The organism is Brevibacillus sp. HB1.2 (assembly GCF_013332495.1).
GTDB lineage: Bacteria > Bacillota > Bacilli > Brevibacillales > Brevibacillaceae > Brevibacillus > Brevibacillus porteri.
Genome location: NZ_JABMIU010000008.1, coordinates 115,344 through 173,014 on the forward strand (window position 1 = coordinate 115,344; position 57,671 = coordinate 173,014).

General features: G+C 46.4%; 27 protein-coding genes (2 of these 27 cut by a window edge). 4 read left to right on the plus strand and 23 right to left on the minus strand.

The genetic code is table 11. The features are described 5' to 3' along the window. On the minus strand, positions 1-877 hold the 5' portion of the coding sequence (locus HPY28_RS18945; RefSeq protein ID WP_174231229.1) for an aminotransferase class I/II-fold pyridoxal phosphate-dependent enzyme. Its footprint begins 581 nt before the window's first position; only the first 877 of its 1,458 coding nucleotides appear in the window; its start codon is at positions 875-877; the stop codon falls past the left edge of the window. Positions 878-1,106: 229 nt separating this feature from the next. Between HPY28_RS18945 and hisC the strand changes: the two genes are divergently transcribed. After that, positions 1,107-2,222 (plus strand): histidinol-phosphate transaminase, encoded by a 1,116-nt coding sequence (gene hisC, locus HPY28_RS18950; RefSeq protein WP_174231163.1) that lies wholly within the window; start codon positions 1,107-1,109, stop codon positions 2,220-2,222. 190 nt (positions 2,223-2,412) lie between these two features. Next, entirely contained in the window at positions 2,413-3,708 is a 1,296-nt protein-coding gene (locus HPY28_RS18955; RefSeq protein ID WP_174231164.1) for an MFS transporter, read from the plus strand. 75 nt (positions 3,709-3,783) lie between these two features. Here the strand turns inward: HPY28_RS18955 and HPY28_RS18960 are convergent, their stop codons facing one another. Together HPY28_RS18960 and HPY28_RS18965 are read right to left on the minus strand one after the other, a co-directional pair. Then, entirely contained in the window at positions 3,784-3,966 is a 183-nt protein-coding gene (locus HPY28_RS18960) for a hypothetical protein (RefSeq protein WP_007723975.1), read from the minus strand. 12 nt (positions 3,967-3,978) lie between these two features. Continuing rightward, positions 3,979-4,809, minus strand: a complete 831-nt coding sequence (locus HPY28_RS18965) for a hypothetical protein (protein ID WP_017251723.1) — start codon at positions 4,807-4,809, stop codon at positions 3,979-3,981. A 504-nt stretch (positions 4,810-5,313) separates the two neighbouring features. Here HPY28_RS18965 and HPY28_RS18970 point away from each other — a divergent pair. Then, complete coding sequence (locus HPY28_RS18970) at positions 5,314-6,237, plus strand: hypothetical protein (RefSeq protein ID WP_173623888.1); 924 nt, start codon at positions 5,314-5,316, stop codon at positions 6,235-6,237. Between the two features lie 43 nt (positions 6,238-6,280). On the opposite strand, the gene HPY28_RS18975 is transcribed toward HPY28_RS18970, so the two are convergent. Then, positions 6,281-7,366, minus strand: coding sequence for a DUF5050 domain-containing protein (locus tag HPY28_RS18975; RefSeq protein ID WP_174231165.1), 1,086 nt, complete (start codon positions 7,364-7,366; stop codon positions 6,281-6,283). A gap of 196 nt (positions 7,367-7,562) precedes the next feature. On the opposite strand from HPY28_RS18975, the gene HPY28_RS30515 reads away from it, so the two are divergent. After that, positions 7,563-8,354, plus strand: a complete 792-nt coding sequence (locus HPY28_RS30515) for an alpha-helical endospore appendage domain-containing protein (RefSeq protein WP_371813510.1) — start codon at positions 7,563-7,565, stop codon at positions 8,352-8,354. 41 nt (positions 8,355-8,395) lie between these two features. On the opposite strand, the gene HPY28_RS18985 is transcribed toward HPY28_RS30515, so the two are convergent. The 19 genes from HPY28_RS18985 to HPY28_RS19075 form a co-directional block, all read right to left on the minus strand. Next, entirely contained in the window at positions 8,396-9,370 is a 975-nt protein-coding gene (locus HPY28_RS18985) for an ABC transporter ATP-binding protein (protein ID WP_017251718.1), read from the minus strand. Then, entirely contained in the window at positions 9,367-10,413 is a 1,047-nt protein-coding gene (locus HPY28_RS18990; RefSeq protein WP_017251717.1) for an ABC transporter ATP-binding protein, read from the minus strand. Before HPY28_RS18990 ends, HPY28_RS18985 begins: the two co-directional genes overlap by 4 nt. Continuing rightward, on the minus strand, positions 10,389-11,369 hold the full coding sequence (locus HPY28_RS18995; RefSeq protein WP_017251716.1) for an ABC transporter permease: 981 nt from the start codon (positions 11,367-11,369) through the stop codon (positions 10,389-10,391). Before HPY28_RS18995 ends, HPY28_RS18990 begins: the two co-directional genes overlap by 25 nt. Beyond that, positions 11,366-12,337, minus strand: a complete 972-nt coding sequence (locus tag HPY28_RS19000) for an ABC transporter permease (RefSeq protein WP_017251715.1) — start codon at positions 12,335-12,337, stop codon at positions 11,366-11,368. Before HPY28_RS19000 ends, HPY28_RS18995 begins: the two co-directional genes overlap by 4 nt. 85 nt (positions 12,338-12,422) lie before the next feature. Then, a complete protein-coding gene (locus HPY28_RS19005) occupies positions 12,423-14,168 on the minus strand; it encodes a peptide-binding protein (RefSeq protein WP_017251714.1) in 1,746 nt (581 codons plus the stop codon). Between the two features lie 210 nt (positions 14,169-14,378). Continuing rightward, positions 14,379-15,434, minus strand: a complete 1,056-nt coding sequence (ltaE, locus tag HPY28_RS19010) for a low-specificity L-threonine aldolase (RefSeq protein WP_174226154.1) — start codon at positions 15,432-15,434, stop codon at positions 14,379-14,381. Then, positions 15,431-16,687 (minus strand): ATP-grasp domain-containing protein, encoded by a 1,257-nt coding sequence (locus HPY28_RS19015; RefSeq protein ID WP_174231166.1) that lies wholly within the window; start codon positions 16,685-16,687, stop codon positions 15,431-15,433. The genes ltaE and HPY28_RS19015 overlap by 4 nt, the downstream gene beginning before the upstream one ends. Then, complete coding sequence (locus tag HPY28_RS19020; RefSeq protein ID WP_174231167.1) at positions 16,662-17,714, minus strand: PLP-dependent cysteine synthase family protein; 1,053 nt, start codon at positions 17,712-17,714, stop codon at positions 16,662-16,664. Before HPY28_RS19020 ends, HPY28_RS19015 begins: the two co-directional genes overlap by 26 nt. Further along, positions 17,704-19,230, minus strand: coding sequence for an argininosuccinate lyase (locus HPY28_RS19025; protein ID WP_174231168.1), 1,527 nt, complete (start codon positions 19,228-19,230; stop codon positions 17,704-17,706). Before HPY28_RS19025 ends, HPY28_RS19020 begins: the two co-directional genes overlap by 11 nt. A gap of 52 nt (positions 19,231-19,282) precedes the next feature. After that, positions 19,283-20,554, minus strand: coding sequence for an MFS transporter (locus tag HPY28_RS19030; protein ID WP_017251709.1), 1,272 nt, complete (start codon positions 20,552-20,554; stop codon positions 19,283-19,285). Positions 20,555-20,644: 90 nt separating this feature from the next. Then, on the minus strand, positions 20,645-21,544 hold the full coding sequence (locus tag HPY28_RS19035) for a GHMP family kinase ATP-binding protein (RefSeq protein ID WP_069851614.1): 900 nt from the start codon (positions 21,542-21,544) through the stop codon (positions 20,645-20,647). 29 nt (positions 21,545-21,573) lie between these two features. Beyond that, on the minus strand, positions 21,574-30,336 hold the full coding sequence (locus tag HPY28_RS19040; protein ID WP_174231169.1) for a non-ribosomal peptide synthetase: 8,763 nt from the start codon (positions 30,334-30,336) through the stop codon (positions 21,574-21,576). An 18-nt stretch (positions 30,337-30,354) separates the two neighbouring features. Next, positions 30,355-32,382 carry a condensation domain-containing protein gene (locus HPY28_RS19045; RefSeq protein WP_174231170.1) on the minus strand — a complete coding sequence of 676 codons (2,028 nt, stop codon included), beginning with the start codon at positions 32,380-32,382 and terminating at the stop codon, positions 30,355-30,357. A 79-nt stretch (positions 32,383-32,461) separates the two neighbouring features. Beyond that, positions 32,462-42,028 carry a non-ribosomal peptide synthetase gene (locus HPY28_RS19050; RefSeq protein ID WP_174231171.1) on the minus strand — a complete coding sequence of 3,189 codons (9,567 nt, stop codon included), beginning with the start codon at positions 42,026-42,028 and terminating at the stop codon, positions 32,462-32,464. Between the two features lie 10 nt (positions 42,029-42,038). Next, positions 42,039-49,154, minus strand: a complete 7,116-nt coding sequence (locus HPY28_RS19055; RefSeq protein ID WP_174231172.1) for an amino acid adenylation domain-containing protein — start codon at positions 49,152-49,154, stop codon at positions 42,039-42,041. A 936-nt stretch (positions 49,155-50,090) separates the two neighbouring features. Beyond that, a complete protein-coding gene (locus tag HPY28_RS19060) occupies positions 50,091-55,049 on the minus strand; it encodes an Ig-like domain-containing protein (RefSeq protein ID WP_174231173.1) in 4,959 nt (1,652 codons plus the stop codon). 233 nt (positions 55,050-55,282) lie between these two features. Beyond that, positions 55,283-55,810 (minus strand): hypothetical protein, encoded by a 528-nt coding sequence (locus HPY28_RS19065; RefSeq protein ID WP_174231174.1) that lies wholly within the window; start codon positions 55,808-55,810, stop codon positions 55,283-55,285. Further along, a complete protein-coding gene (locus tag HPY28_RS19070) occupies positions 55,791-57,575 on the minus strand; it encodes a sensor histidine kinase (protein WP_174231175.1) in 1,785 nt (594 codons plus the stop codon). The genes HPY28_RS19065 and HPY28_RS19070 overlap by 20 nt, the downstream gene beginning before the upstream one ends. Further along, positions 57,572-57,671 carry the 3' end of a response regulator transcription factor gene (locus tag HPY28_RS19075; protein ID WP_017251702.1) on the minus strand. 581 nt of this gene lie beyond the right edge of the window, so only the last 100 of its 681 coding nucleotides appear in the window; the start codon falls outside the window, past its right edge; its stop codon occupies positions 57,572-57,574. The genes HPY28_RS19070 and HPY28_RS19075 overlap by 4 nt, the downstream gene beginning before the upstream one ends.

Below are 57,671 nucleotides of genomic sequence, written 5' to 3' on the forward strand. Positions count from 1 at the left end.
CGTTTGCCAGCTGAATCGTTTGATCCAATAGCGCTTTCCCGGATGTCACCAACCGCTTTCTCGCCACATCGAGCGAAGCGAGCAGTAAATAGGAAGTGGATGTCGTAGTGAGCATGCTATAGATAGCTTGTACACGCTGAATCGAAACAAGATTTCCCTGAATGTTCAACAACGAACTCTGCGTCAGAGAGCCTCCTAATTTATGCATACTGCTTGCTGCCATATCTGCACCAGCTTGCATCGCTGATAGTGGCAGCTTGGGATGGAAGTGAACATGTGAGCCATGTGCTTCATCTACGAGTACGGGCACTCCTCTGGCATGCGCAATTTGAACGATACTCTTCAAGTCACCGGCAATTCCGAAATAGGTTGGATTGATGACTAGAACTGCCTTTGCATCAGGATGCTGTTCCAATGCTTTTTCCACAGCTTGCGGTGTGATTCCATGCGAGATTCCGAAGACAGGGTCTATTTCTGGATGTAAAAAGATAGGAGTCGCACCCGATAAAACAATTCCGCTCATGATAGATTTGTGTACATTCCGTGGCACGATGATCTTATCACCGGGATTACATACCGCCATAATCATGGTCATAATGACTCCGCTCGTGCCTTGAACAGAAAATATGGTGTGATCAGCGCCAAAGGCTTCAGCAGCCAATTCCTGCGCTTGCTTGATAATTCCTTTTGGTTGATGCAAATCGTCTAATGGTTCAATGTTAATCAAATCGATGGAAAGTGCATTTTTTCCCATGAACCATCGAAATTCAGGATCCATCCCTTTTCCTTTCTTATGACCTGGTATATGGAATTGGATTGGATTCTTCTGGGCATGCTTTCTCAGCCCGTTAAAGAGCGGCGTTTGCCCTTGAATCAACATTTTTCCCACCTCACTATCCTTCCGTGTTGTTTGAATGAGTGATGTTTCTGGGCTGATTATAAAATAAGCGGCTCCTTCCTTCATGATCCAATCTTGACTTTTATGAACCATCCAATTTGTGTCCATCCTCGTAATTGGTCTGTTTCATCTTTCGCGAATTGGCTGGTTACAGTGCTAGAGATTTCACTTACAGTGTTGCTACCATGAAGTTTTGGAGGCCATATAGATGAAACAACTGCCCACGACACAATCGCGAAAAGCATTAGAAAAGATACAATCCTATCAACCTGGAATGCCGATTTGGGAGATTAAAAAAATGTACGGACTCTCTTCTATCATTAAATTAGCCTCAAATGAAAATCCACTCGGCCCATCCCCTAAAATCATCCGCGCCATTCTCGGTGCGCTCCCAGAGCTGCATCGTTACCCGGATGCCCATACAACGACGCTGAAAGAGCACTTGGCTGATCATCTTGAGTTAAGTCCGGAGCATTTAATCGTCACAAATGGCGGTGACGAACTGATCAAGCTCATGTCCGAAACCTATTTGGAGCACGAGGACGAAATCGTCGTGCCTTCGCCGACCTTTAGTGAATATGAATTCGGCGCACATCTCATGGGGGCTGTCATCAAAACGGTTCCACTTGAGGCCGATTATGCCTTCAATGTTTCCGCTATTTTGGCAGCCATTACGGCTCGAACAAAGCTGATCTACCTTTGTTCCCCTAACAACCCGACAGGCACCTATTTGTCTCGTCAGGACTTGACGGCATTGCTAGACCAATTGCCAGATGGGGTGCTTGTCGTACTCGACGCTGCTTACAGTCACTATGCAACGGCTGACGATTACACATCGGGCATTGAATTTGTCCGCCAAGGATATCCTGTTCTCGTCTTGCAAACCTTCTCGAAAATTTACGCGCTTGCCGGTATTCGCGTCGGATTTGGTGTCGCTCACCCATCCGTGATCCAAAAAATCCTGAAAGTAAAAGAGCCGTTTAACGTCAATTCTTTGGCACAAACAGCCGCAATTACCGCCCTTGGGGACGTGGAGCATTTTGAAAAATCCCTTACGGAAAACACCAAAGGCCGCAAGCAGCTGTATGATGCATTCGATGAAATGAATATCCCCTATACCGTGAGTATGTCTAATTTTATCTTGGTAAAATGGGGGCCAAATGCGGGTAGGATTTATCAAGAGCTGCTGGAAAGAGGAATCATTTTGCGTTACGGAAACACTTGGGGGTTACCGGAGCATATTCGAATCAGTGTAGGTACGCTGGAAGAAAATCAAATTCTCATACAAAACCTCCGTGAGCTATTGCTTATCGTAGGAAAATAAACCAAAAACACCGGATAGAAAATGTCCGGTGTTTTTGGTTTTGCAAAGTGTTTATGAAGCTGGATTCTCCTTGTGTTTACCCGTCACCAATACTATACTGAATGAAAATTCCCCAGTCATTTCCATCAGAAGGGATGACTGAAATTTCATAACTTCACGAAAGCTTTCTCTCCATAGAAAGGTGGATCAGATGTCACTCAAACCTGAAGATTTACAAAGCTACATCGACTCCCCAGATAAACAGCAAAGATTATACAAACGAACGCTCTGGATTGTAGTCATCTCACAAATTTTCGGCGGTGCAGGACTTGCGGCAGGTGTCACCGTAGGTGCTCTCCTCGCTCAGGATATGCTCGGTTCGGAAAGTCTCGCGGGCATCCCTGCCGCATTGCTCACGCTTGGTTCTGCTGTCGCTGCATTGCTGGTGGGTCGACTCTCTCAACGCTTTGGACGCCGTTTCGGTCTCGCTAGCGGATTCTTAGCTGGGGGTATTGGCGCAATTGGAGTGGTTATCGCAGCCGTTGCAAACAGTATTGTCCTTCTGTTTGCTTCCTTAATTCTGTATGGGGCTGGCACCGCTACTAACCTGCAAGCCCGCTATGCAGGCACAGACTTGGCAAAGCCTAAACAGCGAGCGACTGCCGTAAGTATCGCAATGGTCTCCACTACATTCGGGGCCGTCGCAGGACCAAACCTGGTGGAAGTCATGGGACGATTCGCTACATCCATCGGTGTCCCCGCACTGGCTGGTCCTTTCATCTTAGGTGCCGCAGCCTTTATCCTCGCTGGTCTCGTATTTTGGGTATTGCTTCGCCCGGACCCGTTCATCGTTTCGAAAGCAATCGCCGAAGCACAACAGATGAATCAGAGCTCCCCGTCCTGTCTGAATGAGAATCAGCTTGCGAGCAATAACCGGGGAATCATCGTGGGAGCCACCGTCATGATTTTGACGCAGATCGTCATGGTCGCCATTATGACGATGACACCTGTACATATGAAGCACCATGGACATGGTCTCTCTGAAGTAGGGATCGTCATCGGTTTTCATATCGGTGCGATGTACCTCCCCTCGCTCTTGACGGGGGTACTCGTTGACAAGATCGGTCGCTCCACAATGGCTTATGCTTCCGGTGTCATACTGCTTACAGCCAGCATGACTGCTGCTTTTGCGCCAGCCGATTCGATGCCGCTACTCATCACGGCTCTTGTGCTGCTCGGACTGGGCTGGAATTTTGGATTAATTAGTGGCACAGCACTTATCGTGGATGCAACGCAGCCCGCCACTCGTGCGAAAACGCAGGGAACGGTCGATGTCTTGATTGCCTTGGCTGGTGCATCCGGTGGAGCCCTGTCTGGTATGGTCGTCGCCAATGCCAGCTACGCAACACTTTCACTTGCCGGAGGCGCTATAGCACTGTTGCTGGTTCCTGTCCTAATATGGTCACACAGAAAAAGCAAACACAGTGTAGAGATCTCCCAAAACTAAAGCCACCTTCATCAGGTGGCTTTTCCTCTATCCCAAGTACCCCGAAACAAAAAATAACACTGCTCACAGGCAGTGTCATTTTCCTCCAACCACTTTATTATCATGTCGCTCATTCGGACTATGTTCATCTACAATCTGTTTTAAGCTAGCGAAGCCAGGAGTAAATTTGCTGTTGGGAATCTTCTTCTTGGAAGAGAGATTTTTCGAGTAAACAGCAGTTTCGTTGCCTCTTTTCGCGAAGAACTCAGCTAATTTCATCGTATCCCACTCCTAACTAGCTCTCTTTAAGGTTTTGACCTTATTCACAAACTTGGTAACAAATCCTAATAATAACATATACGTAGTCAACCGCTCGAACTCCTGCATATTTTCGGGAGTAAATGTGTCATTCTTGTAAACAGCGACCGCGAATCCAAGTCTGAATTTGCCAAAGTTTTTTACAATTGCAAATTGTTCGATGTCCGTGTTTTGAATACGTCCCTTTACTTGTTTATCGGCAATTCGGCAATCCTCTTGAAGCATCGAAGACAGTAATAGAGTACGTACTGTGTCAAAATCTTTCAACTCGGTTAAGTAAAACACTTCAAACTGCTTGTCATTATTCGTAGGTACGATCCAATAACAGCATAGCTCGTCCGGTTTCAATCCATAAATCGTCTTTACTTCCATTTCAAATGCCTTCATGAACGTGATCGCATTCGCATTAATAATAGCTGTTGATTGACCGCTGCCATCCAAACTGTAAATCGCATTGGCCAATTCTTTCTCACAATATTTCACTTCCATCTGGAACTCGATCTCGTTCCCTCTAAGCTTATCGCAGATGAACAAAACGATGAATACCATTCCTGCCAAAATGGCGGAATACAAGATAGACAGGCCTAGAACAGAGCCTAATGAAGCTAGCTTGTTTTCCTCATGTGGCGGTGCTAGGATAAACAGCCATTCGATCGGTTGAAACATCCACTTATGTATGACTGCTATCAAATCTGGCAGCAAACCTTTTAACAATTCAAATACGAGCCATGAGACCAGAACGAACAAGATGCCAAGAACAGAAAAAACAATTTTTACATTGCTCTGCATGAGATTCTTTAGCACCTCTAACCTCTCCTTCTGGTAAAGTTTTACATTATTTTAACATTTTATTTAGATTCTACAAATAGGAAAAAACTACCTACATTTAGGTAGTTTTTTAGGCGTTTCTATCGTAATCGTACTTACTTTTTGATTTCCTATGTACTGTATCGTCTGCTGTACAATCTTGCTGTTCTCTTCAATTCTCTTCAGTGGTTTAAATGAACTCAACAATTGCACGTTCCCCCTATCGGTATACTGGGTGTAATTCGTAACGTAATGCTCCCTTATTGGTCTGCCCATTTTTCACCGCTATCAAACACGGAATGCTCATCATGACCTTCCAACTATCTTGCTAATACCCCATACCTTATGCCGTTCTGATTTTGTTTAGACCCTCTTCTGGGTGCTGCTTTTCCACTGTTAGTGACGGTTTTGTTACAGACAATGTTGCTCCCATTGGCACAATTGACTTCCTCAATTCTTGCCATAATAAAGGATAATCCGAACGAAAAGGAGTTAGTCAGAATGAATTCAGTGATAGCGAAGAATGAAACCATTCTTTCCTATATCATTGCCATAGCGCTTATCTTGCTCATGGTAGCCGCTTCCGTCATACTCGATGATCCCGAAGTGATTCTACCAGAAATTGCAGCGATGGCGATTGGCATATGGGTATACCGAGAACCAGGATGGATCAGACAGCCCTCTAGAATTTTTGTGGCTCCGTCGATTACGGCTGCAATCGGATTTGCGATAAATCAAGTAGACTTGCCATACCTTGGAAAAGTCAGCATCACACTCGTACTCATGATGCTCTTTTTACGAATCATCCAATCGAATTTTGGACCATCCCTTGCCACTGGCTTATTACCTCTGGTCACGAATGCCGTTGAATGGTCTTTTATGATCTCCGTCGTCATTTTTTCCTTTCTCATCATGCTCGGCGTTCTCGCCTTCAAATGGAATGACGGCCTGGAGAAGAAAGTGAAGATACCGTATCAGTATATGCTCGTGTTCTTGATTTTGATATTCGTGTGGATCGGTTTATGTTGGATGGCTGGTTACCCACAGGTAGCAGTTATTCCGCCCATACTCGTCGTTGTCTATGAATCTCTTCACAAGCCGATGTTCAATGGCAAGATGGCCTTTAAGCTGGGCCTGGTGTTAACCATATCGGCTACAGTTGGAACGCTGCTATCCTTCGCGATTGATTCGTGGGTGTTAGTCACTTTGCTTGATATGATTTTGGTGCTTATTTTGTTACGTATCCTAGGTATGCGTGTCCCGGCAGCATACGCTTTTCCACTGCTTCCTTTTGTCTTCCCTGATGAAATTGTAGTCATGCTGCCCGTCAGTGCGCTCGTTGCTTCCATATTCTTGTTTGGCTCCGTGCTTTTGTACAAGAACTGGGAGAGAAAAAGAAGTCAGCTTCATGCCCCGAGGAATTAGCCCATAATAATAGAGCCACCCGTCTTGGGGGTGGCTCTTATCCTTACTTCGCCTTTGGGGTTACCTTTTCCACTTTGTTTTCGCCCATCTTCACTTTGAATAGTTCTTTTTTATCATGATCGGAAGCTTGAGAGTCGTAAAAAAAGATGAAATCTCCCCCGATGTTTATTGCTTGACTGGAAATGCTACCTAATGGATACAGCGGGGTTGTCTTGCCGTCCGCCATATTCATTCTGCCTACCGTATGTGCGTCCTTTATTTCTGAGATGTAGTATAGATGCTTCCCAGCGACAATGATCGGATTTTCTGCTGGAGGCAACCCTTTCTTGACGAGAGCGGTTTTCCCATCCTTTAGTCCGATTTTATAAACATCGACGACGCCTGTATCGTTTACCCATTTTGTGTAGTAAATGAAATCACCAGACAGACCGATAAGGGTCAGTTCTTTGTCTTTGCTTACTACCTTTTTCTGCGTTCCATTCCGCTTCATTTTGCATAGTTGACCACTCTTATTGGTGTAAAAAATCCAATCCTGATAGAAATAAACTTCCTCAAAATCATCAAGCAGCTTCTTTTGATTTTTGCCGTTCATGTCCATCCTGTACAAACGACCGGAATCATCCGCGTAATAAATGATATCTCCCACTACATACAATTTCTGTACGTTATTGGGGTCCCCTTCCGTAAGACTACTGCTCTTGATAACTGTTTTCGAACTGCCATCTGTCTTAATTTTCATGAGCTCCATCACATCTTCATACGTACCATTGATATCGTAAGCGGGCATCTCAATCTGATAGATTTCTTTAAAAGGCTTATTGCGCGTATAGTAAATCCAGTCACCTACCACATTCAGATTATCGGCCCAATCACTGCTCAACTTTTGAAGGGAGCTTCCATCCTTTTTGATTTTGTATAAGCCATCGTTGTTATAAAAAATCCACTCTCCTTGAACGGCGACAAAGCTTCGGTGTGAATTGATATTGACAGGATCGCTGCCAAAAACATTTATCACTGGTTTTTTGGTTGGCGCAGTCGCCATTGTTTGTTGACTGCCAAAACCAAAGACCACAATCAGACACACTGCCATCGCAATGGTGATTATCCATTTTCCTTTATGTTGCACCATGCATGCCTCCCGTTCATAGCCTAATATAACCATAGCGGAGATATCCCCCATTCCGATACAATCCGACAACACTGATTTATATATACCAAAACAAACCCACTTTTTCTAGATATATATGTAATTTTTGGAAAATTATATATCAAACATATATGAACAATGGGACGAGTTTTATTTATGATTTCCAGGAGGGAGAACCGTGTCACAAGCAAATTTGCCGAATATTACTCCAACCATAACACTCACACGTGATGACGCGATTAATATGCTATTGTCCTCTATTGCTATAGAAGAGCTGGCGTTAGGACATGTCATTAACGCGGAAGGGGAAAAGCTTCCATCTATTCTTCGTACGATTCCAGGGGTTACTGGTCTGGCAGGTGGACCTACTGGGGAAACCGGAGCTACTGGGGCAACCGGAGTCACTGGGACTACCGGAGCTACTGGGACTACCGGAGCTACTGGGGATACCGGAGCTACTGGGACAATTGGAGCCACTGGCGCAACCGGGGCCACCGGGGCCACCGGGGCCACCGGGACAGCCGGAGCCACTGGCGCTACAGGACCACAACTGACCAATAGTGCGCATGTCTATAATTTGACTACGATTATAACAACCTTTGCTAATCAGCCTGTCGCCCTCAGTAACAACGGCGTCATAACGGGAACAGATATTACCCATGTTGCGGGCTCACCTGATATCGTACTGGCAGGTGGCCATACTTACTTTGTCACTCATTCAGTCAATATGACGAATAACACACCTCCTGCCATCTTTCTCACACTGAATGGAGCTCCGGTTCCAGGCTCTGGATATACGACTATTGCGAAAACACCCCTAGCCTCCACCTATTCCGCTATCATAACGACTCCTGCTGGGGCACCCAGTGTCCTTAACCTCGTGGCAGCAATCATCGGAACGGTCTTTTTTGCAGAACCATTCCCTCCCCAAACAGCCAATGTCAGTATTACCGTTATCGAGTTGTTTTGAGAATAGAAGAAGCCACCCATCTCGGGTGGCTCTTTCTCTCTCTATGCTAAAGGAAAATGACACGCGACCTGCCGATCCTGCCCAACCTCAATGAGCTCGGGAATCTCCTTGCTGCATCTCTCCTGCGCCATTGGACAACGAGGATGAAAACGACAACCTGACGGCGGATTGGCCGGAGATGGTACATCCCCTTGCAGGACGATCCGCTCTTGTCGCCGATGCGGAGTAGGCTTCGGAATCGCCGACAACAATGCCGCCGTATACGGATGCAGTGGCTGTGCAAACAAGTCATCCGTTCGTGCAATCTCCACCATTTTCCCCAAGTACATCACGCCTACCCGATCAGAAATATGGCGTACCACATTCAGACCATGCGCGATAAATAGATAGGTCAGCCCCATCTCTTTTTGTAATTTCATCATCAGGTTCAAAACCTGTGACTGTACGGACACATCCAGTGCAGAAACAGCTTCATCCGCCACAATAAACCGTGGAGAGAGGGCAATCGACCGCGCAATACCGATCCGTTGCCGCTGTCCGCCGGAAAACTCATGCGGATACCGATTTCTCCTCGAAGGATCGAGTCCCACCAGACTCATCAGCTCGACTACCCGCTCATCTATTTCCTTTGCAGATGCACGCAGATGAACCCGTAACGGCTCTCCAATAATATCACTTACCAAGAATCGCGGATTCAACGAACCAAATGGGTCTTGAAATATAATCTGCATATCCCGTCTCAGCTTCAAATTCTCTTGTCTGTTCACCTCATGGATATTGGTTCCGTCAAACAGCACTTCTCCGCTCGTCGCCCCTTGCAAATTCAGCACAACACGCCCCAACGTCGACTTCCCGCAGCCTGATTCTCCTACGAGACCGAATGTCTCCCCTGGCCGAATTCCGAAAGATACATCATCTACGGCTTTTACATGACCGATGACACGGCTCAATAGGCCAGCCTTAATCGGAAAATACTTTTTGATTTGTTTTGCTTCGATCAAATATTCCCGGTTCATTGGCGGTTCACCTCTGCTTTGCTTCCAGCGACTGCATTGGCACGCTGATTTATTCTGAAGTGATTGCTGACATCTTCATTCAACCAGCAAGCCACTTGTTGTCCCGTAACAACCTCGCGCAAGATGGGTTCCTCTTTTCGGCATTTGTCGATCGCATGCGGACAACGCGGGTGAAAACGGCAGCCCGTCGGCAATTGGGTAATGCTCGGGATGGTACCTTGGATGGTGTACAATTCTCCGCCGCGCTCCCCTTCAAATCCGGGAATAGACTGTAGCAAGCCGATCGTGTAAGGATGCCGGGGCTCGTCAAATATGCGTTCGACCGTTCCTTCCTCCACAATCGTTCCTGCATACATCACCGCGATACGATCCGCCATCTCTGCTGCTACCCCCATGTCATGGGTGATCAGTAATATTGACATGCCCAATTCCTTTTGCAGCCGTCTGAGCAAATCCAAAATTTGCGCCTGAACCGTTACATCAAGAGCAGTAGTTGGCTCGTCTGCTATCAGCATTTCCGGTTTGCAGGCCAAGGCCATCGCGATGACAACACGCTGGCACATCCCACCAGACATTTCGTGCGGGTACTGTTTCACTCGTACTTCCGGCGCTGGGATCCCAACCAGACGAAGCATCTCGATCGCTTTTTTGAACGCATCTACCTTGCTCATATTTTGATGCAGCATCAAGCTCTCCGCAATTTGATCGCCTACCGTAAACACCGGATTGAGAGCCGACATCGGGTCTTGGAAGATCATCGCGATTTTGTTCCCGCGAATGTGCATCATTTCATCCAAGTCCTTTGCCGCCAGATCCTGACCGTGAAACATGACGTTCCCACTCTGAATAAATCCGCCCGCATAATCAATCAGTCGCATGACCGCAAGTGACGTCACACTTTTTCCACTGCCGGATTCCCCTACCAGGCACACCGTCTGTCCTTTGCCAACGTTGATACTCACTCGATCCGTAGCCTTGACCGTACCGTCATCCGTAAAGAAGCAAGTGGTCAAATTTTTTATTTCGAGGATGTTGCGTTCCACTTGTTCAGCCTCCTTTTCGGGTTCTTCTTTTTCTTCCGTGGGTCGAATGCATCGCGGATGCCGTCTCCGACGAAGTTAACCGCTAGCACCACGAGCAAAATACAAAGACCAGGATAAAGTGCTTGCAAAGGATCGACCAGCATGAATTCCTGTGCCTTGCTCAGCATTAACCCCCAGCTTGTTTCAGGCGGTTGAATCCCCAAGCCTAAATAAGAAAGACCTGACTCTGACAGAATGGCCGAGCCAACCATGAGAGTCGCGTACACAATGATGGGAGCCATTGCATTGCGTACCAGGTGGCGCGTAATAATGCCCCAGTGCGAAACGCCGATCGCTCTCGCTGCTTCTACATACTGCATTTCCCGTAGCTGTAGGAACTGCCCGCGCACCAGACGTGCCACACTTGTCCAGCTCGTCAGCGACAAAATCAGGATCATGTAGATAAATTCCGCTCCGAAGAGAGCCAGAACTAGAATGTTAAAGAACAGACTCGGAATGGAGTTCATCACGTCAACGAGACGCATGAAGCATGTATCAATCCAGCCGCCGAAATAACCAGAAATCGCTCCAATCAGTGTCCCAATGACAACCGCAGCAAAAGCAACGCTGAAGCCGACCAGCATGGACACCCGGCTGCTATGAATGAGGCGGGACAAAATATCACGACCGAGCTCGTCTGTTCCGAGCACATGCCCTTCTGTTCCAGGAGGCAGATTGGTAATCATAAAATCAACCTTTGCCGGATCATGCGGTGCAACCCAATCGGCAAACACAGCAATCCCAATAAAAAACAACAGTACGATCAGCCCACCAACAGCATATGGATTTCGCATAAACTTTTTGCCCGCTGTTGCAAAGAGCCCAGGAGGTTTTTGACCAACAGGATTCGTCGGGAGATGTCCACCCGGTCGATTCGTTTCAACGACAGTGTCATCTTGAAGCTGTACTTGACTCATGCTGCCCTGCCTCCTTTGCGTCCAAGCTGCACTCGTGGGTCAACCAGTGCGTAGATTAAATCGGCAAGCAGGTTTCCGATAATTACCATCAGGGAAATCAGCAACGTGATCGACATCAACACAGAGTATTCACGCGCAACAGCCATTTCCACAAACAGACGCCCCATGCCTGGCCAGTTAAATACACTCTCTGTCAATGCTGCACCTGCTACCAGAGTCGGCAAATCCAATCCGATGATCGTTACAACAGGAATCAGTGCGTTCCGCAGAGCATGGCGGAAAATAACGCGTCTTTCCTTCATCCCCTTGGCACGTGCCGTCCGAATATAGTCTTGCTCCAAAACCTCTAGCATACTGGCGCGCGTATATTTGACATAGGCTGCAATGTTCACCAGTGTTAACACCGTAACAGGGAGAATCAAGTGCAAAATGAGGTCGCTTACTTGTCCCTCATTCCCCATCGTGTACATGTCAGATAGTGGGAGCAGATTCAGCTGCATCGCGAAATACTGCTGTAGCATAATCCCAAACCAGAAGGTCGGCATCGCGAATCCGAGATAGGCAACGATGGAGGCGATCTGGTCAGATAGACCGTATTGCTTTGTGCTGTTGTAGATCCCCCACGGGATGGCGATCAGCATGGAAAGCCCCCACGCTACAGACATGAGCACAAACGTATTCCAAACCGTCGGCCACAAAATATCACCAACAGGAACGTTATTTTTAAAGGTATGGCCCAAATCTCCTTGCAGCAAATTACCGACCCATTTCATGTATTGAATATAGACTGGCTGATCCAACCCCATATTCTTCATTTGGATGAGCTGTGCTTCAGGAGACATTCCCGGTGAGAGCATGACTTTTAGCGGTCCTCCGGGTGCTGCATGCATGAGTCCGAACGATACCACTGTGATCAAAAATAAAACAAGCACGGCTTGTAGTACGCGGCGTACTAAATATTCAGTCAATCAGCATCCTCCTTTCGTTTGAAAGGGGAAGGGACATAAGGCTGCCCTTCCCCCTTTTCATTTTGCTAACCGCTACCAGCCGAGCTTATTTTTTGGTATCGTCGATCCACCAGTTCAGGAAGCCAAAGGTCTCCCCATATGGAATCATGGATACTGGTTTAAACTCATCCTTATATTTGACGCGAGAGGTCATGCCTCGTGGCGTTCCGTACTGATACATGAATACGTATGGCAGGTTCGTCGAAATTTCTTTTCCGACTTCTTTATAGATCGCTGCGCGCTCCTCTTTTTTAACCGTGGATACAGCTTTTTCCCAGAGCGCATCCAGCTTCGGATTGTCGTACCAGCCAGCGTTGTTGCCAGGCGGGAATGCCTTTTTCCCGAAAGTAGAAATGCCATCCGGATCTGGGTCAGACAATTGCCATCCGAGTAACAGAACCTGGAATTTACCAGGGTTGGCATACTGATCGACAAGAGCCGAGAAGTCTAATGCTTTTGGCTTCGCTTCAATTCCGATCTCTTTCAGGTTTTGCTGAATAACGACTGCTGCCTGTTCACGACGACTGTTCCCCGAGTTGAAAATGAATTCAAAGGAGAACCGATTGCCGTCTTTGGCAAGGATTCCATCTGACCCGGCTACCCATCCGTCTTCTTTCAGCAATTGTTTTGCTTTCTCTGCACTATATTCGTAATGGACTGCTGCATCGCCCGGGTCTGCCCATGTACCTGGCAGGAACGGTGCATCCATAATTTTTCCGGTTCCTTTCAAGATATTGTCGATAATACCTTGACGATTGATAGCGTGGGCAATGGCCTGACGCGTTTTTTGACCTTCAAACAACCCGTAGTTGTTCGGGAAGTTCTTCTTGTCGAAGTTGAAGGCAAAGTATTCATAGCTAGGACCTGGCTCCGTCGAGATATTGATCGTTCCTTTCGCCTTCACCGCTTCGAGCTGTGTGACAGGAATGGAATCTACCAAGTCAACGTCACCTTTCATCAGAGCCTGTACTTGTGTGTTTTGATCCGCATAGATTTTGTACACAACCTTTTGGATATGCGGCTTCTTTTCTCCCCAGTAATCTGGGTTAGCATCTAGCACATGGAATTCCTTTTGTTTCCACTCTGACCATTTGTACGGTCCAGAAGTAGGTGTCTTGGCTGGATCTTTTCCGTAAGAATGTGCTTGCAATTCTTTAAACGGTACGTCTTTCAACACGTGGGCTGGTGCCAACTTTTGCATTAATCCAAAAGCAAACGGAGCGTACAATTGAGTCAATTTGATTTCTACGGTGTAATCATCCAGTTTTTTCATCTCTTTAACTTTGTCGTATTTCGTAATTTCTGGTGATCCAGTCTCAGGAGTTTTGATGGCATTAATGGTAAAAATCAAGTCGTCAGCCGTGATTGGCGTTCCATCCGACCATTTCGCATGATTCTTCATTTTGATTGTATAGGTGAGGCCATCTTCGCTTACTTTCGGCAACTCAGCTGCAAGGGACCAAGGGTAAACCGCTAAATCAAAAGCTGGGTTTCGATTGTACAAATACGCCTGGGTGTACTCCATAACGTCGCCAGATGCCGTGTCATTTCCGAAAATCGGATTGATCGTGACGATGTCAGACGTCGTAGAATGCGTGAACGTTCCACCGTCTATTGGCTTCTCATCATCCGTACTGGTCGCCTGAGGAGCCACCTGCTCCACCGGTTTCTTTGTTGGTGCTGGTGTTGCAGTTCCTGGCGAAGCATTGTTCCCGCTTGAGCAACCGACCAACAGCGCGCCGGTTAACGAGAGCAACGCCAACGGCTTCAACCAACCTTTCCCTTTTTTCAAATCAATTCCCCCTCTTTCACATGTTTTTCAAGCCTTTTCCATAATGGGCAATTCATCCCAAGGCCTGTCTTTTTAATATTAAATAATTTTCTGTTATTTGAAAATATTTTCCCTTTAAAATATTTAAAAAAATCAGATGATTTTATATTCTTTTATAAACCTTCATAATAAATCCCCCTTCTTAATGAAGGGGGAGCGTACATGTTTGCTCTACACCGTTTGGAACTGTAACAGTTCACGTACAATGCTTAGCGCCTTGTCGATATCCGCCGTCTCAATACCGGAATGCGTCACCGCTCGAATTCGGCCGTGACCGAGCTCAGCTACTCGCAGCCCATGTGCTTGCGCTGCTTCTATGAAGGTCTGCCACGTATGGATTGGGTGTTCTATCCGGAAGAACACAATATTGGTCTCTACATCTTCCACATGCGTCACGATTCCTGGAATCTCCGCAAGACCACGCACTAAGCGAAGGGCGTTTGCGTGATCGACTGCCAATCGATCCGTCATCTGCTGCAAGGCAACCAGACCTGGCGCTGCAATAATCCCAGCCTGGCGCATACCGCCACCCAGCATTTTGCGAAGACGATACACTTTCTGAATAAAATCTTTTGACCCGACGACAAGGGAACCAATCGGTGCTGACAACCCTTTCGACAAACATATTTGCACGGAATCCGCATAACGCGCAATCTCAGCCGCATCCACGTCAAGAGCAACTGCCGCATTGAACAAACGCGCACCGTCCATATGAACAGGCACACCCTTTTCGTTTGCAAATGCGCGAACCTCTGCCAAATAAGACAGCGGTAGGACACGTCCCCCCATTCGGTTATGCGGGTTTTCCAAGCAGATCAGGGAGGGCAATGCGAATTGTGGATCTTCTGGCTCCAACGGAAAGACCCGCTCCATATCTGAGATGTCCAGCCTCCCATCTGGCTGCGTCGGAATCGGTTCGTACATAATACCGCCGCACACAGCCGCGCCACCCGCTTCATAGATGTAAATGTCGGTCTCATTGCCTACAATTACTTTGGAACCGCGAGGACAATGCGCCATTAAGGATGCCAGATTGGCCATCGTTCCACTTGGCATGAGAATGGCTGCCTCCTTGCCCAGCTTTTGGGCCGCTTCTTGCTCCAATTGGCGAACCGTAGGATCTTCCCCATACACATCGTCACCGAGTACCGCCTCTTGAATGGCATCCATCATCTGACTTGTCGGCAAAGTGAATGTATCGCTTCTCAATTCGATCAACGGTTTCATACCCCACTCTCCAATTGCTGAACTACTTGTACCTTTAGGTTGTCATTTACCTGTTGGATCAGCTCAGCGGTCTCGCTGTAATGCTTCCCTTCCACGATGACATAGCCGAGACGATGCGAGAAATTTTGCGGCGGTTGGACGTTTTGACCAATTTTTGCATGAATCGCTACTTCAGCAATCCCCGGCAGGTTGCGAACGGTATCCATTCCATGTATCCTGCTAAAGGTTCCCTGACTCTCAGACACGAGAAAATGAATGCCTGCATATCGTTGCACTTCGACTGTTTGAGACAATTCAGGCGCAAGTCCAGCCGCACACCGAATCTGTTGCAAAAGCAGATCAATCCCTGTTGAACGGCGAACCAGCTCTGGAATCATTCCACCGGCAAGCCTTGCGTTGACCTCGATGACAACACAGCCTGCTGATGTCCACTTCACTTCTGTATGGGCAGCACCGAACTGGTAGTTCACCGCCGCTAACGCCCTTTCCACTGTTCTCTCAATCTCCTGCTTATCTTCTGCCGACAGCGGTGCAGGGAAAATATGCCCTGCTTCCACGAAAAATGGATATCCTGTTAACCGTTTCTGGGTAATCCCGATGACAAAGCATTGCCCTTGCCACGAGAACGTCTCCACGCTAAATTCAGGGCCCTCGACATACTGCTCCAGAAGAACTGTTCGTGCTGTTTCCTGGCCGCGCGCATTGTACGTGATCGCAAGAATTTCCGCTGCCATATGCTCCACTTCATCCCAGCTAAAGCACAGCCGTACGTTATTTGATCCGCTATCATCAGCGGGCTTCACCACGCAGGGCAGGGAAATGGAAGAGCGCGCTTCCATCAATGCCTCCATAGAGCCTATTGCCATAAATTCAGGTTGAGACACTTGATGCCCCTGAAGCTTCTCGCGAAACATCGCTTTATTTCGGCAGGTCTCAATCGCCTCCAGAGAATTGCCTGTCCAACCGAATTTCCGGGCCAGCTTGGCTACCGATTCGAGGTAATAGTCGCTTGTCGACATGATTCCGGCTATCTCTCTGCCTTCCTTACTCACTTGTGCTACACTGTCAGTCAGCTCTGCTTGGGAATTCGTATCTGTCACGACTACATGACATTCCAACTCATTCAAACCGTGGTAACGTTCAGGCTTCTCTGTGAAAAATACGGGCGTAAACCCCAATTCGCGCGCCTTTTTAATAGCGAGCATACCTGTCCCCGTCGTATTCGCTTCAACGAACAGAAAGTGTTTGTTCATTCGGATACATCCCCATTAATTTAGAATAGGACCAGCTAGTCACGACTGTCTTTGGTTCCACACATTGCGGCGTGTCTGGCAGGTTCGTTTGCATCAGACCTTTGCTCTCACGGTAGGAGTCGCTATAGATCGTATCGACATACCGATCCCCTCGATCCGGCAATATGGCCACGATATTGCACTCACTCCCGACTTGGCTCGCTAACCAATTGGCTACGGCATACACGGAACCCGAGCTGTTGCCAGCAAAAATATGCTCATTACGGGCCAACTGCAGCGTAGCCGCAAATGCCTCCGCATCGTTCAACCAATGAACTTCATCGATCATGGAAAAATCTACATTCTTGGCGACCAAACTGTTTCCCAAGCCACCCTGTAGACGCGTAGGCTGATCGGGCTGTCCGAATATCACACTCCCCGCTGCATCAACCGCTACGACGCGCAGCTCCTTATAATGACGCTTCAGCTCTCTGGCGGTCCCGGACAAGGAGCCTCCGCTGCCGACTGCACCAACAAGCACATCAATTCGTTCGAGGTCTTGCATCAACTCGGAGGCCAGCGCAGCATATGCACGCGGATTTTCCGGATTATCGTATTGTCGAGGCCAGAACGCTCCTGGATACTCCCTCATTAATTCTTGGAGTCGGTCCAGTCTGGCGCTTTGCCACCCTTGTTTTCCCATCTGCGAAACTACATGAACATGGCAGCCAAGCGAGGTCAACTTGGCATAGGTAATCGGGTCAATTCTCGGATCAGTCACGATGTGTACGTCATGCCCCAATTGGCGCCCAACCAAGGCCAAGCCACACGCCAACGTTCCTGACGAGCTTTCGATAATCGGCATGCCCGCCTGAAGCTCTCCTGACTGTATCGCTGCCAAGACCGATTGCTTGGCTACGCGATCCTTCATACCGAACGGGTTCATTAACTCGAGCTTTGCATATACAGAACCGACTGCTCCTTCATCAAGCCTCAGCTTGACTAGAGGGGTATCCCCGATAGTATCTGCCAGCTGTTCATACCGCATCTATGCTCACATCCTTCCCTTGCTTGCCAGAAAGAAACCTCTTCATGAACCTCTCCCGCCTTTCTTCGATCGCCTGCAATTGCTCTTGTCGATCCTGCCACTCCCGTTGCAGCTTCTCTACATGCTCCCTCTGTGCACTCAGCATCTGCTGTACTTCCTCCGGGTTCGTGGAGCCCGTTGATTTCTTCGCGTACAAGCCCCCCTGCACATCGAAGGAAGCAGCGAGGAGCGAAGCCGTATCCGGTACTTGAAAGCCTGCTTCCGCGCAAGCGTTATCGAGTAGCCGTGGATCTCCCGGCTCCGGCGATACACCGTGTTCCAGCGCGCTAACGATGTATCGGCCTGCGATTACCTGTGCTGTGCGATACGGAATCTCATGCTCCAACGTCAGCAAATTCGCAAGAGTAAATCCTCCAAAAAAGTCCCGTTTACATATATGGAGCAAACGATCCTCATTGAATTGCAAATGATCGATCACCGCTTTTAACAGGCGCAACAACGTTTTGGTTTGTTGAAACAACGTCAGAAGATGAGTGCCTGCCTCTTTGGACGTCTCTACCAAATTCGTGAAAGCTGTATTGCGCTGACCTAGCACCATATCCATATAAAATCCGGTTAGATGCGCACTCTTCCCCCGGATACGCTCCAGGATCGGGAAGTTTCTTTTCTGTGGCATGGCAGAAGATATACCTGATAGCTCATCCGGCAATTGGAGGAAGTTCATTTCGCTGCTGCCCCATTGAATCAAATCCGTTGTAAACCGGGAGACCAATACCGAGAAGGTGGACAGCTCTCCTGCCATCCTCAAAACCCATTCCCGAGACGCGACCGCCGACAACGCACTCATTCGAGGCTGTCTGAACCCAAGCAGCTTGGACAACTGTTGACGGTTCCACGGCAGTTCAACTCCAGCCATGGCCCCTGCCCCAAGCGGGCACTGGTTCATGTCGTCATAGATTTGTATCCATCGATTCATGGCTTGCAAAAATTCACCGTTAATAGAGGAAAGATAGAATCCAGGGGTAATCAACTGTGCGGATTGGTAATGCGTATATCCTGGCATGGGAACCGAGCGATATTGAACAGCCAATGTATGCATCGATTGAATAAGCTGTCCCAATTCCCCCATCGTCTCCAGCCATTGCGCACGACCAAACATCACCTGGGCGCACGCTTGAACATCATTGCGGCTGCGATCCATATGCCAACAAGGTACTGGTCTCGGGAGTAAACCTTCAATATAACGCTCGAGGGCAAAAGAAATATCAGACATGTTCCGTCCAGGGTCAGGAGCTATTGTTTCTGGTGTAGCACCCTGAAGTGCCTTTGCGATAAGCAAAGCGTCTTGTCGTGTAATCAAGCCCATTCTGACATATTCCAAAAGCATGGCGAATTCAATCTGAATATACCCAGGCAACAAGTAATCGACTTCATATTTGAACTGCGGTTCCAATACTTCATCATGCAAGAGACGGCTTGGTGTCGAAGCAATTCTGCCCGTTAATTTTACACTCATGCAAAAAATACACCTCGCTTCCGACTGAGTAACGATCCAACCAGGAGTTGCACTAAAGAGAGATTCCCCCTGATTTCTGTTCCGCATAATCGTAGTGATGTTCTTTTTTCATTCTCAAGTGTGGGTTCATCAGCATAAGAACCACAATGAGAAGTCCCGCTCCGCCAATGATTCCAAATATCGTAAAGATGGAAACAAGACCAGTAGTCAGACCTACCAGGAATACGGAGACTGGCATGGCGCACATAACCATTACACTGATCAAGCTCGATGCTCTTCCCAAGACTTCCTTAGGCACCATCAAGGTAATCAACGTGCTCATTTTGATATTGACGAATGCCGAGCCTATCCCATTCACGAATACACATATGACTTGCCATACAAGTGGAATACCAAACGCAAACATTCCGATTCCGATACTGAACAGACTAATGCCGCAGCAAATGTAAATAATCGCATCATATCGATTCAAATAATTAATACATAGCGACCCAAGCATAATCCCGATAAAAAAACTAATCTCGAGCATGGCTAATTCGGTAACATTGGTAACGACCAGTGGCAGCAAGATCGCTTCTGGAGCCGTCAAAAAATTGAGGATGGTGAAATAAATCATGCAGTTTCGCAAAAAATCATGCTTCGTAATCGCATGGATTCCATCCTTCAAATCCGTCATGATCATTCTTGCTGTAAACTCACTGACAGATGAAATGACAAGCTCCTTCTCGTTTATCCATAAAATAATCAGTGCACCTAACAAATAGGTGACGACATTCAAAATAAAAGCATATTCCATTCCAAACGCGATCAACCCCGCTGCCAATGCCGGAGCCGCCAAACTGACAATCGTTTGAATCATCTGCGATAAACTTTGGGCTTGCGTCATATGTTGTTCGGGAACCAGCGTCCGTATCGCTACCGTGAGTGCTGGCCTGAAGAAGGCACTAACCGTAGTCAGCAAAACAGCAATGATGATCAGTACAGCAGGATGCAGCATGTTAAACAAGAACAACAGGACGATGCATAAAATGAGCGCAGCTCTCAATATATGCGAAACGACCATGATCCTCTTTTTATTTCCTCGATCAACAAAAACGCCCGCGAACAATCCGAATATGATCAATGGGATGGTCTCCGCTGCCAATAAAATCGCCATTAACAAAGGACTTTCCGTCAAAACCTTCATTAGCCAAATAAGCGCTAATCGATATACTCCATCTCCCATGTTCGAGACAAATTGCGAAAAGATTAAATAGCGATAACTTTTCAAACCAAGCAACGCCCGAAAAGATACCTTTTCATTAACGCTTACTGGCTGTTCCATCTCGATAATCCACTCCCAATACGAACGAAATCAATTTTTGGGGAAGATGACTTCCGAGCATGCCAGAAGCCATCTCTTGGATCTGATCCTCTAGGTGTGGTACACATGCACTTCTTTATTCAGTTCACTTAACCATCTATACCCCAGTTCCAGCTTTTGATAGAAATCAGGTTCTTCTTTCAACAATAAAATACCGAGGCTGGTCCCACTATGTGCCACAACAGTACCTAACCCGCCAATTTTCTCGTTGATCTCCATGACTTCCGGCAATAATTTTTTGGGCAGAATCTTTTGATTCAAGATCGCACTTCGGGAAGAGACGGCACCTATCATGTGGACATCTCTTTCTCTGATTGCTTTCGTGATTTTTTGTAACAACACACTGTACTCCATCTTGTCTTCTTGGGTATAGGGCTTTGTTCGCTTATTGAACTCAACGGTATCGATGGTTCCTCCCTCATCAATACTTAAAATGCATAATGCCGGCAGTTCCCCGATGTATTCTCGCAATCTGACTTCTTTATGGTAGTAAGAAACCGCCCCCTCATACATAACGCCATCCGTCGGCTCAATACTCGACAAAAACCACTCTAGTAATGAAGGCTCAATGCTTATATCGAAACAATTTCCAACCGCTCTGGAGGCAGCCACCAAATCTGCTGATGAGCTTGCCAAGCCTTTTCCAACCGGAAGTTCTGAGTTGATCTCTAAAATTCCACCTGCCGGCAATCCATAGTGCTGAATGATTTTTTCCGCCAACCTTTTTGATTTTTGCTTGGAGCGTGGCACGATGATGATCTCCTGTAAGGTTGGAATCGAATAAAAAGTAGCGTAGGATGCATTTTTGATAGGCAAAGTCACCAGAAAATCCAGATTATTTTCCTCTAGAATCCCCTGCAGTAGTTCCCCAAAAGTACCGATAGATACACCGATTCCTACGTCATTCGTATTCGGAAAACGACTAATGGAACTAGTCTTAATCATGCTCATAGTGGCCCCCCCGTTTACACGAATATGATTTACATGATGATCGCTTCCGCAGGACGATAGCGCTTCATGAAGTAATCGAAAAATTCAATTTTGTTGAATTGACTTTTATTTGTACTAACAAAGACCCCCATTTGTTTTTCTGGCAGGAACCACATAAAGGAGTTAAAGCCTATGACCTCGCCTGCCTTCGCCAAAATATTCTCATGTACGTATTCTGGGTGGAATTTTACCGTAAATCCATACCCTGTATTTGCCCCTGTTGGATGAGGTACTGATTTACTGGAGAACATTTTGTCTATCGAATCCGCCTCTAAAATTGATCCTTTGCCATCAGCGCCTCCACGTAAGAGAGCCAGCATGAATGTGGCGATATCGTGCCCCGTGGAGAGCATGCTGCCGTCTGGTGAGATTGCAGGGCTGAAATCGTACTTTTGCACGGCCTGATTTTCCAGATCATAGCCTGTGGCCATCTTCGCCTCTAATTCTGGTTGTAGTAGAAAACTGCTGTCTGTCATTTCGAGAGGCGTAAAGAAGTGCTCTCTTACATAGCGATCAAAGGAAACTCCCGTCACTCTTTCCACCAGATACCCCGCCAGCATAAAGGCAAAATTCTCATTCTCATATTGTTCGCCAGGCTTGTAAATCACGGTTGGCATATAGCGGTGAATATACTCTCGTAACGTTAGGGAGTCACGCCCGCCAAAATGATAGCTTTGATCATTTCCCGCGTCTGGCGAGTCAAACCCTGTTGTGTAACTGAGTAAATGTTCTACCGTTAGTGGGCCCTCAACCCTTCTCGATATTTCAACATCGAGGTATTGCTGAACATCCTCGTTCCATCCAATCATACCTTGCTCCACTAGCTTCAAAATGGCAGCGACTGTTACGAGTTTGGAAATCGAACCTACCTTGACTACGGTTTCATCTGCACTCATGGGCACTTTCTCTGATAGATTGGCGTAACCGTAAGCCTTCTTTACTTTCACTTGACCGTGTTGGACTACCACCGCAATTGCGCCAGGAAGATCACTCATCGTAGAAGAGTCGAAAAATCCGTCTATCACTGCTTCGAAGTCCACCCATTCTCCAGCGATTTCGTGATCAGGATTGTTGCGCAATTTCATCATGCAGTGTTGGAGGACTTCCCTAAGACTATCCTGAAGGCATGCAGTAAGTCGTTCGATGGTTTCCGTTTTATACTGTGCCTCGCTGTAAGCTACCATAAAGTGAAAGCTTCCATTCAACACCACGCACTCAATGTCAATCTTGCATTCCCGGAACTGCTCCAGACTCATTGATTCTCCGCCTGAGAATGTGGACAATTGAATGTCGTCATCCTTTTCTTTTCGATCCATATCAAATTGTCCCAAATAATTAAAACTGACCTCAGGATGTACATTCATGGTGGTGTTTGGCGATTTTGCAGACAAATATTTCAATATACCGTAGTGAATCCCTTTATGTGGTATTCTTCGTACATCTTTTTTGATTTTAGGAATGATAGCTGACGGATTCATTTCGTTCCCGACATCTACCATCACTGGATATTCACTCGTGAACCATCCCACTGTGCGGTTAATGTTCAGATCTGGTAAAATCGATTCCCTACCATGCCCTTCCATATTCAAGACGACGCGATCGATATTTGCCCATTTTTTAAAGCCCATTCCAATAGCAGCCAACAAAAGTTCATCGATTTCCGTCTGATAGGCACGATTGGCTTGTTTTAGCAATTCCTCGGTTTGCTGCTGATCCATCATGACCGTTTTCGTCCTGGTTGTTTTCCGAAGCGGTTTTTGCTCATCGTAATCGGTTGGCAACGAATGAGTGTCCCTTTCCTCGATTCGATTCCAATATTCACGCTCTTGCTCGAGCCTTTCGCTATTGGCATACTCGTTCAATTGTTGCGCCCATAATTGGATTGAATCACTTTTTAAAGGGAAACGAATCTCTTCATTACGGAGGAGCTGCCCATAAGCTGTTTTGAAATCGTCGATTAAAATGCGCCATGATACCCCGTCTACGACTAAATGATGAACAGCAATAAGCAAGTGATCGCCATCCGAGCATTGGAATAACCCTAGCCTCATTAATGGGCCATCAAAAATGTTAAGCCTCGATTGAATTTCACTGCATTTCAAGTCCATCGCTTGTTCGATCTCAGACCCATTCTTGTTTTGATAGTCCCAAATCTCCAGACGATACATGTCGCTAGTGTTGACGCCTCGATTATAAGCCTCATAACCTGTCTCTGTTTGGCGGAAAATCATTCGCAGTGCATCATGGTGCTGTACGAGCTTATCGACGACTTTGCGAACTATCTCCTCGTCAAACCGCTCTTTGCGGTACAACACAAAAGATTGGTTATAGTGATGGAGATGCTGACTGTGTTCTTGTATCAACCAATGCTGAATCGGGGTCAGTGGTACAACGCCTTCCACATCCTTTTGGTCAATTTTCCTATTCATCAGTTTCAGTTTTGTACTCAGTTCTGCGATCGTTGGATATTTGAAAAGATCTCGAATCTCCATCTTGTATCCCAAAGCTGCTAATTGCGATGAAACTTGAATCGATTTGATAGAGTCGCCACCAAGTTCAAAGAAATGATCCAAAGTCCCAATCTTTTTCTCATGTAAAACGTCTTGCCACACAGCTACCAATATCTTCTCGTTGTCCGTTTGGGGCTCCACATATTCCATTTCACTCTGCAAGACGATGTTGATATCCACTAACGCTTTTCGATCAATCTTTCCATTCGGCGTTACTGGTATTTCATCTAGCTGAACAAAATGGGCTGGGACCATAAATGCCGGTAACGACTTCCGCAGCGACTCTCTCAATACGTTCGATTCCACAGCTTTTACAGCTACAAAGAATGCAACCAGCCTTTTTTGACCGGATTCATCCGCTCTTGCGATAACGACCGCGTCGCGAATATCGTCCATTTTTCGTAATTCCGCTTCGATTTCTTCTAATTCGATTCGATTCCCACGTATTTTTACCTGATTATCCAATCGCCTTAAAAATTCAATATCTCCGCTGGGGAGCCATCGAGCCATATCCCCTGTCTTATACATGCTTTCACCGATACAAAACGGATTGGGAACGAATTTTTCATTCGTCAAATCTGACCGCTTGAAATATCCTTTTCCTACTCCCAAGCCTCCAATATACAGTTCTCCTGGGACACCCACAGGCTGCACATGAAGATTGGCGTCCAGAATATACATCTTCACCCCTGGCAAAGGCTTGCCAATCGGCAGAAATTTGTAATCTTGCTGTTTATCTCTTTCATAATAGGAGGAATCAATGGTAGCCTCCGTCACTCCATAGCTGTTTAAGATTCTCATTGTGCTTCCGTATCGATCAACAAGTTTGTGAAAGGCATGTAACGGGCATTGATCCGAGCCAAGAATCAATATTTTCATGAAGTCTATGTTGAGCCCATTTTCATAGAGATAGTCCATGAAAGGAATCACAAGGACGGGAGTCGATTCAAACAGATTAATCTCATGCTTTTCCATCAGGTAGTAAAGGCGCTCCAAATCCACTCTCGCATCTTTTGGGCAAATAACCAGTTTCCCACCGTTTAACAGGCATCTCATATAATCACCCGTAAACACATCAAAAGAAAAACTTGCCCATTGCAAACTTCTGACGGGGAATTCATCCAGCTTGTATTCTTGTTTCCATGCCTGCGCAAGCGAATGAAGCTGTCGGTGTTCAATCATGACTCCCTTTGGCGTTCCCGTAGTGCCTGATGTATAAATCACATAAGCAAGCTGATCAAACTGAACAGGTAACCCGAGATTCGTATTCTCCTGATGATAGGACTCCTCATCGTCAAGCAGGATCATTTTTTTGTCAGTATTCACTTTGTTGCGTACCGACTGATGCAACAGCAAAACTTCTGCTCCCGAATGTTCCAGCATGTACCGTATACGCTCTTCCGGATAATCAGGGTCAATGGGGACGTAGGCTCCACCCGCTTTCACAATCGCCAATACGCCAACGATCATCTCTATGGACCGTTCTGCGATGATCCCCACCATTTGATTTGCATGGACGCCCGCAGCTACCAATGTCCGCGCCAGCTGATTCACCCGTTTATTCAGTTCTGAATAAGACAGTTCTTGCTCTTCAAAAGCGAGAGAAATGCGATCCGGGGTTTTCTCTGTTTGCTCCTCGAATAGCTCGATGATTGTTTTATGCTCATCCCCATTGGTAAAAGAAACTTCCTTATAGGCAGAGATCATTGCCTGTTTTTCTTCCACTGACAACAATTCGATATGCTTGAAATGGATATCTGGTTGATTGGCTACCTGTTCGATGATGTTGCCCAAATATTTGAGCATCCGTTGAACCGTTTCTGGCTTAAATAAATCCGTGCGATATTCGACAGTCAAACCCGCTCCATTTTCTAGGTCCATGCATACGAGCGATAAATCGAAATTCGTCATGGAGTTATAGGATTCAACAGCTGTCATTTCCAAGCCATTTATTTCATTTTCCTCTTCCGTTTTTTCAATATATTGGAACATGAAAGAAAAAATAGGATTGCGGCTAACATCTCTTTCCGGATTAATTTTTTCGACCAATTTATCGAATGGATACTCATGATGCATGTAAGACTCCAGTGCTTGCTGGCGCCAAACGTGTAACGCCTCGATGAAGGTATGCTCCTGATTGACTTCTAGTCTCAACGGGAGTGTGTTAATAAAAAATCCAATGACCTGTTCAATATCCATGTGGTTCCGGCCAGCCTCCGGAGTACCGATGATGATATCCTGTTGATTGGTTAGCTTGGACAGCCAAATGCCTATCGTTGATAAAATCACCATAAACATGGAGGCATCATGTTGCTGAGCAATCTCTTTCATGCGGCTAAACGCTTTTTCCGGAATTTGATAAGATTCCGTTGCCGAAAAATACGTTTGTACAGGCTGTCTCTGGCAATCTGTCGGCAAGTCCAATACTGGGATCTCTTTTTCGAATGTCTTCAGCCAATAAGCTTCTGATTCTGCCAGCTCTCCATGATGAATCGACTGATTTTGCCAGACTGCGTAATCTTTATACTGGATGCTCAACTCTGGCAATTCGAGGTCTACCCCTTGATGCAAGGATTCGTAGATGGTGCCTAAATCCTTCATCAATATCCCCCATGACCATTGATCACTGATCATGTGATGCATGTTCATTAACAATACGTATTTTTCTTCCGCAGCCTTGCATAACTTCACCCGAAACAATGTATCCCTGTCAAAATCAAAGCTGGTTTCCGTCTCTTTTTGGATAATCAGATCAATTGCTTCTTGCTTCGACGCTTCTGACTCCTTGGAAAGATCGACAAATGCATAGGTGAAGTCATTGCTCGGCAGCACCTGTTGAACGGGGCGTCCGTCTCTTAACAGGAACTTTGTTCGCAGCACTTCATGTCTTTTTACTAGCAACCCGAATGCCTGATGCAGGACACGCTCCTTCAATGGTCCCGTGATATGGTAGATCGTCGGCATATTATAAGCCGTATTCTCAGGCTCTAGCTGCTGAATGAAAAACAGTCTCCTCTGCGCATGTGACACCGGGTAATACGCTTGCTCTGTTGCCTTGGGGATCGTTGATCGATCATGTTGCGTATGGAGCTCACCTGTGGACAGCGCTTCCTCGTGATGAAACAGGGAGGATAACTCCCGAATGGTTCGATGCTCGAATAAGTCCTTGATGGTAACCTCTATGCCCATCTCTCTTTTCATGCGCAAGCGAACCTGAATCGTTTTCATAGAATGCCCGCCAAGCTGGAAAAAGTCATCGTCGATCCCGATGTCCTCTATGTTTAGCACGGTACGCCAGATAGCTGCCAAGCTTCGTTCCAGATCGTTGCGAGGAGCGACGAATGCTTCAGACTTCTTTTGAATCACGTCTGTCTCTGGCAATGCTTTTTTGTCTACTTTTCCGTTGCGATTCAGTGGCATTGCATCCAGAATGACGATTCGCTCCGGAACCATATACTCCGGCAAGATCGTTCTGAGATAGGCTTGCAGCTCATGCTCACTCTGCTGTTCATGCATGACCACATAGCAAACAATTCCGTTCTGCCCATTTTCATCTTCCCGTGCAACCGCTACACACTGTCTCACCAGCGTGTGACGTAAAAGGGCATTTTCTATCTCGCCGAGCTCTATGCGATGTCCGCGTACCTTCACCTGAAAATCAGCACGCGTAACAAATACGAGTCTCCCATTTGACAAATAACGTCCCAAATCGCCTGTTTTATATAGCCGTTCTTTTCTACCCTGCAAAAATGGATTTTCTGAAAATGCTAGCTCAGTGCGTTCAGCATCATGGAGATACCCCCGCCCTACGCCAGTTCCAGAAATGTAGATTTCCCCGACACAACCAACCGGAACGGAGCGCATCCATTTGTCCAGCACATAGTGCTTCATATTGGCGATCGAGCTTCCCAAGGCCACATAAGGATAATCATCATGCGCATACGAACGATCAATGATTTCATGCATCGTATCATCTGAGCACTCCGTAGCTCCATACGTGTTCACTACAATCACATCGGGATACAGGCTTTGCCACTTTTGGCACAGGGTAACTGGCAATCCTTCACCAGTAGAAATCATGTATTGCAATTGAGGCAACGCATGCTGTTCCGGCGGGAGAGTCAGTGCAGCATTGTGCAATGCTTCTATCATCGCTGGGACCATCTGAATTACGGTGACACCGTCTCGATTCAAGGCTTGGAGCAATGCATCCGGATCAGTAGCCGTCTCGTTGTCGTAAATCACTAACTTACCCCCTGCCATCAAGGGAGCCAGGAATTGCCACACCGATATATCAAAGCAATGAGAAGCATTCTGCGCTACGATGCTATCTTCATTCAGTCCAAGGACATCCATTTTGGCGTAAAGATGATTCAGCATGCCGCTATGCTCGATCATTGCCCCTTTTGGCATACCAGTGGAGCCTGAGGTAAAAAAGACGTTTGCCAAATCAGCATGCTCGTTGATGATCTCTGGATTCGATGTATCCGACGCTTGCAAGGAAGAAATGTCCGAGCCTGTCCCGTCCCCTTTGTTCAGGCAAAACACAACTGGCCTGTGCTCCAATCTGTCTGCCAAGGCCATGCTACGCGATTGGAAACGCGCCTCGGTCAGTAAAACCTTCGCCTTGCTGTTATCAAGAATCGTAAGGAGTCGTTGATCGGGATGGGCTGTATCAAGCGGGACATAGGCCCCTCCTGCTTTCAGTACAGCCAGAATGCCAAGCAGCATGTCGACGCTTCTCTCAGCAAATAGGCAAGCAAGATCATTTCGGCCAAATCCTTGTCTTCGCAACCAATGCGCCAATCGGTTCGATTCCTCATTCAATTCCCGGTAGGTGATGGATTGCTTCCCATCGATAGCAGCAACAGCGTCAGGATTGCGTTTGACCTGCTCTTCTATGATTTGGTACGCAAATTGCTCCATACTGCGATTCGACTTCGCGAAATTACCCATCACCTTCGTCATGATCTCTTGTTCTTCATCCGTCACGATGTTCAGATCGCTGATGCTCCTATCTGCCTCTGAGCAAATCTGCTCGAGCATATGGATGTAATGGGACTGCAATCGTTCCAGTTCACTCGTAGAGGACGCATTCATATGGAAAATTTGAATTTTCATGAGCTGCCCGACCGTCACCACTATCTCCACTGTTTCGAGGCCGCCACGATAAAGCATGGCAGATTCCTGGTGATCTTCTGCACCATTCCGTATCGTCAATGTCGTTCCAAATATAAGATCAGTTTCTCGGATGCCTGCATAGTTACGGACCATGTCTAGTGTGGCCATATCATTTTGCTGTAGTTGTTCCCAGCTTTCCTCGACATCCTTTACGACATCACGCACTTTTTGATTCGCATGCACGGTCTGCAAAACAGGTAAGCTGTGAGCCAGTGGCCCAATAATGGTATTCGCCTCTTTCCATGTTTCCGGTCTGCCAGAGACGGTAACCCCAATGACCAGCTTGTCCTCGCCACTGTACATATTCTCCAAGAGGAGCCAAGCAGCCTGAAAGATGGCCTCTATGGATACTCGCTGCTCGAATGCCATCCTTCTGATGGACGTGGTTACCGCTTCGGAAAGAACAGCGTTGCAAGTGATCGGATGGCTCGCATCCTTCTGTGCCCCTTGTACTGGATAAAACACATTCTCGCTTTCATAGCCTTGGAATTGATCTGCCCAAAAGCTTTTGACTTTGGAGCCATCTTGGCTTGACTCCCAAGCAACATACTCTTTGAATGAGGCCCGCTGGTCGGCAGATGGCTGATTACCCCGTACCCGTTTCAGCCATTCCGCTACAAGAAGCTCGCGACTGGCATCGTCCATACTTAATGCATGATGAGTCCAGATGAGGACGGATTGATTGGCGTCCATCTGCAAAATCGATACCCGGATCAATGGCCCCTCCTCATACGGAATGGGCTCCTGATGGGCTGTAAGTGTAGAGAGATAGACTTGCTCTTGCTGTTCAGGAGATAATTCCCGTACATCGTGCCAGTCAATAGGAATGGGTAGCTCCTTCAATACGACTTGTACATGTTTATTTTTAAGCTGGCGGAAAACTGTTCGCATCACCGGCGTCTGGCTAATTAATTCCTTCCACGTTTCTTGAATGCGTTCCAGTTCGAGACGGTGCTCGATGAGATAGCGCATGGTTGTCATCTTGTCAGGACGTAATAATTGCTTTTGCACCATGGAAAGCTCTATGACTTCCAGTACGTTCTCTTTTGTTAAATGCTTCAAGCCAGTGCACCTCTTTCGCTACAGAAATAATTGTTCAAAATCATCACTGGTTAGAAATTGGCTGTTCAGATGACTGACAATCTCGCGGATTCTTTGATGCGACTCGGCTGTCACACTTCCCAACAAGTATTCATATTGGGTACAGATCCGTTGCACTGTCTCCCTCTTGAATACATTCGATTTATAGGTAATAGCGCCATGTATGTGGTTGTTAGATTCATGGATGCGGAATTGAAAATCAATCGTGGAGGGATATTTATTCTTACTCATTTCAAATAAGAGTTGAGGCTCGTGAGCGTTAGGAAAGGACGCTTGATGATAATGGGCTTCTTTTAACTTGCTTTGTATTTGCAAAACCAAATCGCCAAGTAGTGGATTGCCTGTCAGATCAGCTCGTAAAAGCAGGGAGCTTGGGACATCCTCGCTCTCGTCCCACCCCGCACGAAATGCCAAAGCCAAATCCTCCTTCTCGGTTTCTGCATACAAAAGTACGAGAAATACGGTCATGAATATCGCATAGGAAGAGGCATCCCAAACTTTAGGCAGATGAGATATCCCAGCCTCCCGCAAGCATGTCCATTCAAACGTCACTTCCTCGAACTTTACTGAGTCGGTAGAGAGTGGGATGACGTCCTCTGGCAATATCTTGAGGGAAGGCAAAGTGGAAAGACTCTCCATCCAATCAGCGGGCTTGCCTGCATGTGCAGGGATGTTTTCACCATCATTTTTCAAAAGAGAAAGACTGGTGCGTTCAAAGTCGGAAACCCATTTGGCAATGGTTTCTTCATCCAAAATATCCGAATTGTATTCGAATCCTGCCAGTATGTCATGATGGTTGTCCTTTTCAACGACCAAACATAAATCATACTGGGATACATCTTTGCCAATCGGATAGGTGCTTACGGTAAGGCCATTGCTATGAAAAGTATTTTGCGCATTGCCCAGCATAATCGCTGCATCTTGCTTAATCGCTTTTTGATGGACGAAAGCCGTTGAAAAAAAGGAAGCATATTTTTTATCGCGCTCATATTGCAATTCAGCTGTAATCAAAGAGATTGGATAGTTTTGATACTGTGAACATAAAAACAATTCTTCATGAATCTGCTTTGCCAATTCACGAAGCGAGCTGTTCTTAGGAATTTTGATTCGCAGGGGAAGCATTACCATACACGGTCCCATGATCGTATGAAACTCTCTTTTTGGCCTGCCGTATCTCGGTACGCCAACAATGATGTCGTCTTGTCCAGTTATCCGATAAAGAAAAGCACTAAAAAGGGATAAATAAATGACATCCGTAGGATATTTGTGATGTTTATGATAAGCAATCAACTCATCCCGGAGTTGGCGGGTAAACGTAAAGAATGATATCCCCCCTTTAAACGAAGGGGTACTCGGACGCTTTTTATCTGGCGGTACTTCTACCCGCTCAAGAGTCCCACCCAATTTCTTTTTCCAAAAACCTCTCGCAGCTTCGCCTTCTGGGCTCGCTATGTAATTCTGTTCCCACTCCACAAAGTCCGCGTATTGGTGTATTTGTGGTTGCAACTCGTGATCATTGCCCGTGATCAGTAGTTGGTAGATCATCGTAAATTCATCGAGGGTGAGCGAAACACTCCACCCATCAAAGCAGATATGGTGATACTTGAAACATAAAATACTGCCGCTTTCTTTATAATCGAGCAATCTGCAACTGAATAACGGCCCCTCTTCCAGCGTAAAAGGCTTGCTGAACTCCTCATTGAAATATTCTCTAATCATCGTGTCGTCCCAGGTAGCGGAAGACACATGTTCAAAATCCAATATGGGCTCGCTATATACTTTTTGGATGGGCTCGTCTTCCAAAACAAAAATGGAACGATAGATTTCGTGGCGTTTCACGATCTCGTAAAGTGTACGGATCGTAACCGATACATCCAATCGACTTTCGAAGTGGAATAGATACTGCTCCTGATAATATGGACTCATTGGATAGACTAAATAGTGTAGATAATAATCTTTTTGAGCCTCAGACAGAGGGATCGTTTTGATAAAAGTTTTATCCATCATTCGTAGTCTCCCCGATACGCAACTGCGTAATGGTTGGGCATGCGGCTCTCACCAGCATGCCCCAACAGCCATAAACTAGTTAGCTGAATAGTTCATTGAAATCATATTCTTCCACCAAGTTTATTTGAGACAAGCGCTGCATTGGATTGTCAATCATTTGGCAAATGACATGCTTTAACTGATCTAGTAACGTATCCATTGCATTTTCACTGAATGCTTCCGTGTTGTAATGTGCAGTTAACGTCAGTTGGTCATGACGCGTGGACAAAAATAACATCATATCCAATTGATCGTCTTGAACAAAGTGACTGCCTTCATATGCTTTGATAATCGTTTCATCCAGAAAACGACGTAACGGACATTCTGTAAAGGTCATTTCATCTGATTCAGGCTGATTGTTCGATACATGTTGTCCAATAAAAACAAGGGAATACAAACTCTTCTTATCGCCTGTGGCAGCTAGTTGATCCTCTACAACCAAATTGTACGGATACTCTTGATTCTCGTACGCACCATATGCGGTTTCTCTTGTTCTGTTCATCATTTCCAATACAGTCGGGTTGCCAGACAAGTCTGTACGCATGGCGACCGGATTGATGAGCGGACCAATAATTCCTTCTAGATCCGTCTGCGTGCGGCCAGATAATGTCGAGCCGACAGTTATGATGGTTTGATCTGTGAGGAGTGACAGCCAAATGTTGATCGCCGCAAGCAAGCTCGTATAGACGGTACCACCAGCCATTCGAGTCAATTCTAAAAGTGATTGTCCCTTCACTTGCTCGATTGGAAGCGAAGCTACGTTTGAAATTCGGTTGCCGTGTGTGAACGATTGTGTCTCTCGCGGTATGAACGGTGCATCTACATTTTGTTGCAGTTGTTTTAACCAATAGTCCCGCTGTCGGTTCAGTTCTCCATTTTGCAACCGTGCTTGCTGCCACAAGGTGTAATCCATATAATCCAATGGTTTGGAAAACTCCTGTTGCACCCCACTCTTTACTTGTTGATAAATGCCCGCGAGATCATTCATAAACACATCTAACGACCAGCCATCAAATCCAATATGATGCGCGCTCAAGATGAAGAAGTGCTTCGTTGATGAGATTCGATACAAAGTCATCCGGAAGAAAGACTCTCGCGAAAAATCAAATGGCTTGTACAGAGCAACTTGCAAATCCATTTTGATACGCTGCTCGCCTTCCGTCACAGATAACGAAGACAAATCTACAAACGCATTCTCCACCTCAAGGTCGTCATGCACTTTTTGATACAATTGCCCTTCGTTTTCTATAATCGTCGTGCGCATGATTCTGTGACGTTCAAACATGAGGCCCATAGACCTGTGCAGAGAATGACTGTCAACGGGACCGTCTACTTCAAAGAGGTAAACCCCTCCTACTGCTTCTTGGTCACTGAATTTTGCATGGAACCATTGTCTTCTTTGCCCGTGGGATACTTCGAATAAGGAGACATCTGTCTGATTTTCCACGCGCGATACTTCATGGATGCGGGTATTCGTCTCACTTCCTTGCTTGATCTCAGAAATACGGGCGGCAATCGCTTCAATGGTTGGAAACTCAAAAATCGTGCGCAAAGGTATGTCCATCCCCAAAACATTTCGCATGCGGGAAATGACTTGCGTAGCCAATAAGGAATGTCCACCCCTATCAAAGAATGAGTCCTTGATCGAAATCCGATCCACCTGTAATATATCGCACCAGATGGAGTGGATAAGTTCTTCAGGTATCGTGCGCGGCTCAATGATCGAGAAATCGCTTGGTTTCATGACTGGTAATTCCAGTCTATTTCGGTTAATTTTTCCACTCGTGGTTTTAGGAATGCTGTCCAACTTCATGAAATAAGTTGGAATCATATAAGCAGGCAAATGCTCCTTCAGGAATGCCCGCCATTCGTTTACATCCCCGTCCCCCACGATATAAGCAGCCAATTCGGTAGCTGACCTGTCGTTTTTCACAGAAATAACGGCTGCTTCACGAACGGACGGATGCCTGCTTAATGTGGATTCAATTTCACCCAATTCAACCCGCATGCCTCTAATCTTGATTTGATTATCTTGTCTGCCTACGAATTTAATGTTGCCCGAAGGCAGAAAGTACCCCTTGTCGCCGGTTCGATATATTCTTTCCCCAGGTACAAACGGATTCTCCATAAATACTTCTTGGGTTTTCTCGCTATTATGCAGATAGCCTCTGGCCAATCCAAGGCCCCCAATATAAAGGTCGCCAATGACGCCAATTGGGACAGCCTTCCTATTTTGGTCAAGAACATAGACTCTGTTGTTATCAATCGGCTTGCCTACACTCACACAATCCTTTTCCAGCACGTCCATTGGTGAGCATGTGTAAATGGTGGAGTCGATCGATACTTCTGTGGCCCCCCACGTATTATGGAGTTTGGCATTTAGCTTTTTAAAGAACTTGCCTACTGTCTCGGGTAATAGCGCCTCACCACTGGAGATGACATTTTTTAATTTGTGCAAGTTGGATGCATCTTCTGGAGTAAGGGCGTCCACAAACATATTGAGCATGCTTGGTACAAATTGAATGCACGCAACTTGATAGTGAATAGCAGCCTGGATAATCGCCTCAGGGTCCCGATGCAGCCATGGTTCCAAGAGTGATATCCGTCCCCCTACAGACAATGGCCAAAAAAACTCAACAGCTGCATCATCAAATGTTAAGGTTGTTTTTTGCAGAATAGACTCTCCCTGCCCCAAGCCATGTTGTCGCTGCATCCATAACATGCGATTTACCCAACCATAATGGAGGTTTTCAACGCCTTTCGGATTTCCGGTCGAACCTGACGTGTAATAAATCGAAACTAAATCTGTCGGTTTTACGGTTTGCTCCGGCAATCCCTCCGGCATGCTTGCTATTTTTTCTTTTTCCGCTTGGGAATCTATACATCTCACAGGAGTGGCTTGTCCAAACAGGTTCATGAACTCCGGCTCGGATATACAAATGTTGGTTTTGGAGCTTTCCAACAGTTTCGCCATCCTCGCTTGCGGCATTTCGGTATCCAAGGGGAGAAATGCTCCGCCAGCCTTTACGATGCCGAGAATCGAAATGACAAGCTCGATGGAGCGATTCATACATATCCCGACAGGCGTATTGGGTCCAACACCCAGCATAATCAGGTAGTGCGCTAACTGGTTAGAACGTCTATCCAGTTCTTGATAGGTCATCTTTTCACTGCCATATTCAGCTGCAATGAGTTCCGGTGTCTTTTTGGCTTGTTCGATAAACAAATCATGCAGGCATGTATTCTCTGGAATGGCGACTGCTGTATCATTCCACTCCACGAGGATTTTGTGACGTTCTTTCTCGCTCAACAATTCTAGCAAGGCCATCGGCACGTCCGGTGCATTCACAAGCTCTTGCAACCAATTTGCGAAGTGCTCTGTCATTTTTTCAATCGTGGATGCATCAAATAAATCCGTGTTGTAGATCATGTTCATCACGAGACCGTCCTCAGACTCACCCATGGATAACTGAAGATCAAATTTCGCCACATTGATCTGAACCGGCATTTTTTCTAATTGCCCACTGAACGAATGATAGACATCCTCTTTCATTTCTGCCCATGTGAACACTGTCTGAAATACCGGGGAGTAGCTTGTATTGCGTTCCAATTGCAGCATTTCTACGATTTTTTCAAACGGGACATCCTGGTACTCCTGTGCCTGTAGAGCTTTTTCTTTTACTTGGGCAAGGAATTGCTGGAACGTTGGATTGTCTTGGAAGTTCGCCCGGTAGACGAGCGTATTCACGAAAAAGCCAATCAATCCTTCGATTTCCTTTACATGTCGGTTCGCTATGGGGCTTCCCACCAAAATATCGGTCTGTCCGGTATATCTGGATAAAAAGCCTTGGTACGCGGCCAGTAGGGTCATGAATAAGGTGGTATTCTCTTGCCGACTGAGTGCTTTCAGCTTCTCAAGCAGTTCAGTTGCCAGCACCATCTTATGCATATTTCCGGCATAGGTTTGAATGCTTGGTCTTGGTCGATCGATTGGCAATTGCAAGACAGGAAGCTCCCCGGACAACTCGGTTTTCCAATAGTCCAGTTGTCGGCCCATCACTTCATCCGTCAGCCATTCACGCTGCCATACCGCGAAATCAGCGTATTGAATCGGCAATTCTGACAGCTCCGCACGTGCCCCGCTCTCTGCTTCCTCGTAAAAGGCCAACCATTCTTCCAATAAGATATCCTCTGACCAGCCATCCGTAATGACGTGATGCATGGTGCACAGCAAAAGGAACTGATCCTCTTCGACGACAATTAACTTTGCTTGAATCAAGGGTCCCCGCTGTAGATCAAACCTTCTGTCTGCTTCCTGCATGATAATATCGTGAATTTGCTCTTCTTTTTCGGAGGCAGGTCGATCGCGTAGATCAGTCACTGGTAACGTTCGAGACACATGAGGTTCAATGACTTGGAAAGGTTGACCCCCTTCATTCGAAAACACAGTGCGCAAAATGTCATGGCGTTGAAGAAGCGCATTCCATCCCATTTCCAACGCCTGCGCATTCCACTGCCCTGTTAAGCGCCACATGTGAGGAACATTGTACGCCGTACTCTCCGGCTCTAATTGATGTAAAAACCATAGACGCTGCTGGGCATGCGATAACGGCAGCTTTTCAAGATGCGAGGCTTTCACAATAGCTGGTGTCCGTTCTTTTATTCCATCCCGGCCAAGCTCCATCATTTTGGCATCTAGACTTGCGATGGTCGGGCATTCAAACAGGATGCGCAACGGGATAGACAGATGAAAGGCTTCCTGCAAGCGGGATATGACCTGCGTCGCAAGCAACGAGTGTCCACCCAAATCGAAAAAGGAATCGTGGATACTCAATCGTTCCGTTTCCGTTTTTAAAACTTCACGCCAAATCTCTGCGATCTTATTCTCTGTATCCGTACGTGGTGCGACAAATTCGTCCTTCATCGTGCGCATTTCTGGAAGCGGCAATGCTTGACGATCCACCTTCCCGTTAGCTGTAAGTGGGAAAACGTCCATTTTCACAAAATAGGAAGGGACCATGAAAGATGGCAATTGTTCACTCGCATACCGTTTCCATTCATCGACATCCCCGTCTCCCGCGATATAAGCAATCAGACGTTTATCGTCCGCTCCATATTCATGTATAAGGACGACGGCGTCTCTTACGTTCTCATGCTGACTGAGGACAGCTACAATCTCACCGAGCTCAATCCTGTTCCCTCTTATTTTCACTTGATTATCTTTTCGACCGATAAATTCGATTCCTCGCCCCGGCACATATTTCACCAGGTCGCCCGTCCTGTATAATCTCGCTTCAGAGTCTTGTTGAAAAGGATGCGGAATAAACTTCTCTTGGCTCATTTCCGGTCGGTTCCAGTATCCGAAAGCTAGTCCCTTGCCTCCCACATACAACTCCCCCACGAGACCGTCAGGAACTACCTTTAACATTTCGCTTAAGATATACACCTCCGTATCATTGATCGGTCGACCGATCGGAACGGAGTGCTGGATTTCGCTCTTATTTTTTATAGGATAATAGCAAGTAAATGTCGTGTTTTCTGTCGGGCCATACCCGTTAATCACCAATGTATCTGGTAACATATCCAAGGCACGTTGCGCATGCTTGGCGGACACGATGTCGCCGCCAGCCAACAATTGACGCACCCCTTTTAAATACTCGATCCGGTAATCGATCATTTGATGAAAAACGCCTGCGGTTAGCCATAACGTGCTGATTTCCTCGTCACGCAGCACTTGTCCCAACTCTTCAAGAGACAGGCCGTGAAATGGATAAATCACCAATTTCGCGCCATTTAGCAGGCTCCCCCAAATTTCGAAGGTAGCTGCATCAAATGAGATCGACGCGAGTTGCAGCATGGTTTCTTCCGGTGTGAGTGATACATAAGAGGCATGCTTCGTAAGTCGGATCACCCCTCGATGAGGGATGAGTACCCCCTTCGGATTTCCTGTCGAACCGGACGTATACATCAAATAGGCTAGACTTTCCGAAGTCGTACTCTCGCCTAGATTTGTATCTGATTCCTTGTTGATCTCACGAGCTTGCAGGTCGGGACAAACGATTTTCAATCCATCTGGCAGTCTGGACATCAAGCTTTCTTGTGTCAGTACAATCGAGATGCTTGCATCTTGCAGCATATAAAGCAGGCGTTGCTCAGGGTAAGCAGGGTCAAGCGGAACATAGGCACCGCCTGCCTTTAAAATAGCGACCATACTGATGATCATTTCAAACGAGCGATCCATGTACAAACCAACTCGGCTATCTGCTCCTACTCCGCACGATTTTAAATAATGCGCCAATTGATTCGCTCTGCTATTAAGCTCTCTATAGGACAGGCTCGTACCTTTGTATGCTAATGCAGTGGCGTCAGGATGAAGCTCCACTTGTTCTTCAAATAATGTGGAGATGGAATCTTGCATAGAGACTGTAGCCCCATCATTTTTTCCAAAGTCACCACTAGTATGATTCCATTCGAGTAAGAGTCTGTGACGTTCTTCCTCAGTCAACAATTCCAGCAAGGCAATCGGCACATCCGGTGTGTTTACAAGCTCTTGCAACCAATGCGCGAAGCGGTCTGTCATTTTTTCAATGGTGGATGGATCAAATAGATCCGTGTTGTAGATCATGTTCATCACGAGGCCGTCTTCGGACTCACCCATGGATAACTGAAGATCAAATTTCGCCACATTGATCTGAACCGGCATTTTTTCTAATTGCCCACTGGACGTGCGATAGACATCCTCTGTCATTTCCGCCCATGTGAACACCGTCTGAAATACCGGGGAGTAGCTTGTATTGCGCTCCAGTTGCAGCATTTCTACGATTTTTTCAAACGGGACATCTTGGTATTCCTGTGCCTGTAGCGCTTTTTCTTTTACTTGGGCAAGTAATTGCTGGAACGTAGGATTGTCTTGGAGGTTCGCCCGGTAGACGAGCGTATTGACGAAAAAGCCAATCAATCCTTCGATTTCCTTTACATTACGGTTCGCTATCGGGCTGCCCACCAAAATATCGTTTTGCCCGGTATATCTGGATAAAAAGCCTTGGTACGCGGCCATCAGGGTCATAAATAGGGTGGTATTCTCTTGCCGACTGAACGCTTTCAGCTTCTCAAGCAATTCGGATGCCAGTACAATTTTATGCATATCTCCGGCATAGGTTTGAATGCTTGGTCTTGGTCGATCGATCGGCAATTGCAAGGCAGGTAGCTCCCCGGACAACTCCGCTTTCCAATAGTCGAGTTGTTGGCTCATCACTTCATCCGTTAGCCATTCGCGCTGCCATACCGAGAAATCAGCGTATTGAATCGACAATTCTGGTAGTTCCGCACGTGCCCCGCTCTCTGCTTCCTCATAAAAGGCCAGCCATTCTTCCAATAAGATATCTTCAGACCAACCATCCGTAATGACATGATGCATCGTGCACAGCAAAAGGAGCTGATCCTCTTCGACGACGATTAATTTGACTTGAATCAAGGGTCCTCGCTGTAGATCAAATCTTTTGTCTGCTTCCTGTTCGATATAGTCGTGGATTTGCTCTTCTTTTTCGGCAGCAGGTCGATCACGTAGATCGATCACTGGTAACGTTTGATACACATAGGGTTCAATGGCCTGGAAAGGTTGACCGCCTTCATTCGGAAACACAGTACGCAAGATGTCATGGCGTTGAAGGAGCGCATTCCATCCCGTTTCCAACGCACGCACATTCCACTGCCCTGTTAAGCGCCACATGTGAGGAACGTTGTAGGCCGTACTTTCCGGTTCCAATTGATGCAAAAACCATAGACGCTGCTGGGCATGCGATAACGGCAGCTTGTCTCGATGAGAGACTCTCGCAATAGCTGGTGTCCGTTCTCTTTTGCCATCCCGGCCAAGCTCCATCATTTTGGCATCTAGGCTTGCGATTGTCGGGCATTCAAACAAGATGCGCAACGGGATCGACAGATGAAAGGCATCCTGCAAGCGGGATATGACCTGCGTCGCAAGCAGCGAGTGTCCACCCAAATCAAAGAAGGAGTCATGGATGCTAAGACGCTCCACCTTTAAAATTTCATACCAAATCTCTGCGATCCTCTTCTCGGTATCCGTACGTGGTGCGACAAATTCATCCTTCATCGTGCGCATTTCTGGCAACGGCAATGCTTGACGGTCTACCTTCCCGTTAGCTGTAAGCGGGAAAGCGTCCATTTTCACAAAATAGGAAGGGACCATGAAAGGCGGCAATTGTTCATTCGCATACCGCTTCCATTCATCGACATCCCCATCTCCCGTGATATAAGCAATCAGGCGTTTATCATCGGATCCATATTCATGTACAAGGACGACGGCTTCCCTTACGCTCTCATGTTGGTTGAGAACAGCTACGATTTCACCGAGCTCAATCCGGTTTCCTCTTATTTTTACTTGATTATCTTTTCGACCGATAAATTCGATTCCTCTGCCTGGCACATATTTCACCAGGTCACCCGTCCTGTATAATCGCGCTTCAGGGTCTTGTTGAAATGGATGCGGAATAAACTTCTCTTGATTCAACTCCGGTCGATTCCAGTATCCGAAAGCGAGTCCCTTGCCCCCCACGTATAATTCGCCCACAAGACCAACAGGAACGAGCTTTTGTTTATCGTTTAGGATAAAGACCTCGGTATCATTGATCGGTCGGCCGATTGGAACGGAATGTTGAATCTCACTCTTCTCTTTTATGTGATAGTAGCACGTAAATGTCGTATTCTCTGTCGGACCATACCCATTAATCACCAGTGTATCTGGTAACATGTCTAAAGCTCGTTGCCCATGTTTGGCGGACACGATGTCGCCGCCAGTCAACAATTGACGCACTCCTCTTAAGTCTTCGATCCGATAATCGATCATTTGATGAAAAATGCCTGCGGTTAGCCATAACGTACTGATTTTTTCGTCACGCAGCACTTGTCCCAACTCGTCAAGAGACAGGCCGTGAAATGGATAAATCACCAATCTCGCGCCATTGAGCAAGCTCCCCCATATCTCGAAGGTAGCCGCATCGAATGAGATCGACGCTAGTTGCAATATCGTTTCTTCCGGTGTGAGTGATACATAGGAGGCGTGCTTCGTAAGTCGGATCACCCCTCGGTGAGGGATGAGTACCCCTTTGGGATTTCCTGTCGAACCGGACGTATACATCAAATAGGCTAGACTTTCCGAAGTCGTACTCTCGCCTACATTCGCATCTGATTCCTTGTTGATCTTGCTAGCGTCCAGATCAGGACAAACGATTTTCATTCCGTGTGGCAGTCTGGACTTCAAGCTGTCTTGTGTCAGCACAATCGAAATGCTTGCATCTTGCAGCATATAAAGCAATCGTTGCTCAGGGTAGGCAGGGTCAAGCGGGACATAGGCCCCGCCTGCCTTTAAAATAGCGACCATACTGATGATCATTTCAAACGAGCGATCCATGTACAAGCCAACACGGCTCTCTGCTCCAACCCCGCACGATTTTAAATAATGGGCCAATCGATTCGCTCTGCTGTTAAGCTCCTTGTAGGTAAGGCTTGCATCTTTGTATACCAATGCAATGGCATCAGGATGAAGTTCCACTTGTTCTTCCCATAATGCGGTAATGGAATCTTGCATACAGCACCTCCTAATGATTACTCCACATTTCCAGCAGTTGTTTTTCTTCCTCTTCTGAAATCAATCGCAAGCCTTCTATTGACTCCTCAGGATATGCCATCACTTGTTCGAGCCAATTCACAAAATGTCCGATCATTCGTTCTATGCTGGACGGATTAAATAGGTCTGTATTGTAGCCGAATGAAATCGTCAACGAGTGCTCTGAATTGACTTCTATTGAAATCGACAAATCAAATTTGGCAACCTTGATGGTGCTTTTCACTGGCTCAATTTTTCTATTTGGCCATTGCTTTACGTTTCTCAGGTGGGTTTGCATCGTAAAAATCGTTTGGAAAACAGGGGAGTAGCTTGCATTTCGCTCTGGCTGGAGAGCCTCTACTATTTTTTCAAAGGGCACATCCTGATTTTCTTGCCCGCGCAATGTTTTTTCTTTGACTTGGGCGACCAATTGCCTGAAGCTTGGATTGTCTTCGACGTTCACTCTGTAAACCAGCGTGTTTACAAAGCACCCGATTAACCCTTCCATTTCTTTTCGAGTGCGATTCGCAACCGGGCTTCCTACTAAAATGTCTGTTTGTCCGGTATACCGAGAGAGAAAGCTCTGATAGGCAGCTAGTAATGTCATGAACAGGGAAGCGCCCTCTTGCTTGCTGAAAGCTTTTAGTTTTTCTAATAATGAAGGGGCCAGATCGATATGCTGCATGTCTCCTGCATACGTTTGAATGGCTGGTCGTGGACGATCGAATGGCAGCTGAAGCACCGTAAGATCGTCTGCAAGTTCATTTTCCCAATACGCCACTTGCTCTTTCATCGTCTCATCTGATAGCCATTGTCTTTGCCAGACAGCAAAGTCCCCGTATTGAATGGATAACGGTGGCAGATCGGCAGGTGTTCCGCTGACTGCTTCTTCATAAAATGCCATCCACTCGTCCAACAAGATATCCTCTGACCAGCCATCGAAGACAATATGATGTACGGTACAAAGCAGAACATACTCCGATTCATCCTGCTTAATCAGCTCGGCTTCAATCAACGGTCCTTGGCTCAAGTCAAATACGCGATCAGCACTCTGTTGAATAGAATGCTGGACCTGCTTTTCACTTTCATCCGCGGAGAGACTACTTACATCTATGACAGGCAATGATCTTGATTGATGCGGCTGAACGAGCTGTACAGGGACGCCATTTTGTTTTGCGAATACGGTACGAAGCATTTCATGACGTTCAACCAATTGGTTAAATCCTTTTTCTAATCCGGCAACATCCCATGAACCGCTTAAGCGCCATACATAAGGAATGTTATAGACGTTGCTTCCTGGCTCCAGTTGGTCAAAAAACCACAACCGCTGCTGCGCAAAAGATAACGGAATGGGTTCCGTTCTATCCACTTGTAGGAGCGCAGGCAGTTGAACCATTTTTTCGCCTTGTCGCAATTCGGTTAGCCGCTTAGCCAACCCCTCAATGGTCGGGCAATCAAAGATCGCTCGGATAGGTAGATGTTGACCAAACACTTCTCGTATGCGCGATACAACCTGTGTTGCCAACAGGGAATGCCCTCCCAATTCAAAGAACGAATCAAATACCCCTATTTGGTTTACTCTTAAAATTTCACTCCATATGAGTGCGAGCAATTCTTCCGTTGAGTTTCGCGGCGCTGTGTAGTGATGGCTTACTATGTGGATCTCAGGCAGTGGCAATGCTTTACGATCCAATTTGCCACTCGATGTGAGCGGCATTTCCCCCACCCGTACAAAATAAGAAGGAATCATATACGGCGGTAACTGTTTCTGTAAATGGCTTTTTACTGTCTCGGCCTCTGATGCCCCACTGTAATAAGCAATTAATCGTTTATCCCCCGGCTCATATTCATGGGCAATGATTGCCACTTCTCCTGACCCTTGCTGCTTCCTCATAACCGCTTCGATTTCACCTAATTCAATCCGATAACCGCGAATTTTCACTTGATTATCCATACGGCCGATGTACTCAATATTGCCGTCTGGCATCCACCGAGCGTAGTCACCTGTCTTGTATAACCTTTCAGATGGATTGCCAAAAGGATTCGGGACAAAACGTTCAGCTGTTAACTCAGGCTTTCCGATATACCCTCGTGCAAGACCAATGCCCCCAATAACCAATTCGCCCATCACGCCTATTGGTTGCAGGTCCCCTTCCTTATTGAGGATGTAGGCTTGAATATTATCCATAGGCTTACCAATGGGGATTACCTTGCTATCGGCCTGGCAATCATAGTAGGTCACTTCAATAGTCGTTTCCGTAGGACCATACAGATTAATAAGAGTCGTATGATTCCTTTGCCCGATTAATCGATGAAAACGTTGAACCTGTTCCGCACTCAAAGCTTCCCCGGTTGTATAGACTCGCTGTAAAGTTTTGATTTCCTCTGCGCAATCCACGTTTTCCAAATGGTCTAAAAAGATGCTGAGCATAGATGGAACAAAATGAATATAAGTTATCTGATGCTGGGCAACCGTTTTGACAATAAGTTCCGGGTCTTTCTCTGCATGGGGAGCGAGGAAACATAATTTACTACCAGTGAAAAACCATAGGACTAATTCCGTTACGGAAACATCAAAACAATAGGGAGTCTTTTGCATGATGGTGTCATGCTCGTTCATGGGGTAGCGATGGACCATCCAGTTCATCCGATTGACAACCGAGCAATGCTCGATCATGACTCCTTTTGGTGCCCCCGTCGAACCTGAAGTATAGATGACGTACGCCAAATTTTTCGAATGGGCAACGGACTCCAGATTCTCGCATTCTACATCCTGATCCGGCCTATTCTCTTCCAATAACAGGACGGGTCCATTGAAATCGATCGCTGTCTTGAATTTCTCTTGCATGACGACGACCTTCGTATCGCTATCCCGGAGAATGTAGGACAGTCTTTCTTTCGGAGCCACTGTGTCCATCGGCATATACGCTCCACCCGCTTTTAAAATGGCAAGAATACCAATCATCATGTCGGGAGAACGCTCACTCAGTAACCCTACTAATGTATCCGGCTTCACTCCCTGATTTCGCAATTTGCTTGCCAGGAAGTTTGCCCTGTTATTTATTTGCCTGTAGGTCCATTGTTCGTTGCCGAATACAACCGCCATTCGCTCTGGCGTCCGGGCAGCTTGCTCTTCGAATATTTGATGGAGCGTTTTTTGATCCTCAAACGCAACATCCGTATCATTCCACTCTTGGAGAATTTGGTTCTCTTCAGAAGCGGTCAGCATAGGCATGGAATGCAACGTCCGGTCACTGTGCGTAAGAACGCTTTTCAGCAATTCAATATAATGCGCAAACATGCGGCGCATCGTAGATTCGTCATACAAATCCGTATTGTATTCCCAGTCAAGACTTATACTTCCGTATTCATCCTTTGTTAAAAGGGAAGAAGAGAGCTCCTCGTGATTTGTCACCACTACGTTGATATCAAATTTGGCCGATCCGTTGCTAATGCCTTCGGTGAGTTGAATATTCAGATTGGATACAGGTAAATGCGTGACTTTTGCATCCTGGAAACTAAACATGACTTGGAATAGAGGGTTACGGCTTTGATCACGCTTCAGTTTTAAGGCATCGACTACTTGGTCAAAAGGAATCTCTTGATTCTCGTACGCTTCCAAGGCCGATCTCTTCACATCTTGCAATACATCCTGGAACGTCATATTGTCGGTAAATTGCGTACGGATCACAATATTGTTGACAAACATCCCGATCAATTCTTCCGTGTCTTTCCAGCGGCGATTCGCGATACCCGAACCTACAATAATGTCTTCTTGATTGGAATAACGATGGAGCAAGGTTTGAAACGCAGACATCATGACCATGAATAAGGTCGTGTTTGTTTTCATGCAGTAATCACGCAATTGAAGATACAGTTCTTCCGGTATTAATTGGGTAAACATATTCCCGTGAAAGGTTTGATTTACTGGTCGTGGCCTGTCAGTGGGTAGTTCCAGAACCCCATTGGCCCCTTGCAGTAGATTCTTCCAGTACGTTAACTGCTTGTTTTCCTTGCCGCGCTTAAACAGCTCGTTCTGCCATACGCAATAGTCTGCGAATTGAATCGGCAACTCAGCCAGTGGAGATGGTTTCTTTTCAAGATAGGCACTGTATAGCGTAAACAGTTCTTTTAAAAATTTGCGGAATGACCATCCATCATGAATCAGATGATGCTCCACAAACAAAATGACAGACTCCAACTCAGAAATCTTATAAACAATCCATCGCGCCAATGGCAGCTGTGCGATATCAATCGGATTTTTGATCTCCATTTGAATGAGTCTTTGGACTTCGGCGGCACGATCACTCTCAGGTAAGTGCGAAACATCTATAACAGGCAATTCCACATCGAATGGTTCATAGATCACCTGATAGGGTTGTCCATTTTTCTCATGAAAAACGGTTCGGAATATTTCATGTCTGCGAACAATCTCTGTAAAACACTTATTGAGTATGGGGAGATCCAGCATCCCGCGCACTTTCATTGTGGCTTGAAAAATATAAGCCAAATTATTCGCGCTTAACTGTTCTAAAAACCACACTCTTTCTTGCGAATAAGAAAGCGGCAATTCTCGATCTCGTGATACCCTCTTGATGGCAGGTAACGCATCCACTGCATCTACCTCATCTGCGGCAGTTACGATCGGCACGATGCTCCGAATCGTCGGATGGGTAAACAGAGCAGACAACGGAATCTCTTTCTTGAAAAGAGCACGGATTCTGGCAATAACCTGAGTCCCCAACAGCGAATGTCCGCCTAATTCAAAGAAATTATCCTCGACTCCAATCTCATCGTATCCGAACAAATCCATCCAAATGTCCAAGAGCTTCGTTTCCCATTCTGTTTCCGGTTTTACATATTCCGTCGAAACATGCGGACGACTATTACCTACCTCTGGCAGTGACTTCAGGTCAATTTTTCCACTGGGGGTTAGCGGGAAAACATCCATTTTCACAAAGTAGGCCGGAACCATGAACTCTGGAAGCTGAGCCTTTAGATAATCACGCCATTCTGTTACCGTTCCAGACCCTATCACATAAGCGATCAGCTTGTTATTTTCATAGGCGTCTTTTTTCGCGACAATGATTGCTTGCTCAACAGTCGAATGATTGCCTAAAGTGACTTCAATTTCCTCCAGCTCAATTCTGTACCCTCTCACTTTTACCTGGTTGTCATTGCGCCCGATATACTCCAAGTTTCCGTCGGCCAAGTACCGAACCAAATCTCCGGTTCGATACAAACGCGAGTCTGATTTTGGACAATACGGGTTGGAAATAAAGCGTTCCTTTGTCAATTCAGGACGGTTCAAGTAACCTCTTGCTACGCCTGATCCGCCGACATACAGTTCTCCGGCAACTCCGACAGGTTGCATTTGCAAATGTTCGTTCAACACGTATAACTGTGTATTGGCATTCGGTTTTCCAATGGGTATTTGCGCGTGGGTTTCATCTGGATGGCATTTGAAGCTGGCAACCTCGACTGTCGTCTCTGTCGGCCCATATGTGTTGTATAAGGTTGTACCATGAGGAATGGTCAACAGATCGGTACATTTCGTAACAACAGGAGGCGGAAGTACTTCCCCTCCAACTGTGACGTATTTCAAGGAGGATAATGCAGCAGAAGAACCATGATTTTCTATAGAATCCAATACAGCTTTCAACATAGATGGCACAAACTCGAGATGGGTAATTTTATGCATCTCGACTGCTTTCACAAGCAAGGCAGGGTCTTTCTCATCGCTGTTCGGGAGGATGTACAAGCTAGCGCCTTTCAACATCCACCAAAAGAGTTCCCAAACAGAAGCATCAAAGGAAACAGACGTTTTTTGTAAAAGCCTGTCCGTTTGTAAAAGTGGACTGCGACTCTCCAGCGTTTGAAGAAAATTCATAACGGAATGATGCTCAATCATTACCCCTTTCGGATTTCCTGTCGAGCCGGAGGTATAGATGACATAAGCAAGATTATGGCCGTTTACTTCCATTGCAGGGGGCTCCGTGCTTTCATTCGACAAAATTTCGCAATAATCCGACAATTTTACCACTTTTATTCCGTCAGGTACTTTCGTCGCGGACGCTTCATCCGCAATCACTACTTGTAAAGCAGCATCTCCCATAATATAGTGGAGTCTTTGAACGGGATAAGCAGGATCGATCGGTACATAAGCGCCTCCTGCTTTCAACACACCTAATATGCTTACGATCATTTCCATGGAACGCTCTTGGCATATTCCCACCAGCACTTCACTCGTTACACCAATCTTTCGGAGGTAATTCGACAATTGATTTGAGCGGAGATCCAATTCCCGATAGGTCATCTTCTCTTGCTTAAAAACGAGCGCGATGGCATCGGGATTCCGATTGGCTTGGAAATCAAAGGCATTCAAGATTGTGTCAGGAACATTCGTGGGTTCATCATTCCTGCACCACTCGTCTACCAGTTCTCTCTCTTGGTTTTTGGTTATTAGTCTCAATAAATCGATAGGAGTTTCGACATCCGTGATTACTTGTTCGATCCAGTTACAAAAGTTCTCGATCATTCGTCGTATCGTCTGTTGTGTAAACAGGAAGGAATTATATGTAAAAGTTATGCGCATTCCCTCAGCTTCTTCGACATCAACACGCAGCTCTACATTTGCTATTTGGGAATCGACAAAAAGTTTGATATCCCCATCCCCAGCTTTTCCCACTCTTAAAAAGGTATGAAATAATTTCGTAGTTTCGGAGTTGCTGGTAAGCTTCTCCTCCATCCCATTCTCTTTGACCTCGTTCAACAGCTGCTTAAAATTCGTCGTTCCACTCATAATCACTCGACTTGCAAAAAAGGCAGAGCTATCACCCTCTATCGCACCAATCCGAATGTCGTTTTGCCCCGTATATCTGTAAAGATAGCTATGGTATGCAGCCAAGAATAGCGTAAACATGTCGGTCTCTTCTTGCATGCAAAGTAATCTTGCTTTCTCCCCCACCGGTTTTAACAGATCAATCGATTGCCACTCTTCTTCATAGCGAACATTTTTTTGTCTGGGGATATCAAACGGAAGCTGTAGCAATGGAGCCTCTCCTGCCAATTCTGAAAGCCAATGATTCACTTGATCTTCCATGGTCATGGTTATCCTCCCTTTTTGAGCTTGATAATGAAGGGGGAACCCTCTAAAATTATGAAGTTCCTCACCCGCTCTGCTTGATCAGACTTTTAAAATGGATAGTAGTCGGTAAGCCTCCCCCTCCTTTACAAAGTAGGCGTTGACTCATCGAATCGTCCACGATAAAGACTGGACACCCGATTAGTTAAGGTGAAGCAAATAGAAAAAGGGAAAAACATAGGAATAGTTGATCAAACAAACATGTTGCTTTCAAATTTTATTGTGCATGTTCAAAGCGGCTACAAACGAGATGTGAAAGGGAAGGTAACTGAATTGAATTGCTATGAATTCGCGAAAAAAGTGGAGTAGTGTTTGAATACAGTTGAGTATGAAACACCTATGCAGGGAAGCCTTGCAATTGAAAGGTGAATTGTTCTTTCGAATCGTGGAAAGGTAGCTTCAGATTCTACTAGGAAGAGGGGATATTTTAGAACAATTACCTATTAAAAGCATAAAATGTAATAGATTACCATTTAAGAGCATTATATCATATCTGAATTTTATGTCAAATATTAGCCTAGACATTGGTTTATCATCAAACAAAAATAGACATGTTTACCTTCTCGGGTAGGCTGGTGTAGAAATTGATCGATACCTGAGAAGGTTGAACATGTCTATTTTTCTTTGTAGAAATTTGCTTACTCGATACGTTAAATCATTACCCTTGGAAAAGGGTATACCCTCCTACTACTATCGAGACTGCAAATAAAATACCGAAGTACCACTTCGTAAACCGAAGACTGAACCACGAGCCTTCCCACCATAAAATACCAAAGAAAATAGCCCCAATCATCATGCTAGTGACAAAAGCAATGGATGCGTTTTCCATATTTCTTCACCTTTAAAAACAGGATGGAAAAGAGGCTGCCCTCCATAGTAGATCGAACAGCCCCTTTTCATTTACCAGACCGTAATGTTAATCGTAATGGTCTCGCCGCCGTATTCCACTGTAATCGTTGTTTTACCAGATTCCAGTGCGGTCACGACACCATTTTCTACAGTCGCAATCTCTGGATCTTCCACTGTCCATTCGGCATCCTTGGTGACGATCTCCTCGTATCTATTTTCATAGACCGCATACAGGACGATCTCTCCAGTATTGTCTGCCTTCAAGCGCAGCGAAGAGCGCGATACTCGCAAATCTTTTACTTTCTTTTCCTCTACTACGAGCACACGATTGGTTACCTTTTTACCGCCATATTTCGCAGTAATGACAGCCTTCCCTTCAGCCAGCGCTGTCACTTTTCCCTCTTTTGTTACTTCGATGACCTCTTCGTCGCTTGAGGACCACGTTGCTTTTTCTGTCACCTCTTCGGTGTTCTTGTCACTGAAGACGGCTGTCAGAGTGAGCTGCTTCTCCTCATCGATCTCCAGCACCAAATCCTTGAAGGAAGTCGTCAACGAACGAATCGTTTTCTTAGAAACCGTCACCGGAATCTCTAGTTCCTCGCCCATATAGCGAACGGTAACGATGTCTTCTCCCTCTTCTTTTCCTGCCGTAATGCGGCCCTGCTTGACGGTAACCAACCCGTTTTCTGTGTCGTATTCAACATTTTTGTCTCGCGTGATGTCTTTGCGTTTTTTGCCTTCTACTTTATAAAGGCGTAAGGTCGTGGTTCCCTTTGGCTTCATCCAGAAGGACGGTTCGTTTGTTTCCAACTGGAAGGTGGCTATTTCCTTAACGGTTACTTCCACCGAATCGGTTTTGTTCCCATCCTCGGTCGTCACTGTAATCGTCGCGGTCCCAGGAGCTACAGCCGTGATCTTGCCTTCCTTATCTACCTCGACGATCTCAGAGTCGCTGCTTTCCCACTTGACTCGTTTGTTGGTGGCGTTCGTTGGTTTTACAGTGGCACGAAGGCTTTCTGTATCGCCAACACGCAGCGTTAACTCCTCTTCCTCCAACTCAACTCCGGTGACCGGCTCTCCCGTTGGCGGATTCGACACATATAGCTCAATGGAATCATCCAGTTCGACGGTGTTTCCTGCCTGGTCGCGAAGCTGGATCAGAACTTTTTTCGTGCCATTGCCATACGGCAAGCTCCACGGCACTGTTCCCGTCACTTTTTCCCAGCTGCTCCACTTGCCTTGGTCATTGGAGATGCGCATCTCTACATCTCCCAAATTGTCCGTGGCAGTAACATGCAGTCTCACGCTGGTGGAGCTGGTTAGACGATCATCATTGTTGATGACGAACGTTCCCGTTGGTGCTGTCTTATCCAAGGTAAACGTGATCTTGGTTTCGTTTCCGGAAGCATCTACGACCCGCAGTTCATGCTTGCCTTCACTTGTTACCTGGTCGCCACTTGCGAACGGAGCACTATTCAATGTCGCGGTTCCTTCATTGAAGGTGATGGTCACGTCATCTTTGTAAATGCCTTTATCCTCGACTCCTGTAACAACTGGCGCATCTGCATCCAGCTCGATCGTATCGGAAACAGTTGTGATGTGCCCAGCCTTGTCCGTAATCTGCATTTCGACGGTCTTGGTTCCATCACCGGACTTCAATTGCCATGCTTTGGCCGCAGTTACTGCCTCCCAATCGCTCCAGTCGTTGTCACCATTGGCGAAGCGAATTTCCACATCGCTCGTACTGTCATTCGCTGTTATGGCGAGCGTAACATCACGAGACTTGGTATAGTTCTCTCCGTTATTAATCGTGATAGATCCAGTCGGCGCCACCACATCTAGCTCAATCGTATCGCTTAGCTTTGTGACGTTCCCCGCTTTGTCCCGCAGCTTGACATAAACCGTTTTGGTGCCGTTTGTACTGCCATCAGCCAGCTTCCATGCTTTTGACTCTGCGAAACGCTCCCACGTACCCGAGTTGTCATCCGCGTTAGAGATCAGCATTTCGATATCGTCTGTATTCCCTGGGGAAGTAATGTGTAACGTCACATCTTCTGTTTTCGCAAATTCGGCTCCGTTATCGATGCTGAGCGTTCCTGTCGCTGGTGTTTTATCCAGCGTAAAACGAATCGTCGTGCGATTTTGTGCCTCATCTGTGACGACCAACTCATACGATCCTTCCACAGTGACGACAGAACCGCTCGTAAACGGACTGCCATTCAGTAATGCTGTTCCCTCGTTGAAGGAAATCGTTACGTCGCTCGCATAGACACCATTCTGGGCGACTCCCGTGACGACTGGTCCAGCTGAATCCAGCGTGATTTGCTTTTGAAGGGCCAATTGGTTTCCGGCTGGATCTCTCAGCTCGACATAGACCGTTTTGGCTCCATCAACAACGCTCAGCTCCCATGGAACGTCGCCTTTTGATGGTGCCGTTTTCCAATCGCTCCACGTCAGGTTGTCATTGGACAAGCGCATTTCCACACCATGAGCATCAGCCGACTCCACACTCAACGTAACCTTGCTCGAGTTGGTATACAACTGGCCTTGATTGATTTCGAAGGCACCCGTAGGGTTGGTCATATCGAGTGTGATCTCATCAGTAAAGCTGGCAATATTCCCTGCTTTGTCCTTTACTTCCATGTAAACCGACTTGGTTCCGTCCCCAGTCGGCAAGGTCCACGCCTTTGTCGTGGTCAGCGCTTCCCAGGAAGTCCAATTGGCTGGATCACTCGTATCATGGGAAAAGCGCATCTGTAGTTCATTACTGAAATCGGTAACGGCAATTTGTAATGTAGTTGCTAGTATATGGGTATAATTGGCGTCACCATTGATCTTGAGACTGCCTGACGGCTTCGTTTGATCGATGGAAAATGGAAGGATAGTCGTATTGCCCGCTTCATCTGTGACAATCAGCGTATAGGCTCCATCCTCATTGACGATTTCTCCGTCAGCTATCGGCTTTCCGTTCAAGGTCGCCTTTCCTTCGTTGAAGCTGATCGTAACACTCTGATTGTACAGCTTGTTGTTCTCTACCCCTGTGACAACAGGTGCAACCGTGTCGAGTGTAATCGATGCCTGTAAATCATGGGTGTTGCCAGCTTCGTCGATCAACTGTACATAGACTGTTTTCTGTCCATCCCCAATTGTTAACTTCCAAGCCTTGGTGGTCGCAACATCCTCTAGCGCACTCCAGCTGATGTTATCGTTGGACAGTTTCATTTTTACCTTGCTGGTAGCGTCAGTGCCATCGATTTGCAAGATGACATCCTGATTATTTGTATGGGTGGCTCCGTTATTGATCGCAAGAGTTCCAGTAGGTGCGGTTTTATCCAGGGTAAAGGCTACCGCCGTCGTATTCCCCGCTGTATCCGTCACGACTAACGTGTACTTGCCCTCCACGCTCACCTTTGTGCCGCTGGCAAAAGGAGCACCATTCAATGTTGCTGTGCCATCGTCAAAGACAGGGGTGACATCCGCCGTGTAGAAGCTGTCATTCGCAACCCCCGTCACAATAGGCGGCGTTTTGTCTAACACGATGGTATCGGATATCGTAAACAGATTCCCTACACCATCACGGAACTTCGCGTAGACTGTTTTTTGTCCGTCTCCACTAGCCAAGTTCCATTCCAGCTTGTTATTGGCTGGGATTGGCAGCCAACTGCCTGTAAAGTTGTTATCATTCGACAACATCAATTCTACCGGGCCGTTCGCATCGCTTCCCTGAATGGTAAGCTCTACCTTTTCTGATGAAGTGGCTACGTTCCCGTTATTGATCTCGATTGTCCCTACCGGAGGAGTCGTATCCAGCACAATGCTATCCTGCGCTTGCAAGACAGTTCCTGTTCCGTCACGCAGCTCCATGAAGACCGATTTGGTCCCTTCTCCTGTCGTGAGGGTCCACGTTACAGGTGTCACAAACGACTTCCATTCGCTCCAAGGACCACCTTCCACGTTCGTCAAACGGTACTCGGGCTTGGCCGCGTCAGGGTCATCATGGGTCATAGTGAGCGTCACATTTGCTGAATTCGTAATCGCAGCACCGCCATTGATGGTAACCGTCGCCGTCGTAGGTGGTTCATTTACATCTGTCACCTGGATGGTCATCATCTTGGTAAAGAAATTGCCAGCCGAGTCTGTTGCGGTTATCGGTACGAAGTAAGTCGACTTCGTTTCAAAATCAAATTTTTCCGTTACCTTCAGTTGATTTCCCTCAACAGTAAATGGCACCGGATTGTTTAGAATGCTGAACGTAACAGTATCTCCTTGATCAGGATCTACTGCCGACAGCGTACCAACTACCGCTCCTATTTGATTGTTTTCAGGAATCGAATTGGACGATAAGAGGATATCGGTTGGTGGAGTGTTAGCAGCATAAGTGATTTCCAGCTGAGAAGCGTAACTAATATTTCTTTTGTCGTAGAAAACGATTTGAGGCTGATACAAAAGTGGTACTGGCGGCGCTGTTTGCCGTCCTCTTAAAACAAAGGTAGCTTTTTTGTCTGGAATCTGGCTCTTAACAAAGCTGGTTACATCAAACGATTTCCACCCTGTGAAATTACTGGGGAGCATCTCATTTGGTATGATTCTTTCGTGATGCATAGGTATCGTCACCGTAGGATCATCGTTCCAGCTGTCATCAGACGAGCCCCATAGATCAATAAAGGGCATATCTCCGCCTGTTGCTTCTACCTTGTGCACATAAATTTTCAGGTTGGCGGACTCAATTTTCTTCTCACTTTTCACGCCGCTCAGGTCAAAACGCAGGGCAGCATTCGCAGCCCCATAATCCCCGCCCGAGTCTCGCGCATAGCCGACGATCAACGCGTTCGGAATCAATTCATACTGTATTCCCTCTGGATAGGCACCAGACGCATCCACGAACTTGTCTGCCTCTACTCTAATCACATCTGTAAGATTAGCTGCGTTCACTTTTTCTTGAATAAACACAGGTTGGACAATTGCAAACAGCAAAGTAAATACCAACAAACGAGCAATCATTCTTTTCATCAATAACACCGTCCTCCTTCCTTCTTCATTTGAACTCCCCCTACTGTCGACACACTCCCCTAGCAAAACATCTAGTTGAAACAAAAATATGGTAACAACAGTCTTTTGCAAAAAATACTAACTAAAGTTATGTCTTTTCGTGATTATTTTCTTCCCAATAAAAAGCCCCACCGTAAACATGTGCCAAACAAAATAAAAAGAACCCCAAAAATGAGGTTCCAATTGAGCGTGCGTTATTTAAGGGTTAACTCCTTCTCCCATGTCTTTTCATTGCCTTGCTCATTTTGAAAGACCAAAATCAATTTCCCCTTTTCCCCCTTCAACTCATCCTTGTAAAAGAAACCAGTGAACTGTCCATTGCCACTGATGTAAAAGCCATTCCCACCAGGGATACCTTCTGTGTCGTTTTTGATCGCTTGCTCTATCGTGCTTACGATGTCAGTTTTCTCAGACTTCCACTGCATGCTAGCTAACGAATAGCCGGCAGGTACCTGTTCGATAAAGAAATCGAAGCTATTCCCATCGATGGGTTTCGGTTCCTGGTCGACCACGACGAGAATTTCTTTTTCCTGCTGCTCTGCGGCCATGTCTTGTGCAACGTTCTCCGGTTGTTTCTCCTTGTTTTCTTTGTTTTCCTGAGGAACTTGAGGCGGCACTTGAGCAGTCGATTCTGTAGGAAGCGGTGTGCCACAAGCACTCGTAACGAGTGATAGGACCAATACAGCCAGTAAACTTTTCATTTTATTCTTTTTCAGATTCATTGTCATTTCCACCTTTGTTTTCATTTTCAACCAACGTGAAGGAAAAAGCGACTCCATTCACGGTATTTTCCGCACCATAATCACTGCCATGCAGATCGAGGATATGTTTACAAATCGCCAATCCGAGACCCGTGCCGCCAGATTTCCGCCAGCGAGAGCTATCTACTCGATAAAATTGCTCCCATATCCGCGTGAGTTGATCGTCTGAAATGTGCGCTCCTTCATTTTCGATTCGAAACCGGATCCACTCCCGCTCGCGGGCCCCCGTAATCCGAATCTCACTTGATGGATTGGCGTGCCGGACTGCATTGCCGAGCAAATTCACGATCACTTGCTCGATACGTCTTGGATCTGCCCATACGTTGTTCTCTTCAGGTAAGGCGAGACATAGTCGTACCTGCTTGTTTGCCAGCTGTAGTTGGAAGGAAGCGGCTACACGATCTATTACTTCCGATACGGGAAACGATTGTCTACGAAGCAAAATGGCTTTGGCTTCGAATTTGGACAACTCCAGCATATCCATAATGAGCTCGTTCATCTTGTCGACTTCGCTTAAAATGACGTCCATATATCGCTCCCGCTTTTCATGTGCGACATCATCTTTTAACCCTTCCGCAAAGCCCTTCACAATGCCAAGCGGGGTCTTGAGTTCATGAGAGATGTTTGCAATCAATTCTTTGCGAAGCTGCTCCATTTTTTCCTTATGCTCTAGATCCTCGCGAAGAGTGACGTTGACATTCGTCAGGTCTTTTAATGTCTGATCTAGCTTGCCAGCTAACGTATTCAGATGGCGAGAGAGCTCACCGAATTCATCCTGAGAATGAATCGAAGCATGTTCTGTGAAGTCCAGATTAGCCATACGTGAAGCGGAATGATTCAGCGTAACTAATGGTTTCGTGATAATCTTCGAAAAGACAAAGGACAGCAGCAATAAGATGACGAGGATGACTGGCGTCGCGTATAAGGAATAGCTGGTCAGCATACTTACCGCATCGCTCACTGGTTGCAACGTCGTCACCGCCAGTATGAAACTCGCCCCGCCCTGATAGGAGAACCGATGAATCACGATGGCATAGTTTACACCACTCCACGGATCAGTCCACTTCCGCTGGATGAATGATCCGCTTTTCATCTGTGTAATCTCGTCGTATTGCTGCTCCAGCCATGGTCCGATTTGATCCGCTACGAGAGAATCCTGATAAAAAGGGTTATGTGCCCGTTGCTGACTAGGCAGCATGAGTTCAGAAATAACAGCCGTAACCCGGGTTAGTCCATTTTCGGACACATTTGTGGATGGACTTTGCCTTGCAATCCGTATCGGCTTCATGATCGTATCGTTCTCATCTATATAGATTCCGTCGATGGTAATCGTGTCTCCAACACGGAGTCCTTCAGGGAGATCGGTGCTTTGCATTTCTTTTAGCGGTAAGGTAATCAATTGATTTTTATTTGCTACTTTTATTTCTAGAAAATAGGGGGTGAGATTCAATTGTCTGAGCTGCTCATCTACGATCGCTATGCTGGCATCTGTGCGATTCATCAATGTACCCACCAGCTTATCCAGCTTGTGCTTGTCGGGAGGGAGTTGAGCGTACTCATCTGGAAAAGATACCATTGCTTGTGAGAGCTCGCTTACTTTCGCATTTAAATAAAAGCGCTCGAAGAAAAACTTTTCCCCTATCAATATCAAAGCGTAGAGCAAAAAGACAAAAACAAAAGTGGCGGCAAATAATTTTGTCACAACGTTAAGTCGAAGGCGTTTCATCGTTTTGCCTCAAACTTATATCCAAAACGGATCATCGTCTGAATCAGATGCTGCTCTGTATCCAGCTTGGCACGCAGTTTTTTCACGTGGGTATCA

Bases quoted from the DNA above. Each gene is read 5' to 3' on its own strand.
- HPY28_RS19045 (WP_174231170.1), bottom strand. From the start codon at position 32,382: ATGATGGATAAAACTTTTATCAAAACGATCCCTCTGTCTGAGGCTCAA.
- HPY28_RS18960 (WP_007723975.1), bottom strand. From the start codon at position 3,966: ATGAAATTAGCTGAGTTCTTCGCGAAAAGAGGCAACGAAACTGCTGTT.
- HPY28_RS18985 (WP_017251718.1), bottom strand. From the start codon at position 9,370: ATGAACCGGGAATATTTGATCGAAGCAAAACAAATCAAAAAGTATTTT.
- HPY28_RS19025 (WP_174231168.1), bottom strand. From the start codon at position 19,230: ATGAGTGTAAAATTAACGGGCAGAATTGCTTCGACACCAAGCCGTCTC.
- HPY28_RS18975 (WP_174231165.1), bottom strand. From the start codon at position 7,366: ATGGTGCAACATAAAGGAAAATGGATAATCACCATTGCGATGGCAGTG.
- HPY28_RS19060 (WP_174231173.1), bottom strand. From the start codon at position 55,049: ATGAAAAGAATGATTGCTCGTTTGTTGGTATTTACTTTGCTGTTTGCA.
- HPY28_RS18995 (WP_017251716.1), bottom strand. From the start codon at position 11,369: ATGAGTCAAGTACAGCTTCAAGATGACACTGTCGTTGAAACGAATCGA.
- HPY28_RS19020 (WP_174231167.1), bottom strand. From the start codon at position 17,714: ATGCGGTATGAACAGCTGGCAGATACTATCGGGGATACCCCTCTAGTC.
- HPY28_RS18970 (WP_173623888.1), top strand. From the start codon at position 5,314: ATGAATTCAGTGATAGCGAAGAATGAAACCATTCTTTCCTATATCATT.
- HPY28_RS19035 (WP_069851614.1), bottom strand. From the start codon at position 21,544: ATGAGCATGATTAAGACTAGTTCCATTAGTCGTTTTCCGAATACGAAT.
- HPY28_RS18955 (WP_174231164.1), top strand. From the start codon at position 2,413: ATGTCACTCAAACCTGAAGATTTACAAAGCTACATCGACTCCCCAGAT.
- HPY28_RS19055 (WP_174231172.1), bottom strand. From the start codon at position 49,154: ATGACCATGGAAGATCAAGTGAATCATTGGCTTTCAGAATTGGCAGGA.
- HPY28_RS19065 (WP_174231174.1), bottom strand. From the start codon at position 55,810: ATGAATCTGAAAAAGAATAAAATGAAAAGTTTACTGGCTGTATTGGTC.
- ltaE (WP_174226154.1), bottom strand. From the start codon at position 15,434: ATGAAACCGTTGATCGAATTGAGAAGCGATACATTCACTTTGCCGACA.
- hisC (WP_174231163.1), top strand. From the start codon at position 1,107: ATGAAACAACTGCCCACGACACAATCGCGAAAAGCATTAGAAAAGATA.
- HPY28_RS19030 (WP_017251709.1), bottom strand. From the start codon at position 20,554: ATGGAACAGCCAGTAAGCGTTAATGAAAAGGTATCTTTTCGGGCGTTG.
- HPY28_RS19015 (WP_174231166.1), bottom strand. From the start codon at position 16,687: ATGAACAAACACTTTCTGTTCGTTGAAGCGAATACGACGGGGACAGGT.
- HPY28_RS19050 (WP_174231171.1), bottom strand. From the start codon at position 42,028: ATGCAAGATTCCATTACCGCATTATGGGAAGAACAAGTGGAACTTCAT.
- HPY28_RS19070 (WP_174231175.1), bottom strand. From the start codon at position 57,575: ATGAAACGCCTTCGACTTAACGTTGTGACAAAATTATTTGCCGCCACT.